The organism is Alphaproteobacteria bacterium (assembly GCA_015231795.1).
Classification (GTDB): Bacteria; Pseudomonadota; Alphaproteobacteria; order Rhodospirillales; family WMHbin7; genus WMHbin7.
The window spans coordinates 342,751-400,421 of record JADGAX010000001.1; the positions used below are offsets into that span (position 1 = coordinate 342,751).

The following is a 57,671-nucleotide window of genomic DNA, read 5'->3' on the forward strand; positions in this document are numbered from 1 at the left end:
TGAAGCCTTCGTGCGTCCGAAGGATCTGGAAGCCTAATTACCCGATCCGGATTCAAGTTCCTGGCAGGTAAGCGCAGCACTCACCACGATATCGCCGAATTCGCGCAGGAAGACCGACCCTTTGACCGTGCGTTGCACCAGCACGCTGCGCCGGTCTGTTTCGTCCAGCTTGCGCTTGACCAATCCCAGATCGCCCAAACGATCCAGGGCGCGGCTGACCGCAGGCTTCGAAATATTGAGAGATTGGGCAAGGCCGCGCACCGTATGCGGCGGCACGGTCAGATAGACGGTCAACAGCAGAGCCATCTGACGCGCCGATAAATCGGGCGCATCGCGTCGCACGCTCTCAACGATAGCCCCTCGCCAAAGATCGAGGGCTTGAACCGGTTTCAGCTGTATCCCCATGCCGCGACCGTAACGTTACGGTTTCGAATTGTCCAGATGGAATCTGGCGATTATTTTTTGTAGCGCTTTTTCAACATGGCGTAGGCGGCCCGCAAGGCCATGGCCTCGCCGCCAGAAGGGCGACCCGGCCTGTCGCTGGCGTTCCACGCGAACAAATCCAGATGCGCCCAGGAAACGTCCTTGGCGACAAAACGTTGCAAGAAAAGGGCCGCCGTGATGGCTCCGGCAAAGGGCGAATCGGGCGCGCTGTTCACATCGGCGGATTTGCTTTTCAGCATGTCGTCATAGGCCGCCCACAAGGGCAAGCGCCACATCGGATCATGTTCGGCTTGGCCTGTCTGAAACAGCGCTTCCGCCAACCTGTCGTCGTTCGAGAACAAGGCAGGCAGATCAGGTCCCAGGGCCGAGCGCGCCGCCCCGGTCAGGGTCGCGAAATCAAGCAACAGATCGGGCTTGCCCTTGGCCGCTTCGAACAAGGCGTCGGCCAGGATCAAGCGCCCCTCGGCATCGGTATTGCCCACTTCGACCGTTAGTCCCTTTCTTGTCTTCAGCACGTCCATCGGACGCATGGCGGCGGGACCCGGCATATTCTCGACCGCCGGTATCAGCAAACGAAGACGCACCGGCAGTTTGGCCGACATCACCAGATGCGCCAAAGCCAACGCATGCGCCGCCCCGCCCATGTCCTTCTTCATCAGCTTCATGGCCGAAGACGGTTTAAGATCAAGCCCGCCGGAATCGAAACACACGCCCTTGCCGACAAGTGCTACCAGGGGGTGGCTGGGCTTGCCCCAGGCAAGATCGATCAGGCATGGCGGGCGGGCGCTGCCCTTGCCAACCGCGTGAATGGCGGGATAGCCCTTGCTTAATAGCGCCGCCCCCGAGATGACGCGGCAAACGGCGCCGTGCCTGCGGGCCAGCTTGCGGGCCTCGCCCGCCAATTCGGCGGGTCCCAGATGCGAAGCGGGACGGTTGACCAAATCGCGCACCAGAAAGATCGCCTCGGCCTGCGCCGTCACCTCGGCCTTGTCGGCCGCCTGCGGCCAGACCAGACGCGCCAACGGCCTTGCCGTCGGCTTGCTTTTGAAACTGTCGAAACCGTAATTTCCCAGCGCCCAACCCAGCGCCGCCCGGCAGGCCTCGCTAGCCTTCAAGCGCCCATCGATCCGGTAAACGCCGGGGGGCAACAGCTTGGGCAAAGCCGCCCATTCCCATGGCGAGTCAAGGTCGGCCAGACCCGCCAGAACATGCGAAATACCGCCCTTGGGCGACGGCAAGGCCAGAACGGTTCCCGGCTTGGCGCAAAAATCATGCGCGGACGCCCAATTTCGCGTCGGGGCCGGTTGGCGCTTCAGCCAGACCTGCAAACTGTCCTCGCCAAAGGCCAGAATGGGGATGGCGGCGGCGGTTTTCGAGACCAAACCGAAAGTTAACGTCATGATTTCAAACCTTGAGAGTCGCTTTTCCTTCTCCCATCATGTAGGGAATAAGGCGAAATGCAAGGAGCGAAGCATGAGCACCTATACGCTGGTCATCGGAAACTACAACACTTCGTCCTGGTCGCTGCGCCCCTGGCTTGGCATGAAGGTGGCCGCCATTCCCTTCCATGCCGAAACAGTCAATCTGCGCGCCCCCGACGCCAAGGCACAAATCCTTAAACATTCACCCTCGGGCAAGGTGCCGGTGCTGTTGCATCATGGGCTGGCGATCTGGGAATCGCTGGCCATCTTGGAATACATCGCCGAACGCCATCCCGAAGACCAGCTTTGGCCGCATGACGAAAAAACCCGCGCCATCGCGCGCAGCGTCTGTTGCGAAATGCATTCGGGATTCGCAACGCTGCGCAAGAATTGCCCGATGGACATCATGGGACGCCCCGCCAACCATGAAGGGGTCGAGATCGCCAAGGACGACATCGCGCGCATTCAAGCCCTGTGGGAAGAGTGCCGCAGCCGATTTGGCAAGGACGGCCCCTTCCTGTTCGGAAAGTTCTCGATCGCCGACGCCATGTACGCCCCCGTCGTGACCCGCTTCACCACTTACGGCGTCAAGACCAGCCCCGCTGTGCAAGCCTATATGGAGGCCGTCTGGTCCCTGCCCGCCATGCAGGAATGGCAAGACGGCGCAAGGGCGGAAGTTCTGCTCGCCAGCGCGTGATGGCGCCTGTTCAGAGTGTCTTGGCTAAACGGAACCCCATCTCTCTGCCCCGGAAGTCATTGTCAAACGCGTAACGGAAGGCGGAGCGGAGGTCCGACGGATAGGAATCGAAAGAGCCGCCACGGAGACCGCGAGCGCAATAACGCGATTCCGACGCGGCGCGGCCATCAGACGGTACGCCAGCATAATTCTCGGCCATGCAATCTTGCACCCATTCCCACACATTTCCCTGCATGTCATGCAGGCCAAAGGCGTTGGCGCGATAACTGCCCACCGGCGCTGTCCGCAAACCGTAACCATCTTGGCAGTTCGAAGTCACCCAGTCTGAATCTCCCGCTTTCGCCTTATCTTCCGATTTCAACGACAAGTCCGGCCCGTTGGCGTAGGCGCAACCTTCCTGGTCGTCCCCCCACGAGAACTTCGTGCTTGTCCCCGCTCGCGCCGCATATTCCCACTCAGCCTCTGTCAAAAGACGGTACGAACCTGCGCCTTGCAGCTTCGCATTCAAGCGGCGGATGAATTCTTGCGCATCGTCCCAGCTCACTTGATCAACCGGATTGCGCGGGTCTGGAAATTTGCTTGGATTGCTCCCCATGATCGATTGCCACTGCGCTTGCGTCACTTCGAATTTTCCGACCGCAAACAAGTAACCGATCTTCACGCGATGTTTGGGCGATTCTCCAGATACCCATCCACCATTCCCAACTTCTGGGCTTTCCGCCCATTTCTGTTCCGCGGCATCGGACCCCATCTCGAAGCTCCCCGCCGGGATCACCACCATTTCCGGACAGTCCGCGCAGTCTTTGAATGAAAAACCGGGAAGAAGTCCTGCGCTCGAACTCTGTGAAGCTGGCGGCGGGGCTGCGCCATTTTCGGCATCGGCATGAGCGGCTCCGATGCAAAAAACCAATCCCAGCCACAGACCCAGAAAACGCGCGCAATTCATGGCTATCGCCCCCTTCTATATCCTCCCTCCGCTCTATCACGAAGCGGACAGTGTCAACAAGGACGGAAAGCGCAACGCATGGTTCTGTCGGAATGTCTCTAACGCATGACGGACAGCAATTCGGGATAGACCTTGCCCAGGTTGGCGACCTTCGGCAGATCGTGCATGGCGACATAGGCGCTTTCGGGATGCTGGCGCACGTAATTCTGGTGATAGGGTTCCGCCGGATAGAATTTCCGCAAAGGCTCAACCGTGGTGGCGATGGGCCGCTTGAATATCTTGGTCTGGTCCAATTGCGAAATATAGGCCTTGGCGATCCTGTCTTGTTCGTCGTCGGACGGGAAAATCGCCGAACGGTATTGCGTGCCGGTATCTGGCCCCTGGCGGTTCAGTTCGGTCGGATTGTGGGCGACCGAGAAGAAGACCTTCAGCAACTTTCCCAAGGTGATCTGGCTGGGGTCGTAGATCACCAGCACCGACTCGGCATGTCCGGTGCCGCCACCGGACACCAATTCGTATCTGGCCGTTGCCTGCGCGCCGCCCGCATAGCCTGAAATGGCCTGCGTTACGCCCTTCACATGTTGGAAGACGGCCTGAACGCCCCAGAAGCAACCGCCCGCCAGCACGATCGATTTCGGTTCTGCCTTGTCCTGCGCCTGCAAGGGCGCATCCAATTCGGGATCGGGCAGCGAGGCCGCTTGCGCCTCGCCCAGGCCGCAGACCAAAGCCGCCGCCGGCAATAAGCCAAATATCGATTTCATCGCCGATTCTCCCTTTTTTGGCCAAATGAACAGAGGCCGTTCTGGTCATATGGGAGGCTGATCCGCCCAGCCAAGTGGCTCTGCGCAACTTTCTTGCTCGTGCCGCTTGCAGGCGGGGCAAGGCGGGTTCTATGATGTTGGCCGATCCTGCCGTCTTTCGATGACAGAATCCCCAGACTGAGGAGGTCGATATGACAGCGCAAGCCTTGCTTGCGGTGGCTGTCTTTCCGTTTCTGGCGGTGCTGGCCATGCTGGCCCATCGCCAGAAGGCGGCGCCTTCGCTTATCCATGCGGGATGTCTGGGCGTCTCGCTTGTCTTGGGCGCCATCGGCATCCTAAGCGTGATGAAGGGCGGCTTGGATGTCGCCGTTTTGCCGGTCGGCCTGCCCTGGCTGAAAGCTCATTTCCGCATCGACGCCTTTTCGGGCTTCTTCCTGGTCATCGTCAATCTGGGCGCCGTGATGGCATCGCTGTTCGGCGTCAGCTATGTCCGCCACCTGACCCATCCGGCCCGCGTGGCGGTGGCTTATCCCATGTTCCTGGCGGGCATGAATTTGGCGCTTTTGTCGGACGACGCCTTCTCCTTCCTGGTTTCCTGGGAATTCATGTCGGCTTCTTCCTGGCTGTTGGTGCTGGCCGACCACGAGGACGAGGAAAACCGCAAGGCGGCCTTCACCTACCTGATGATGGCCTTGTTCGGCACCTTCTGCCTGTTGGGCGCCTTCGGCATCCTGGCGCAGGCCGGCGGCGGCTATGATTTCGACGCCCTGCGCCAAGCCAAGCTAACTGGCTGGCAATCATCGCTGGTCGTTCTGTTGGGTTTGCTGGGGGCTGGATCGAAGGCGGGGCTGGTTCCGTTGCATGCCTGGCTGCCCCTGGCTCATCCGGCGGCTCCCAGCCATGTTTCGGCCCTGATGAGCGGCGTCATGACCAAGGTGGCTTTGTATATCCTGGCCAGAATTCTGTTCGATTTCGGCCCCACGCCCGCTTGGTGGTGGGGGGCCGTCATCATGGCCGCCGGAGGCGTCACGGCGGTGGTGGGTATTCTATACGCCCTGATCCAGACCGATCTTAAGCGCCTGCTGGCCTATTCCACCGTCGAGAATATCGGCGTCGCCCTGATCGGACTGGGCGTCGCCCTGGCCTTCAAGGGATCGGGCTTGCTGCCCTATGCCGCCCTGGCCCTGGCGGCCAGCCTTTACCACATGCTGAACCATTCGGTGATGAAAGGCCTGCTGTTCCTGGGCGCCGGGGCGGTCCTGCACGCCACCCACGAGCGGAACATCGAAAAGCTGGGCGGGCTGATCCATCGCATGCCGATCACGGCGGCCGCTTTCCTGATGGGGGCGGCGGCGATCTCGGCCCTGCCGCCGCTGAACGGTTTCGTCTCTGAATGGCTGATCCTGCAAACCCTGTTCCTGGGTCCGAAAGTGCCCAACTGGGCGATGAAGTTCGGCTCGCCCGTAGTGGCGGCCATGCTGGCCCTTTCAGCCGCCCTGGCCGCCGCCGCCTTCGTGCGCGCCTTCGGCATGGTCTTTTTGGGCCGGGCGCGCAGCCAAGCCGCCGAGACCGCTTCGGAGCCGCCCATGGGCATGTGGGCCGCCCTGATCGTGCTGGCCTGCCTGTGCGCGCTTCTGGGCATCGTTCCCGTCTCGGCCACCACGATGTTGTCGCATATCGCGCAAAGCCTGATGGGTATCGAGTTGTCCGACACCATCATCGAGGGCTGGCCCTGGCTGGCCCCGATCAACGTCACGCGCGGCTCCTATTCGGGCACGGTCCTGGTGGCGTCGGTCCTGTTCCTGATCATGGTGACAGCCGTCGTCATCAAGGGATTCGGCACGCGCAACATCCGCCGTTCTCCGGCCTGGGACTGCGGACACAAGGAATCGAACGCCGCCTTTCAATATACGGCTTCCAGCTTCGCCCAGCCGCTGCGCCGCGTCTATGGCAGCACCGCCTTCAGGGCCAAGGAGGAAGTGGACATGCCCTCGCCCGCCGAAATCAGGCCCGCTAGGCTTGACGTGCGCATCAAGGACCTGATCTGGGACGGGCTGTACCAGCCGCTGGCCGATGGCGTGACCAATCTGTCCACCCGCCTGAACCGGCTGCAAACCATGACCGTGCGCCGTCACCTTCTGATGATGTTCCTGACTTTGCTGATCATGCTGCTGGTGGCGGCCCTGCGCCGGGTGATGCCATGACGCTGACCAGCATCATCTGGCAAATTCTGCAAACCGTGATTTGTCTGGCCGCGGCCCCTTTGGTGACCGGCTTCGTCCGTTTCGTCAAGGCAAGGCTGAACGGTCGCCAAGGCCCCTCGCCGCTGCAACCTTACCGCGATCTGGCCCGCCTGTTGCGCAAGGAACTGGTGCTGGCCGAGAATGCCAGCTGGCTGTTTCGCATCGCCCCCTATCTGATCTTCGGCTTCACCTGGATGGCGGCCTCGCTGGTCCCCAGCTTCACGACCAATCTGGTCCTGATCCCCACCGCCGACATGATCACGCTGGTCGCCATGCTGGGCGCGGCGCGTTTCATGATCGCGTTGGCGGGGCTGGATGTGGGCACCAGTTTCGGCGGCCTTGGCGCGTCGCGCGAAATGATGATCGCCTCGCTGGCGGAACCGGCCATGCTGATGACGGTGTTCACGCTGGCCTTGCTGACCGGCACCACTTCGCCCGCGCGCATCGTCGATTTCGTGCTGGCGGGCGGCGTCGGCCTTCAAGTGTCTATGGGGTTGGCCTTGGTAGCGATGATCCTGGTGGCGATCGCCGAAAATGGGCGCATCCCCATCGACAATCCGGCCACCCATCTGGAGCTGACCATGGTGCATGAAGCCATGGTGCTGGAATATACCGGACGCCATCTGGCGCTGATCGAAGCGGCCGCCATGGTCCGCCTGATGCTCTACATCTCGCTGATTTCCTGCATCTTCATGCCTTGGGGAATCAGCCAGTCGGGCAAGGGGCTGGAAGGTTTGGTCATCGGCCTGTTCGCCTATGGCTTCAAGGTGATGGCGCTGGCCGCTCTGCTGGGCCTGTTCGAAACCGTGATCGCCAAGATGCGCGTCTTTCGCTATGCCGATTTCCTGGGCGGCGCGCTCTTGCTGTCGCTGCTGGCGACTTTGGTTCTTTACGTATCGGAGGCCGTGTGATGGATCGCGCCATGCAATATGACACCGCCCATCTGATCGGCGCCATGGTGCTGCTGTTCGGCTTCCAACTGCTTTATCAGCGGCGCATCAAATCGGTACTCACCACCTTCGCCTTCCAAGCGGGTGCGCTGTCAATCGCTGCGGCGTGGCAGGCCTATATCCAAAATTCGCCGCACCTGTACGTCACCGCCGCCATCGCGCTTATTTTCAAGGCCTTCTTCGTTCCCTTCGCGCTCAACTGGCTGATCAAGCGTCTGGGCATCCACCGTTCGGTGGAAACGGCGCTGGGGGTCGGCCCCACCATGATCATCGGCGTGGTGCTGGTGGCTTTGTCGATCATGCTGGTGCTGCCGGTGACGCAAGGCGCCACGGCGCTGACGCGGGAAAATCTGGCCATGGCGATGTCGGTCGTGCTGCTGGGCCTGTTGATGATGATCACCCGCCACAACGCCGTGACCCAGGTGGTGGGATTCATGGCGCTGGAAAATGGCTTGATCCTGGCCGCCGTGGGCGTCAAGGGCATGCCGCTGGTGGTGGAGATGTCGGTCGCCTTCTCGGTGCTGGTGGCGATGATCCTGTTCGGCATCTTCTTCTTTCGCATCCGCGAGCGCTTCGACAGCCTGGACCTGCATTATCTGGAAACCGTGCGGGGAGACCGTCTTTGAACGTGCACTACCTCGTCCTTGGCATTCCCCTGATCGCTTCGGGCCTGCTGGCGCTGATCTCCAGCCTGCGCGTCTCGACCTGGGTGAATGTGCTGGCCAGTTTCTCTTGCTTCGCCACCTCGGTCGCTTTGCTGTTTCATCGCCCGGCAACCACGCCCTGGCTGTTCATCGACGACTTCAACGTCTCGCTGGTCGTGCTGACCGCCTTCGTCGGCTTCACCACCAGCGTCTTTTCGGCGGGATACATTTCGCGCGAACGCAAGGAAGGGCATCTGAACCGGCGCAACCTGCGCTTCTACCACGCCATGTATCAGGCCTTCCTGTTCACCATGCTGCTGGCCTTGATGGCCAACAATCTGGGGCTGATGTGGGTGTCGGTGGAAGGGGCCACGCTGACCACCGTGCTGATGGTCAGCCTGTACCGCACCCGGGAAGCCATCGAAGCGGCCTGGAAATATTTCATCTTGTGCAGCGTCGGCATAGCACTCGCCCTGTTCGGCACCATCTTGGTCTATCTGGCCGCCCAGCCGGTGATGGGACCGGGCGAGGAAGCCATGGCCTGGACCTTCGTCATCCAGGCCAGCGCCAAATTCGAACCGTCGCTCTTAAGCCTAGCCTTCGTGTTCCTGCTGGTGGGATACGGCACCAAAGTGGGATTGGCGCCCTTGCATGCATGGCTGCCCGACGCCCATGCCGAAGGCCCCACCCCCATCTCGGCGGTGTTGTCGGGCCTGCTGCTGAACGTGGCCCTGTACGCGCTGCTGCGCTTCAAGATGATCTTGTCGGCCAATGGCAGCGCTCTGGCCCCCGGCCCCCTGATGGTGGCGATGGGCCTGTCTTCGCTGCTGCTGGCCGCCTTCATGCTGTACAAGCGAGACGACATCAAGCGCCTGTTCGCCTTCAGCTCGATCGAGCATATGGGTATCATCACCTTCGCCTTCGGCATGGGCGGCGCGTTGTCGAATTTCGCGGGCCTTCTGCACATGACCATGCACAGCCTGACCAAGTCGGCCATCTTCTTCGCGGTCGGCATCATCACCCAAATCGCCGGCACCAAGAACATCGTGGGCATCCGCGGCCTGGCCTCCAGCCATCCGGTGTTGGGTTGGAGTTTTCTGATTGCCGTGCTGGCCATTGCTGGATTGCCGCCGATGGGCGTCTTCATGAGCGAATTTTTGGTCGTCAGTTCCACCTTCGCCCGCCAGCCCCTGCTGGCCTTGCCGATCATGGCGGGCCTGCTGATCGCCTTCGGCGCCTTGATCTGGAAGACGCAAAATCTGGTCTTCTCGAAACCAAGCATCGACGCCGCGCAAAAATACGCTCCCTGGGCGCTGGCCCCCTTGTTCGCCCATCTGGCGCTGGTCATTCTAGCGGGCGTCTGGCTGCCTGACCCGCTGGTCGAATGGTTCCGCTCCGTCGCCAAGATGCTGGGATAGGAGGGCAACATGTCGGAAACCAACTACCTCCTGCGCCTTTTGAAGGACTTTCCGCTGGCCCAGGATCACAATCCCTGGGCCAGACGGGTGATCGATTTCGAGGCATGGCAGAACATCATTGAGCTGCTGGCGGTCAGCGATTGGGATTTTCTGGGCCTGTGGGCCGAACGCCAGCCGATGGACGGCGATAAATTCCAGGTGCATATGAGCCTGCGCGACGCCGAGAACAGCACCATCGTCGTGGCGACGCTGCCGCTGGACGGTCTTAGCTATCCGGCCATTTCCGGAGCGCGCCCCGGTGCGGCCCGCCTGGAAAGATCGATCGCCGATCTGTACGGGCTGGTCGCCCTGGGGGCGGAAGACATGCGCCCCTGGCTCGATCACGGACGCTGGCCGGTCAACCACCCCTTGGCCGAAGCGGAACCGCGCGACATCATTCCCTATGGCTACGATTTCCTGACGGCCGAAAGCGATCAGGCGCTGCACCAGATTCCGGTGGGGCCTGTGCATGCGGGCATTATCGAACCTGGCCATTTCCGTTTTCACGCCAATGGCGAAGCCGTGGTGCGCCTGGAGGAACGGCTGGGCTATGTGCATAAAGGCATTGAACGTCTGATGGAAGGGCGCACGCCCTTTGAAGCGGCAAAGCTGGCCGGGCGCGTTTCAGGCGATTCGACGGTGGCGCACGCCATCGCCTTTGCCAGGGCCTGCGAGGCGGCAGCGGGAATCGAAGCCCCCCCTCGCGCCGTCTGGCTGCGCGCCGTGATGGCTGAAATCGAGCGGGTCGCCAACCATCTGGGCGATTTCGGCGCCGTCTGCAACGACGCCGCCTATGCCATCATGCTCTCGCACGCCATGACCTTGAAAGAGAAAATCCTGCGCGCCGCAGATGCGGCTTTCGGGCATCGCTTGATGATGGATTGCGTCATCCCCGGCGGCGTAGCGCGCGACCTGAGCAAGGAAGGGCTTGCCCATCTCAAGGCTATGTTGCGCGAAGTGCGCAAGGGGTTCGAGCGTCTGGCCCAACTTTACGACGACACGCCATCGCTGCTGGACCGCACGGTGGGCACCGGCATCACCATGGCCTCGCTGGTGCATCGCTTCGGCGCGGGCGGCGTGATCGCCAGGGCCGCCGGGCGCGCCATCGACGCCAGAAAGTCGCCCGGCTACGCCCCTTACGGCGAATTGGATTTCGACGTGCCCATCGAGATCGACGGCGACGTGCATTGCCGCTTGATGATCCGCGAGGCGGAAATCCGCGAAAGCCTGGCCCTGATCGAACGTTTTGCTGACGGTCTGCCCTCGGGTCAGTTGATCCGCGCCTTGCCTATCCGCGCCGGTGAAGGCATGGCGCTAGTGGAAGGATTCAGGGGCGAGATCATGACCTGGGTGCGCCTTGACGATCAGGGGCTGGTGGCGCGCTGCTTTCCTCGCGATCCGTCCTGGTTCCAGTGGCCGTTGCTGGAAGCCTGCATCGAGGGCAACATCGTGGCCGACTTCCCGCTGTGCAACAAATCGTTCAACTGTTCCTATTCCGGGGCCGACCTATGACCCCGCTGTTGAAATTGCTGATCCGCGCCTTGATCAAGGGACCCGTTACCGAAGCGGCGCCCGAGAAGCAAGACGTCAAGGCGCTGGCGGACAAGATCGACGGCAAGACGATGGCGAAGCTGGGCCGCAGCTTGGTGGTGCGCGCCGTGGACGCCGGTTCATGCAACGGCTGCGAACTTGAAATCCATGCCCTGTGCAATCCGCTCTACGATGTCGAACGTTTCGGTATCCATTTCGCGGCCTCGCCCAGGCATGCCGACCTTCTGCTGGTGACGGGCCCCGTCGCCCGCAACATGGCCGAGGCCCTGCGCAGAACCTATGACGCCACCCCCGCCCCAAAATTCGTGGTGGCGATGGGCGATTGCGCCATCGATGGCGGCTGCTTCAAGGGAAGCTACGCCACGCTGGACGGCGTGGACAAGGTGGCGCCGGTCGACATGCGCGTTCCCGGCTGCCCGCCAAAGCCGAACGACCTTTTGAAGGCCCTGCTGGCGCTGATGGAAAAGACAAGCAACACTGCATGAACTACCGACACAACTTCCACGCCGGAAATTTCGCGGATGTGCTGAAGCACGCCGTCTTGGCATTGGTCATCCAAGCGCTTTGCAAAAAAGAAGCGCCGCTGGCTTTGATCGACACCCATGCCGGCATCGGTCGCTACGATCTGTGGACCGCAGCCCCCAACAAGACCGACGAATACAAGGAAGGCATCGGTCGCATCTGGGATCTGGCGCATTACCCCGCCGAATTGGCCGCCTATCTGCCCACCGTCAGAACGATGAATGGCCAGCATCTGCGTCACTATCCCGGATCGCCCTATCTGATGCGCCAATTGATGCGCCCGCAAGATCGGCTGGTGCTGGCCGAATTGCATCCCGACGACGCCCAGACCTTGAAGGCGCAATTTCATGCCGACCGGCAGGTCGCTGTTCATCACATGGATGGTTGGTTGGCCTTGAAGGCATTTTTGCCGCCCAAGGAAAAGCGGGGCCTTGTCCTGATCGATCCCGCTTTCGAGGAAAGGGGGGAATACGAGCGGCTTGGACATGCGCTGATCAGCGCGCACAAACGCTGGCCACAAGGCGTGTTGATGGCTTGGCACCCCATCAAGGGCCAGGATGAGCAACAAGCCCTGGATGATATTTTGCGCAAGGCTGACGTTCCCGGCATTCTGGCGGCGCGCCACCTTGTCAGAGCGCCAAGCGATCCCAAGCTATTCAATGGCTCGGGACTTATCCTCATCAACCCGCCCTATAAACTGGATGAACAGCTCAGTCGCCTACTTCCCTGGCTTGCCGAGAAGCTGGCCCAGGGCGAAGGGGCGGCGGCTTGGCTCGACTGGCTGGCGAAAGACGTGTAAGAGATCCAAATGAAAAAGATATGGACGATCCTGGTCGGGATTCTATCGGTTACCGGCGTCATGGCGATCCTGTTGGCCGTGGCCCTGGGATTCGCACTGGCCCATTTGGCCGACATGAAGCCCCCCGCCTTGCCCGAACGAATCGTTCTGGACATCGATTTGAACCAGGGCGTTATCGACCAAGCGCCTACGCAAACGCCCTTTCACGCCTTCGCCAAATCGCATGGGGCCTTGCTTTTGCAAGACATCGTCGAGGCCCTGGATGGCGCCAAGAGCGACCCGCGCGTCAAAGCGGTGAATTTGCGCCTGGGCATGTCCGAGATGGGGCTTGGCCAAGCCCAGGAAATTCGCGACGCCCTGATGCGGTTTAAATCATCGGGAAAATACATTCAGTCTTTCGCGGAAAGTTTTGGCGAATTCGGCGGCGGAACGATTGACGCCTATATCGCTTCAAGCGCCGACGCCATCTGGATGCAGCCTTCCGGCGACATGGGCATGACTGGCTTTTCCGCCCAAGTGCCTTTCATCAAGGGAAGCCTGGACCTGTTGGGCATCAAGCCCGAATTCCAGCGCCGCCACGAATATAAAAGCGCCGTCGAGACTTTTACCGAAAAATCCATGACGGCGGAATCGCGCGCCTCGATCACATCGCTGCTCGATTCCTTCATGCAGCAAGTAACAACCGGCTTGGCCGAGGGGCGTAAACTGACGCCCGAAACCGTCAAGCGGCTGATCGACCAAGCCCCGCTTGGCGGCCAGGAGGCCTTGGAAGCCAAGCTGATCGACCATCTGGGCTACGAAGACGAAGCCGACGCCGCGATGGACGCCAAATTCCCCGACGCGTCATTCGTGGATGTCGCCGATTATCTGAATGCCGCCGATCGCCTGTACGACAAGGGCAAGCACAAGATCGCCGTCATCCACGCACTTGGTCCCGTGGTCTCGGGTTCGGGCGGTGGCCAGCCTTTCGATGGCAGCCAAATGACGGTGGCGGGAGAAATGCAAGAGGCGATTGCCGACGCGCTGGACGATGAGGACGTTGCCGCCATCATCCTGCGCATCGACAGCCCCGGCGGATCGTATCTGGCGTCGGATACGATCTGGCGGGCCGTGGCGATGGCAAGGCAAGAAGGCAAGCCGGTGATCGCCTCCATCGGCGGCATGGCGGCGTCGGGCGGCTACTTCATCGCCATGGGGGCTGATCGCATCGTGGCGGCGCCGGGCGCTATAACCGGTTCAATCGGCGTTTTCGCTGGCAAGATGGTGATGACCGATTTTCTGGCCAAGCTAGGACTGTCCTTCGACGAAGTCGATGTCGGAGCCAATGCCGGATTGCTGAGCATGAATCGTTCCTTCACCCCCGCCCAGCAAGCCAAGATGACGGCCATGCTGGACCGCATCTATGACGATTTCACGACCAAGGCGGGCCAGGGTCGAAAGATGGACCAGCAGGCCATGGACAAGGTGGCCAGGGGGCGCATCTTTACCGGGGAACAGGCGCTGAAGGCGGGTCTGATCGACGAATTGGGCGGCTTTCAAGAAGCGCTGAGCGCCGCCAAGCGCGCCGCCAAGCTGCCAGACGACGCCAAGGTGCAACTGGTCTATCTGCCCAAGCCCCTATCGCCCCTGGAAAAGCTGGCATCGCTGCTGGATAGCGGTGAACTGCCGCTGGGGCTTCAATCGCTGGCCCGTCTGGCAAACAGCCTGCAAACGATGAGCGCGAAACTGGGATTTGCGGACTCGGCGGGCGTCGCCAGCATGCCGCCGGTCAAAATCAGATATTGAGGGATTTCTCGAAGGGCTGGCGCGTTAACAGCGTCGTCGCCTGATCGGCGGGAACCGGCTTGCTGAACAGATAGCCTTGCAGAAGATCGGCCCCCTCGCGCGTCAAATAATCGAGCTGGGCCTCGGTTTCAACGCCCTCCGACACCACTTCCAGCTCCAAGCTGTGGCCCAGCGAAATGATGGCTCTGGCGATTTCGGCGTCGTTGGCGCTGTTGGTCAGTTCGCGCACGAAGGACTGATCGATCTTCAGACGATGCACGGGGAAACGGCGCAGATAATTCAGGCTGGAATAACCGGTGCCGAAATCGTCGATCGACATTTTCAGGCCGATCTCGTTCAAGCGTGCCAAGGTCAGGATCGCCGCCTCGGCATCGTGCATGACCATGCTTTCCGTCAGTTCCAATTCCAGCCATGCCGGATCAAGGCCGCTGTCGGCCAGGATGCGCTTGACCACCGCCACCACGTCTTGGCGGAAGAACTGCACGGCGGACATGTTGACCGCCATGGTGATCGGCCCCAACCCTTTGTCCATCCAGGCCCGAGCCTGACGGCAGGCCTGCACCAGCACCCATTCGCCCAAGGGAACGATCAACCCCGTATCCTCGGCCACCGGAATGAACTGCACGGGCGGGATCAGGCCGCGCTCGGGATGCATCCAGCGCACCAGGGCTTCAAAGCCGACGATGCGGCCTGTCTTGGCGTCCAACTGCGGCTGGTAGTGCAAGATGAATTCGTTCTGTTCGACGGCGCGGCGCAGGTCGCGCTCCAATCCCAGGCGCGAACGCGCTTCGTCGTTCATGTCTTGCGAGAAGAAGCGATAGCTTCCCGGATGCTCGCGGATGCAGCGGTACAGCGCCAAATCGGCATTGCGCACCAGATCGTCGGTGGAAGCGCCGTCATTGGGAAGGACGGCAATTCCCACATTGGCGCCCAGTCTGGCCTCATGGCCGTCGACGTCGAAAGGTTCGGACACGACCGCATTGATGCGCTGCGCCAGATGCGCCGCAATTTCCGAAGCCTTGGGATCGATCAAGATGATGCCGAACTCGTCGCCGCCGATGCGCGCCAAAGTATCCGCCGCCCTGGCCGTAATGCGCAGGCGCTCGACGACGCCGATCAAAAGCCGGTCGCCCGCGGCATGGCCCAACGTGTCGTTCACCCGGCTGAATTGATCGAGATCGACGAATAGCAACGCCAGTTCCAATCCGCCATCAAGCGCCCGGGCAACCGCGCTGTTCAATCTCTCAAGGAACAGATGACGGTTGGGCAGAGCCGTCAGCGTATCGTAATGCGACAGATAGCGGATGCGTTCCTCGGCCCGGCGCTTCTCGGTCAGATCTTCTTGCACCACCACGTAATGCGAGACGCGCCCCTGCGCGTCGAGCATGGGGGTTACGGTCTGCTCGACGGTGTAAAGGCTGCCATCCTTCCTGCGCTCGACCATTTCGCCATGCCAGGTCAGGCCGGATTCAAGAGCCTTTTTCAGGGAATCGAATTCGGTTCCCCCATGATCCTTGACTTCAAGCAGGTTAAGCCGCTTGCCCAACACCTCGTCCGCGGCATAGCCCGAAGAGCGGCAGAAAGCGGGATTGCCCCATTCGATTCCGCCTTTGGAATCAGCGATCACGATGGCCGAGGACGACGCCTCCATGGCTGCCGCCATCAGTTCCAGACGTTCCTGATCAAGTCCTGCCTGGACCATCAGCCCCAATCGACCGGCCAATCGATCCAACGTGGTCAGGAATTGCTGCGGAAAACGTTCCGTCTGGCTATAGGCGTGCAAAACGGCAACCACCTTGGAATGCGCCGACAGCGGAATCGCCGCCATGGCCTGATATCCCATCTTCCAAACGCCATCCAAGGACGCGCCGAAGGGATTGTCGTGAATGCAGGCTACTTGGATATTTCCGGACCTGACGGCCCGCACGGTCGGGCAGTCATTCTCGTTGTCGCCGTCGTAACGTATGCCTCTGGGCACTTGTTCCTCGGCATTGTCGCCCGCCTGGGCCTTTACGCTGATCGATCCATCGGATTCGCAAAAGCCGATCCACACCAAGGGCAACCAGAAAATGCCGGAAATCCCCTCGGAAAGACGCAGCATCAGATCGCGAAGGCTTTCGCCTTCGGCAAAAGCCCCGGTCAGCGCCCCCATCATGTCTTCGATTCGCACGGAAATCTTGGTGTCGCTGGTGTCGCGCAGCTTCACGACCCGAAACGCCGTGCCGCCGGAAGGGATTTCCGCCGTCACCAGTTCCAATGGAACGTGGCTGCCATCTTGGCGAATGCCCAGACACTCGAATCCCTTGGCTCCCGAGTCGAATCCATTGCGGCCTCTCAAAACCTGGCTTTGCGACATGGCGTCGCCACCCGGCACCAGTTGATCGAAGGAAGCTCCCAGCACAGATTCGGCATCCTGGCTGAACATGGACAGAGCGGCCGGATTCGCCGACTGCACGGTTCCTTGCGAATCGAGCATCACGATGCCGTCCGACATGCTGTTCAGAACGGCCTTCAATTGCCGCTCGCTCATTTGAAAGCGCCGCTCGCTTTCACTGGCGGCAATGCGGGCGCTTTGCGCCATTTCGCCCTGGCGTCGCTGGGCGATCAGCAGCAGGCCCACGGCAATCGACAAAGCCAGCAACTCGGCGAAGATGAAGCCGAAGGGGGCAAGGTCTTCGATGGGGCGCAGCCAGGGGTAGTTCAGCTTGTGGATGCCCCAAAGGAAAATGAGTAGACCAACAAACTGGCCGCCCCAGATTTTGTCCTGCCTGGATACAATAACAAACGACCAGCCCATGTAGAAATGAACCAGGGCGGCAATCAGGTAGAAAGGAAACATCGACACCAGGAAGCTGGCGCCGACAACCGCCGATCCGTAAAGCCAAAGCAGCTGCAAAGCCGCCAGCAGCAACAGGGCCGGTCTTTCAACCCGCCGCCCCAAAAAGACCCAGGTGCCCAGCAAAAACAACAACATAACAGCGATATGCAGCGTTTCCGCCAGCAGCGACGTCCAGAATGGCCCCAAGACGGACGACAGAAAAAAAGACAGCATGCGCAAGACATTGACGCCGATGGCGGCCGCCCAGATTTTCAGGCCCGGCTGCGCATCCTTTTGGGAACTCAGGAAAACCATCGCCGCGAGCAAGACAAGCGATCCCATGGCCGACCCCATGATCGCCCCGGGAAGCATGAACTTCAGGGTCTCGCCCACCATCATATCCTTGTCTTCAATACTTGAAGGCGCATAATAACGAGGCGCTCCGCCAACCATTTTCCACGAGTCTCATGGCACGGTTACTGCCTTGAAGGCAACACGTCCAATGGTCTGCAGCCCAGATTTTGGGGTGTTTTTAAATTAAAAAAGTTTGTGATTTTCTTGGCGAAATCTGAAAATTTGGTTAATTTACTACTTGCTCAATCCGATCGCATAAGGTATTTGACGTTACGTTTTCCATGGGAGATACTCCCCTTCATCTTGTGGGTGATTGTGAGACCGGGGACTAAATGAAGATAAAGAGAGTTCTTCTGGCAAGTGTGGCGCTAGCCGCTCTTTGCCTAGCAGGAACGGCAGGAACGCAAGCTGCGGTTCTGGAAGCGGAACTGCGCGATCTGGTGGACAATCACCCCCAGCTTCAGGCGGCGCGCAAAACGGCCGCTTCAGCCAAGGAAGGCGTTCGCGGCGCTTTCTCCGGCTACTATCCCAAGGTTTCGATCACTGGCGATGTCGGCCCCGAATTCGTCGACAGCCCCAGTCGCCGCAAGGACAACAAGGAAGACTATTACATTGGCCGCGACACGGCTGGCATTACGGTGACGCAGAAGCTGTTCGACGGTTTCGCCACCCAGTCGTCAATTGAATCGGCTCGTCTGACCAGCAGCGCCGCCAACGTCAATATCGAGCAGGTGCGCCAGACCGTCATGTTGGAAGGCGCATCGGCATACCTGAACGTGCTGCGCCAGAACAGCCTGATCGAATTGGCCAAGAACAACGAAGCGAACATCCAACAGCAATTGACCCTGGAAGACGAGCGCGTTCAACGCGGCTCGGGCATTGCCGTCGACGTGTTGCAGGCCAAATCGCGTTTGCAATTGGCCAAGGAACGCCGCGTCACTTTCGAAGGCGCCCTGATCGACGCCCAATCGCGTTACACCCAAGTGTTCAACCGCGCCCCCGAAGTCGGCGCGATGAACGACCCCAGGCCCGTGACCGACCTGCTGCCAAAGACGTTGGACGAAGCCGTCGATATCGCGCTTAAGGAAAATCCCTCGATCGCCACCAGCGACACGCAGGTTCAGTCGGCGCGCGAAAAGCGCCGCGCCGCCAGGGCTGGCTATTACCCCACGCTTTCCTTGGAAGGCAAGGCCAACTACGAAGACAACAAAAACACGGTTCAGGGCATCCGTCGCGATTGGACGTTGCTGTTGAAGGCCAACTGGGACCTGTTCTCGGGCTTTTCGACCCAGGCCGCCGTTGCGCAGGCCGCCTTCGACTACGCCGGTTCAAAGGACAATCTGGACTATGCCAAGCGCAAGGTGGTCGAGCAGACCAAGATCGCCTGGCAAGCCCTGCTGACGGCGCGCGAGCGCGTTCAACTGCTGGAAAACGCCGTCAACATCGCTTCCGAAGTCTGGGAAGGCCGCAAGAAGATGCGCGAAGCCGGCAAGGAAACCACCATCAACGTGCTGGATGCCGAGAACGAAATCTACAACGCCCGCATCAACTACGTGAACGCCTCGTATGACGCGCGCACCGCCATCTATCAGCTATTGACGGCCATGGGCCGCCTTGATCTCGACGCCGTCGATCAGGTCGCCGTGAAGTAGCTTGGCAACGGCCAACGACGAAATGGACAAAGGCCGGGGAAAATCCCGGCCTTTTTGTTGTTGAAATCCATTCCCCTATTTCGACTTCGCCACATACACGCCGTCCCAATCGGCGCCCGGCGAATGGTCGCGGTAATCGGCGATGCGCTCATCGTACAGATCGTACAGATGATCGAGATGCAGCCAAGCTCCCAATTCGCGGCACTTGGCCAGCAAAGACAGCGCCTCGTCCCACTTCTGGGCGCGATAGGCCGCCAGCATCGCCTTGTGCTCCGTCTCCAAGGCCAGAAAGCGCGGATCGTTGCGCATGTCGGGCCTGCCCAGCAGCGTGAAGATGCGCACGGCCTCGGTCTTGCCCTTGACCTTGATAAGGTCGAGCTCAAGCGCCGCGTAATTCGGCGCTTCCTTATATGTGTTCTCGCCGATCACGCAGGTAACGCCGTAGGTTTTTGACTGCCCCTCCAAGCGCGACGCCAGATTCACATTGTCGCCAAGCACCGAATAGTCGAACCGCTGATCCGATCCCATATTGCCGACGCAAACCGGACCTGAATTCAGGCCGATGCCGATATTGATGGGGATGTGCTTGCGATTCTCGACCTTCGATTCGGCTTCCAATTCGTCGTTCAAGACAACCAGCCGCTCTTTCATGACCAGCGCCGATTCGCAGGCGTTGCCGGCATGTTGAGGATCGTCTTCCGGAGCGTTCCAGAAGGCCATGATGCAATCGCCCATATATTTGTCGATCGTGCCTTGGCGCGCCAGGATCACGTCGGTCATCGGCGTCAGGAACCGGTTGATCAGGCGGGTGAGGCCCTGGGCGTCGAACTGTTCGGAAATGGTTGTAAACCCGCGCACGTCGCAGAACAGCAGCGTCATGTCTTTGATTTCGCCGCCCAGCGTCAGCTTGCCCGGATCGGAAGCCAGCCTTTCTACCTGAGCGGGTGACAGGTAGCGCGAAAAGGCTTCGCGCACTTGGCGTCGCTTTTTCTCTTCGCTGGCGAAGTTGGCATAGGTCAGTTCGATATAGATGATCAGCAAGATCAGGATGGGAATCGCCGGGTCGTAAAGAATGTTGTTGGTCGAAAACTGATACCAGGAGAAACCGGCCAGGATTCCCGCCGTCACAAGAAAAAAGGCCATGGTCCAACGAGCGCCGATGATGGGCAGAAACAAGATCAACAGCAGACCTGCCCCCAGCGTGAACAACGCCTCTTGCCCCGAAGCGTCGCCCGGACGGGTCAGGAATTGCGAAAACAGGATGTTCTCGATGATGTTGGCGTGAACCTCGACGCCGGGCAGGCGCAAATCGACCGGCGTGGTCTTGATGTCGAGCAATCCCACCGCCGACGTGCCGATCAGCACCATCTTGCCTGCCAGACGTGTTGGATCGAGCGTACCGTCCAGCACCTGCTTGGCGGGAACGTATTTCTCCTTGTCGTATTTCGAGAAGTTCACCCAGATGCGGCCATTATGGTCGGTGGGAATGGCCACGCCCTGCTTTTGCAAAACGATGTCCTGAACGCCGGTGCGGTCGGCTTTTAATCTGAGAAGAAGCGAGGTTTCCCCGGTGGCGACGCGCAGCATTTCGATGGCCAGCGCCGGGACCAATTCGCCATCGATGTTCTCGACAGCGGGAACGCGCCTTGTGATGCCGTCAAGCTCGGAAAGCACGTTGAACACGCCGCGCCCGGCGGCCGCCTGATCGAACATCAGAAGGTTGCGCACCATGCCGGGATAGGTTTGCAAGTAAGGCCTGGGATCACCCCTCAGTTCGCCAACGCTGGTCGGCTGTCGCTCGCCCTTTTCGCTGAAATCATGGCCGTCGGTGGCGGATTGGCCCAGCACCACGCGCCCGGTGCGCCGGATGGCGTCGGCCATCACTTCGTCATTGCTTTTCATCGCCATCAAGCGGGATTTCATCGTGGGATCGAGGCCGGAAACGCTTTCCACGAATTTTTGCGGCGACATGCGATCCGGTTCGGCAAAGACAATATCGAACCCCACCACCACGCCGCCATACTCGACGATCCGCTCGACCAAGCGGGCGACAGTGGTGCGGGCCCATGGCCACTGGCCGATGGAGGCAAGACTTTCGTCGTCAAGATCGACGATGGCGACGACGCGTTGTTCGGGAATCGGGCGAGGTTTCTGCGTCTGGTAGAAATCGAAGGTCTTCAGACGGATCAATTCCATGAAGTCGGGATTCACGACCATGAGGGAGATCATGGCGATCAGCAGTGCGACCGCAACCGGTCTGCCGCTCCCCGCCAGGGCCTTGAAACCCCACTTGCGCGGCTTTTTTGGAGCTGTTTTAAGCTGTTCGTTGTCGGCCATGCGCCAGTCCTCCCGTTAATGGCCTATAAATTACCCTCAGTCGACGTCTGGAACAAGCCGCCATGGAATGCTATGGTCTTGTCGGTTCTACATGTTCAGCAAGGCCATGCAGCAAGCAGCCTCCAATTCCCAGATTGATCCCGACAACGACCAGGGCATCAATGCCCTGCGCCACCAATGGGTGGCCGATGTCGTGCGTCCGCTAAAGCCGGTCTTCATGGAGGTGATCGCCGTCTCGCTGTTTGTCAACATCCTGGCCCTTTGCGCTCCTATCTTCACGCTTCAAGTTTACGACCGCGTCGTGTCCTCGGGCGGCCTGACCACGCTGCAAGGGTTGGTCATCGGCATGGTCCTGGTGGCGATTTTCGATTTCTTCTTGCGTCAGGTTCGCGCCCGCATCTTGCAAACCGTAGCGCTTCGTGTCGATGTGCAGGTCGGCAAGAAGCTGTTCGAGAAATTGATGGCCCTGCCCCTGCGCACATTGGAAACCAAGCCCGCCGCTTTCTGGCAGTTGTTGTTCCGCGACGTCGAAGTGGTCCGCAACACCTTGTCCGGCGCATCGGCCGTGCTGGTGGCCGATCTGCCCTTCGCCGTCATGTTCTTCGCCCTGATCTTCGTGTTGGCGACCCCGCTGGGCATCACGCTGATGGTCATCATGCCCCTATTCCTGGCCTTGGCCTGGTTCTCGGCCCGCGCCCAGCAAAAGGCGGCCAAGCGCGAGAAGCGCACCCTGACCAGCCGCGATACGCTGCTCGCCGAACTGGTTTCGGGACGCACCACCATCAAGGCGCTGGCGTTGGACGACCGCATGCGCCCGCTGTGGGAAGAGCGTTCCGCCAATTCCATCGAGGAAGCCATCCTGCGCGGCTCGAAGAACGACACGCATGTCAATCTGTCGGCGTCGCTCACCATGATGACCAACGTCATCCTGACCACCGTCGGCGCCCTGTTCATCGTGGCGCATGAAATGACCATGGGCGCCTTGATCGCCTCAAACATGCTGATGGGCCGCCTTCTTGGCCCCCTGAACCAGTTGGTGGGAAGCTGGAAGGTCTATCTGAGCTTCCGCCAATCGGTCGAGCGTTTGGGCGACATTTTCGCCGCCCAGGAAGAACTTCAGGAGAGCCGCATCGGGCTGGGCCGTCCCAAGGGCGAGTTGGCAGCCGAGAATGTGGTTTTCCGGTACAAGGAAGACGCCGCCCCAACGCTAGATTCCGTCAACATGAAGGTGGCGCCGGGCGGCATCACCGCCATCGTCGGTCCCAACGGCTCGGGCAAAACCACCTTGCTGAAGGTTTTGATGGGGCTTTACCCCTGCGAAAGCGGGCGCGTTCTGTTGGATCAGGCCGACATCGCCCAATTCACAAGGCGCGAACTGGCCGAATGGATGGGCTATGTGCCGCAGGAATGCGTGCTGTTTTCAGGCAGCATTCGCGACAACATCGCACAAGGCATGGCCGATGCGGGCGACGAGCATATCTTGAAGGCGTCGCGCATGGCAGGCGTGCATCCCTTCATCATCGACCTGCCCGACGGCTACGGAACGCCGGTGGGCGAAGGCGGCAGCGTTCTTTCAGGCGGCCAACGGCAAAGGCTGGTTCTGGCCCGCGCCCTGGTGGGCGATCCCCCCGTCCTGATGCTGGACGAACCGTCCAGCAATCTGGACCGCAAGGCGGAAGAGGATCTGGCCCGCACGCTGCTTGAATTGGCCAAGGAACATACGATCGTCATGGTCACCCATTCGCCGGTTCTGCTGTCGGTTTCCAACCGCGTGGTGGCGCTGGACAAGGGGCGCATTCTGGCCGCGGGTCCCTCGCAAGACATCCTGCCCCGCTTGTTCGCAAGACCGGCAGCACCCACTGCCGCAGCCCCGCCCCCGACATCGCCCCCCGCGCCGATGGCAAACGTTCCCCCAGCCAATCCGGGAGCCGCGCCATGATCATCAAGCGGCTTGACGCCCTGGTCGCCAGCCATCCCCTGCCCACTTGGCGTCCGATCGCCTGGACCATCATGGGATTGTTGGGGGCCTTCATCATCTGGGCCATCTTCGCCCGCCTCGACGAGGTGGCGATCGCCCAGGGCGAAGTGGTGCCCCACGGCAAGGTCAAGCTGATCCAGCATCTGGAAGGCGGCGTCTTGCGTGACATGTCGGTTCAGGAAGGCCAGATCGTCCACGAGGGGGCGCCGCTGTTCACGGTCGATCTGCCCGCCAGCGCCATCAATAAGGAAGAGCTTCAGGTGCGCCTTGACGGTGCCGTCTTGCAGCGCGCCCGCCTGGAAGCCGAGGCCAACGGCGCGGAACTGGTTTTTCCCCAAGAAGAATCCGACCGTCAACCAATCTTGCGCCAAGCTGAGTTGAACACCTACGAGTCGCGTTTCCGCGAGCATCAAAGCACGATGGCCAAGATCGTCGAGCAGGTCAAACAGCGCGAGCTGGACGTCCAGGAAATGGAATCGCGCCGCCGTTCCTCGCAAGCCAATTTGCGCATCGCCGAGGAAAAACTCGCCATGTCGCGCAACCTGCTGAAAGACGGGCTGACGCCGCGCATGGAACATCTTCAGGTGCAGCGCGACGTGGAAACCCTGCAAGGCGATATCGCCCAGCTTGAATCGGCGGTGCCCAGGGCCAAGGCGGCCCTTTCCGAAACGCTCAACCGCCAGAACGAGGAAGAGCAAAAATACCGCCGCGAAGCCCGCGAACAGTTGTCGCAGGCAGAGTTGACCATTGCGCGCACACGCGAACTTTTAAGCCAGGCTTCGGATCAGGCCTTGCGCAGCCAGGTCAACAGCCCCATCGACGGCATCGTCAAGAATCTGCGCTACAACACCATCGGCGGCGTCATCAAGCCGGGCGACACCGTAATGGAACTGGTGCCCTTGAAGGACAGGCTGGTCATCGAGGCCAAGCTGAATCCCATCGACCGTGGCTATGTCGAGGCCGGGCAGGAAACGCTGGTCAAGATCAGCACCTACGATTTCGCCCGCTATGGCGGCTTGTATGGCAAGGTCTCGTTGGTCGCCGCCGACTCGACCATCGACCAGACCACCGGCGAAGCCTTCTTTCGCGTGGTTGCCGAAACCGACAAATCCTATCTGGGCGACTCGGAAGGCATTCTGCCCATCACGCCCGGCATGCAGGCCACGGTGGAAATCCATACTGGCACCAAGACAGTGATGGAATATCTGCTAAAACCGGTCATCAAGCTCAAACACGAGGCTTTCAGGGAACGTTGACCAGCCCCTGAATTGGGAATTAGTGAATTCTTAGCCAAATTAATCGATATTGCGTCAATATATGGCTTCGACCACAATAGAAGCCATCTCTGACGTCAGACGGAGCAGCCTGCCCGACCATGTCGCTACCAACAATCTTTGGCCTGATTTTCAGCCTTGCCCTGTTCGTCTGGTCGATCATCATATCGACCGACAACTACAAGGCCTTTCTCGATCTGGCGAGCTTCATCATGGTTGTCGGCGGCACCTTTGCCGCCACTTTCATTTCTTATGAAGCGCGATATGTCTTTCAGGCCCTAAGCGTTCTGCGCACGGTGATCATTGCCGCCAAAATCGGCCGCATGGCGCTGACCGGCGAAGTGGGCCGCGTCATCCGTTGGGGCTATATGGTGCAGAAAAGCGGCCTGCCCGCCTTGGAAGCCGACGCCGGAAAGCTGCGCAGCCAGGACAAGTTCCTGTCCTTCGGCGTTGATCTGGTGGTCAGCGGCTATACCGGCCAGGAAGTGCGCGACACGCTGGCCAACACCATCGAATCGACCTTTCAGCGCGCCACCATCCCGGTCGCCATCTTGAAAAACATGGGCGCCAACGCGCCCGCCTTCGGCATGATCGGCACCCTGGTCGGCCTCGTCATCATGCTCGACAAAATGGCGACCGATCCGTCGGGGCTGGGGTCGGGCCTTGCCGTGGCCTTGATCACCACCCTTTACGGCGTTCTGTTCGCCCGCATCATCTTGCTGCCCGCCGCCAGCAAGATACAGCAGCGCGAGGAAATCGTGCGCTTCAGGAACTATCTGGTCGCCGAGGGATTGGCCCTGTTGGCCGAGCGCAAAAGCCCACGCTACATCCAGGACCGCATGAACAGCTTCCTTGATCCCAGCATCCATTTCAGCATCGACAAACACATGAAGAAATAGGAACGGGACCGTCAAAGCCATGGGCGACAAATTCGCTGCGCCGACCAAAGAAGGAGAAGAGTGCGAGGACTGGCTGACAACCTATGCCGACGCCATTACCCTTTTGATGGCTTTCTTCGTAATGATGTTTTCGATCTCGAAGGTCGATCCGGTCAAGCTGGAACAGTTGCAGCAGTCGCTGGCCAAGGACATCGCAAAAAAAGACGTGCTGCAGCCGATCCAACTTTTGAAGGACGATTTGAAAGACACGGCCCAGTCGCTGGGGGTCGAGGAATCGATGGGCGTCATGACCGACGACCGAGGCATCGTTCTTGAATTCGCGGCTCAGGCCTTTTATCTGGCTGGCACGGCCGACATCAAACCGGAAGCCGAAGTGGTGCTAAAGCGCGTGGCGGCCCTTCTCAATGCCGAACGCTATCAGGCCTTCCAGGTCGAGGTCGAGGGCCATACCGACGACGTGCCCATCGCGACGCCCCAATTCCCCTCGAACTGGGAATTGTCGGCCATGCGAGCCACCACGGTGACGCGCTATTTCATCAGCGGCGGCGTTGTCCCTGCCAGATTGCGCGCCACCGGCTTCGCCGATGTGGCGCCCAAAGTGCCCAACCGCGACATGAACGGCAACCCATTGCCCGCCAATCAGGCTATCAACCGGCGCGTGACCGTCCACATCATGCCGCGCCAGAACGAAACTTCGGCCCTGCCGAAATAACGGTCTTATTCAAGCCAGCGTCAGTTCCATATTGTCGCGCGCCACCAGCGTGCCGTCCCACACCTGACGGGCCGTGTCTTCCAGCGATTCCATGAATTGGTCGTCATGGTCAGGATCATGGTGGAAAATGGCCAGACGCTTCACATTCGCGGAACGGCATAGCCTGATGCCTTCCTGCCATGTCGAATGGCCCCAACCGACCTTGGGCGGGAATTCGTCGTCGGTATAGGTGCTGTCATAGATGACCAGATCAGCCCCCTCGATCAATTTCAGGATGTTCTGGTCGGGCTTTCCCGGCACATGTTCGGTATCGGTGATCACGCAAACCGACTTGCCCTTATGCTCGATCCGGTAGCCGGTGGCGCCGTTGGGATGGTTCAACTCGGCCGTCTTGATGACGACGTCCGGATAAGGCGAGAACGTACTGCCCGCCCTGAAATCCTCGTACGAGATTTCCGCCTTCAACGCGGCCAGGGGAACCGGGAACATGGGATTGGCCATCTGGCTGGCCAGAACCTGCTGAATGCTGCGGATGCCGCCGGTATCATTGTTGCCGTTCAAATGGCCCGCCATGATGTGCAACTTGAAGGCGGGCTGGAAATTGGGGGCGAAGAAGGGGAAGCCGTTGATGTGATCCCAATGGGTATGGGTCAACAGCAACACGGTCGAATCGACCTTGCGGCGCAAGAAATCGTGGCCAAGGTTGCGAATGCCGGTCCCCGCGTCGATCACGATGACGTGACCGGACAACACGAATTCGATGCAGCTCGTATTTCCGCCATAGACGACGTGGTTCGGCGACGGACAGGCTATGCTGCCGCGAACCCCCCAGAACTTGATCTTGTACCCCATGCAGCCATTCACTCCTGGCGGTCGCTTCCCCGATCTGCCGCCATTTTTCGAATAATTTCCATCAACGAAACCGTGGGGATGATAACAGAACTTATCAAGGGATGCGCCCGGTTTTTGCTGATTCCCGGCAAGGAATAACTTGAACCGGACTGCCTAGCTGAAGTGCCAGAATTTCAGAGGCATCGCCTTGATTTACAGCAATTTCCACCAATCCGCATGAATTTGCGTACCAAAAAGCCTCGCCGGGTTCTGCCTCGAAGAAGGTTCTGCGGCTTTTAAGCAAACGCCCGCCCGCCTGGATGCAGGCCCCCGCAGGCACCTGAGAGGCACGCAATCCGGTCATGACATTGCCGAAACGGTCGAGATAGATGGCGGCCGCCCAATCGTCGGGCCATTCGAGGCGGCGCACCTCTTCCGGGGCCAAGGGCAGCATATCGGGGCGGTCTCCCCTGGAAAGTCTGGCCGCCACCGGGGCGAAAAGGTCGCGCCCGTGGAAACTGGCCGACAATTTGGCTGGGCACCAAGCGATTTCATGAGCCTGGAAGTGGCGGCTGCGGCGCATGATCAGTTCAAACAACCCATTGTCCGGCCCCACGAACCAGCGCCCATCCGCCTCCACGGCCATTGCGCGCCGCTGACTGCCGACTCCGGGATCGACGACCGCCAGGACCACCGCCCCTTGCGCCATTTCATCGACCAAACTGGCCAGCAAATAGGCAGCCGCCTTCGAATCGAAGACAGGGGCGTCATGCATCAAATCGATGGCAGGCATGTTGGGTTCGATAGTGGCCAAGACGGCCTTCATCTGACCGACATAGGGCCCCTGCACGCCAAAGTCTGTAAACAAAAGGATCATGTCCTTGAAGATAGCGCCAAAATTGCGTTTCGTCATGCATGGAAACATAGGTCGTTTTATTTATCGCACACATAATTCAATGATATTATGTCATGACAAACCGTCAGCATTGTGACGAATGTCAATGTTTTTCACGATGAAAGCGACTGGTTTCAAATTAATTCGATTAAATACACTTGACGCAGATAAGTAGCCAACCCTATTGTTTATCAAACAAGCAATCAAAAGTATTGCTCTACTGAGGGATCAAAAAATGCTCACTAAATCGCTGTCCATGTCACCAGTCCGTCCGCCCGTCAGGCTGGTTGCCGATAACCCCGATCTTCCCGCCCGCAAGCGCCTTCCCCGCCAGGAACGCGAGAAGCTGATCGTCGACGAAGCCATCCGCTTCTTTGCCGAAGTCGGCTTCGAGGGGCAGACTCGGGCGCTGGCCGAAAGGCTGGGGGTTACACAGCCCCTGCTCTACCGCTATTTTCCCGACAAAAGCAGCCTGATCGACCGCGTCTACCAGGAAGTGTATCTGAACCGCTGGAACCTGGCCTGGGACTCGCTGATCACCGACCGGTCGCGCCCGTTGAAGGATCGGCTGAAGATCTTTTATCGCCAATTCTACGAGAATTATTACACGTATGAAGGCGTTCGCATTTTTCTGTTCGCTGGTCTCAAGGGGCTGGATTTGAACACAAAAGGCATCCAGGAGTTGATGCACCGCGCCGTGCTGCCGATCTGCGGCGAAATCCGCCATCAGGCAGGCCTGCCCAGCCCGACCGAAACCCCGTTGATGCCCGCGGAAATCGAAACCTACTGGTCGATGCATTCGCATTTCTTCTATCGCTCGGTTCGCCAGCATGTTTACGGCCTGCCCATCACCGACGATCTGGATAAGACGATCGATTTACATGTCGGCGAATATGCCGAGCGGGCGCCGGAACTGTTTCGCAAACTGCACGGCAAAAGCTAAGACCAAATTAGAGTCATTGAGTCCAACAGGCATGGGCGTCCATAATGGGCGCCCATGTCGTTTCAGCCCCTCCCCCTTGGCCTTGCGGCGCGCGTCTTTCTCCCCTTCGCCGGGGGATATTTCCTGTCGTACCTGTACAGATCGGTCAATGCCGTCATCGCCCCCGATCTGGTCTCGGAAATTGGGCTGTCCCCCGCCGATTTGGGCCTGTTGACCAGCGCCTATTTTCTGACCTTCGGCATGGCGCAATTGCCGCTGGGCATCTTGCTCGACCGCTTCGGCCCCAGACGGGTCGAAGCCGCCCTTCTTCTGATCGCAACCCTGGGAGCCGCCGTCTTCGCCTTGGCTTCGGCCAAGGAAATGCTGATCTTCGGACGCGGCCTGATCGGCTTGGGCGTCGCCGCCTGCCTGATGGCCTCGATGAAGGGCTTTACGCAATGGTTCGCCGCCGAACGCCTGCCGCTGGTCAACGGCCTGTTACTGGGTTGCGGCGGTTTGGGGGCGCTGGCCGCCACCGCCCCCGTCGAATTCGCCTTGCAGCATACGGGCTGGCGCAATCTGTTCTTGCTGCTGGCGGGGGCCACGCTGCTGTCTTCCGCCGTCATCTTCTTCGTCATGCCCGACCGCAAAGCGGAACGCGGCGCGGGCCAGAATGAAAGCGTCAGCCAGCAGATCGGAGCGCTGAAAATCATTTTCAAAAGCCCTGTCTTTTGGGGCATCGCCCCCGGCTCGGCGCTGATCCAAGCCAGTTTCATGGGCATTCAGGGTCTGTGGGCGGGGCCTTGGCTGCGCGATGTGGCCGGTCTTTCGCGCCCGGAAGTGGCGGGCCACCTGTTCGCCATGGCCGGCGCCGTCGCCTTGGGCTTCGTTTCGATGGGGCTGCTCGCCGACTGGCTGCGCCGCCACAAGATCAGCCCTCTCGCGATTTCCCTGGCGGGAATGATCCTGTTCCTACTCGTTCAACTGGCCCTTGTCTTGGAAGCGACGTCGCTGGCCTTGCCGCTTTGCCTGCTGTTCGGCTTCCTGGGCACGTCGGGGGCCTTGAACTATGCCAGCCTCAATCAGCTTTTCCCGCCCAACATGGCTGGGCGCGTGGCGACCAGCTTCAATCTGCTGGTCTTCGCCGCGACCTTTGCCTGCCAGTGGGGCATGGGCGCCGTGATCGGCCTGTGGCCCGCCGAGAACGGCCATTACGACAGCCAGGCCTACGCCGCTTCGTTTGGCCTGATGCTGGGTTTGCAGGTGATCGGCGTCGGCTGGATCGTCTATTCACGCAGAAGGCATAGGCTATGAAACATCGGCTGATCGTCACGCGCCGCCTGCCGGAAACGGTCGAGGAACGCATCAAACGCGAATTCGACGCATGGATTCCCGAGCAAGACAAACCGATGAGCGGCAAGGAGTTGCTGGAACTGGCCGCAGGCGCCAACGCCCTTCTGGTGACTCCCACCGAACGCATCGACGCCGACTTGATCGCCCTCCTCCCCGCATCGGTCAGGATCGTCGCCACATTCTCGGTCGGCTACGATCATATCGACCTTCCGGCTGCCAAGAAGCGCGGCATCGCGGTTACCCATACGCCGGGCGTTCTGACCAACGCCACGGCAGAAATCGCCCTGTTGCTTATCCTGGGCGCGGCCAGGCGCGCCCACGAGGGCGAAATGATCATGCGCGACGCCAGTTGGACCGGCTGGACGCCCACCCAACTGCTGGGCTGCGAGTTGGCTGGCAAGCGCCTGGGCATTCTGGGCATGGGACGCATCGGCCAAGCCGTGGCCGACAGGGCGCGCGCCTTCGGCATGTCCATTTTCTATTCCAACCGCCGCCGCCTGCCTCCCGACCAGGAAAAGGGCGCTACCTTTTGCCCCGATCCCGAAGCGATGCTGGCGCGAATCGACATCCTGTCCCTGAACGCGCCATCAACCCCCGAGACCTGGCATTTTCTGGACGAACGGCGCATTTCGTTGATGAAACCAGGGGCCATCGTGGTCAATACCGGGCGCGGCCCCCTGATCGACGACGACGCTCTGATTGGCGCCCTGAAATCCGGCCACATCGCCGCAGCCGGATTGGATGTCTATGAAAACGAACCCAAGGCGCATCCCGGCTACCGGGAACTGCCAAACACGTTCCTACTGCCGCATCTGGGCAGCGCCACCACCGAAACCCGCAATGCCATGGGCATGATGGCGCTGGACAACATCCAAGCCGTTCTTCAGGGGTTGGCTCCACCCAACGGTCTGTAACAAAACATTTTTCTTCCACTTTTTTGTTCAAGGCGGAGCCGAGCGGTTCCGCCTTATTGCGTTTCGCAATGCGACACCCATTCCGATGATGTTGTATTTTGCAACATTCCTGTTGACGGGTAGGTCGCACAGGAATATCACGGATATCTAAATTATCGGTCTCGCTTCGCCCCTGGCCATTGGCAATCAATATGGGCCGCAGGGAGACAAATTGGGCAACATCCTTAGAAAAAAAGGAAATCCAAGTTGCATCCGCATCCTCTGCTGCGCATCCTTTCCCTGGCCGCCTTCACCTTGATCTTGTTGAACGCCGACCTCGCCCTGGCCGCCGACCTGCCAACCGGCGCCGAGGAAGGCTTGCCCTGGTGGGGCTGGGCCGCTTTGCTATTCGTCGTCACCTTCTTCCTGGGAATCGTGGCCGTTCTGGGCGGCGTGGGCGGCGGCGTGCTGTTTGTGCCGATCGTTGGCGGATTCTTCCCCTTCCATCTCGATTTTGTGCGAGGCGCCGGTCTGCTGGTGGCGCTGGCGGGCGCCCTGGCGGCAGGCCCCGGCCTGTTGAGCAGCGGCATGGCCAGCCTGCGTCTGGCCGCTCCCTTGGCCTTGCTGGCCTCGGCATCCGCCATCGCCGGGGCCATGATCGGCTTGGCCTTGCCCACCAATGTCGTGCAACTGGCGCTGGGCACCACCATTTTGGGCATCGTCGTTCTGATGTTCCTGGCCAAGAAGTCGGAGTTCCCCGAAGTCGCCAAGGCCGACAGCCTGTCGGCGGCCCTGAAAATGAACGGCGTTTTTACCGACGCCTATTCCGGCAAAAGCGTCGACTGGCGAGTGCATCGCACGCCGCAGGGTTTGGCCATGTTCGTCGTGATCGGCCTGATGGCGGGCATGTTCGGGCTTGGCGCCGGATGGGCCAATGTGCCGGTGCTCAATCTGCTGATGGGGGCGCCGCTGAAGGTTTCTGTGGCGACCAGCAAATTCATGTTGTCGATCGTCGATACCGCCGCCGCCTGGGTCTATCTGAACCAGGGCGCGGTTCTGGCCATCATCGCCGTTCCCTCGATCATCGGCATCATGCTGGGGTCGCTGGTCGGCGTGCGTCTGCTTAAGCGCACCAACGCCTCGGTGGTGCGCAAGGTGGTGATCGGCATGCTGTTGCTGGCCGGGGGACGCGCCCTCTTGAAGGGCCTGGGAATCTAAAGGAGTAAGACCAATGGACATGACCTTGCCGTCCGTCGCATCCGCCAAAACGACCGAAACGGTCTCGCAGCCCCAAACTTTGGCCGTTTCGCAAGAGCAGCTTATCTACGCCAACCTGCTCGATATCGGCATGAAGGCGGGCATGGCGCTCCTGATCGTCTCGTTCGGACTGTATGTTTCGGGAATCTTGTCGCCGCTGGTTCCCTTGAACGAACTGCCGAACTACTGGTCCATGCCGGTCAATCAGTATTTGACCGCCACGGGCGTCGGCACCGGCTGGAGCTGGGTCAAGCTGATCAGCCATGGCGACTTCCTGAACTTCATCGGCATCGCCTTTCTGTCCGCGGTGACCATCGCATGCTATTTTCGCATCATTCCGATTCCTTTTCGCAATGGGGAACGCGTTTTCACCGCCATTTTGGTGATTGAAACGCTTGTCCTTATCCTGGGGGCCTCGGGCATCCTGGTCATCGGCCACTGACGGAGATTACCGCATGTCCTCGCTCGATCCCCTGGCCCGCATGGATAGAATCCTGGTCTCCAGCGACGGCTCCGAATTCAGCGAAGGCGCTGTCCGGCTTGCCATCGCGGTCGGCGTCAAGTCGGGCGCCAAACTTTTCGCCATGACCATGGTGAAAACCAATCCCGAATATGAAACCATTGCGCCGCAACTGGTGGCCCAAAAGGCGGCGGAGTCCCGCGCGCATCTGGAATCCGTCGTGGCCAGGGCCAAAGAGGCAGGCATCGCCTGCGAACCCATCCTTTGCCATGGCGACGAACCCTCGCGCGAGACCATCGATGCGGCGCGCAAGGTCAATGCCGATCTGATCGTGATGGGACGGCGCGGAAGGCGCGGCTTGGCGCGGCTGATGGTTGGCGACGCCACCGTCAAGGTGATCGGCAAGGGACCCTGCAGCGTTCTGGTGGTCCCCCAGGCTTCCCAGATGTGGACCAGCCGCATCTTGCTGGCCACCGACGGATCGCGCTTCAGCGACGCGGCGGCCGTAACGGCCAGCATGGTCGCCAAATGCTGCCATACGGCGGTCAGCGTGGTGACGGCCCTGGTTCCCAGCCACAATGAGAAGCGCCAGCAGGAAGGCCGCGATTCGGTGGCCAAAATCGTTGCTTACTTGCGTGATCAGGGAATCGAGGCGGAGGGCGAGGCTTTGCCCGGCGAACCCGATCAAGTGATCGTGGAAGCCGCGCAACGCAAGGCCGCCGGCTTGATCATCACCGGCACGCACGGGCGTACCGGCTTCGACAAGGTTCTGGTGGGCAGCGTTTCCGAACGCGTCATCGGCAAGACCGCCTGTCCGGTTCTGGTGGTCAAGGCCTGAGAACAGACCTGCCGTCTTGCCCGCCTGCGGCCAGCATGCCACCATGCCGGGCATGAATTCGCTTCGCAGAAAAATCATCTTCGGCTATCTGGCCGTCGGCCTGTTCGTGTTCGCACTGTCGCTGGCGGCCATCTACGAACTGTGGCGGCTTGAACGCGATCTGGCGACCGAGGAATCCTTGTATTCGCTGGTCGATGCCGTGATGGAGGCTAGGCGCTTCGAGAAGAATTACATTCTTTACCAGGGGGCGAGCGATCTGGAGCAAAACGCCTTCTATGTCCGCCAGGCATCCCGCCTGCTAGACAGCCATGCCGAAATTCTGAGCGTCATCGATGCGCCGGAAATCGGCCCCCGCCTTGCAGCCTTGCTTGAAGGCTACAGTCAAGCGCTGGATGTTTTCGTCAAGAAGCCTACCGACGCCAACGAAGCTATGCTGCGTACTTTTGGCAAGGAAATGACCGAGGCGGCTCATCAGTTGGCGGCTTGGCGCAGAAGCGATCTGCACCGCGCCATGACGCTGCACCGCTACATCCTGATCGGCGTGGTGGCCGGTGGCCTGGCCCTGATCTTGATATCGGGCACGCTGGTTTCGCTAAGGGTTACGCGCCCGCTTCGCCAAATGCAAAGGCGCATGGAGGAAATCGCAGCGGGCGAACGCATGACGCAGATCGACCTTCCTTCGAATGATGCGGAAATCCGTTCGCTGACGGATGCGTTCAACCGGGTGCTGGGCGAGTTGGAGTTGCGCAGCCAGCAAATGCTGGTTTCGCAGAAGCTGGCCTCGCTGGGCGTCATGCTTTCAGGCGTCGCCCACGAACTGAACAACCCGCTGTCCAACATCTCGACCTCGTGCCAGATTCTTCTTGAGGAAGGAAAGGACGCCGATCCGGAATTCCTGCGCTGGCATCTGGCGCAGATGGACGAGCAGACGGAACGGGCCAAGCGCATCGTGGCCTCGCTGCTCGATTTCAGCCGCCATCAGCGCTTCATGAAGGAACATGTGGGTCTGAAGCCGCTGGCCCAAGAAACGCTGTCCTTCGTGCGCGGCCAGATGCCAAGCGGCGCCGCCATCGACATGGACATTCCCGACGATCTGACCCTGCCCGCCGACCGGCAGCGGCTGCAACAAGTGCTGATCAATCTGCTGAAAAACGCCGCCGAGGCCTGCGGCGCCGAAGGCCGGGTTCGACTTCGCGCCTGGACGCAAGACAAGATCGCGATGATCGAGGTGGCCGACAACGGCAGCGGCATCCCCGCCGCCGACCTCCCGCATATCTTCGATCCTTTCTTCACCACGAAGGAGGTCGGTCGGGGGTCCGGCCTGGGTCTGTTCATCGTTCACGACATCGTGAAAAAGCATGGCGGCGCGATATCGGTGACCTCGCCCCCCGAGGGCGGCACAGAGTTCTTGATCCGACTTCCGCTTGATGACAACACTATCGGCCAGACCTGAAGGAGGCATAATGGCGGATCAGGGCCGGTTGCTGATCGTGGACGACGAGAAGGTGGCGCTCAAGAACCTCGAGCATGTGCTGAGGAAGGAGGGCTATGACGTCGTTTGCGCGCAGACCGGCCAGGCTGCCATCACGCGCATCGGCAAGGAAAGTTTCGACGTCGTCCTGACCGATCTGCGCATGGAGCGCATCGACGGCATGCAGGTCTTGAAATCCTGCCGCGAACTTTCGCCCTCGACCGAGGTCGTCATGATCACCGGCTTCGCCACCGTCGACAGCGCCGTCGAGGCCATGCGCCAGGGCGCCTTCAGCTATGTCGCCAAGCCTTACCGGCTAGACGAGGTGCGCCGCGTGGTGGCCGAGGCCCTGGACCGCGTGAAGCGCCGACAGTCCCTGGCAGCCATGAGCGAGAGCAAAACCGGCGACGAAGCCTTTCTGACCCGCACCCCCGCCCTTCAGCGCGTGCTGACCACCGCCAGACAGGTGGCGGCTCTCGATTGCCCGGTCCTGATCCTGGGCGAACAGGGAACCGGGCGGCGCGCTTTGGCCAGAACCCTGCATCAGTTGGGCGCCCAGGCGGATGCGCCCTTTCAAATCCTGCGATGCAGCGCCCATGACAACGTGGCCCTGGAAGCCATGCTGTTCGGCAGCCAGGCCCCTCAGAGCGGCACCTTGCTGCTGGAGGAAGTGGAAATGCTGCCAGCCGCTCTTCAGGCAAGACTGGCCATGGCGCTCGACCAGCCCGGCGGCGACGAGGCGCACGCCTTGAAGCCGCGCCTGCTGGTCAGCAGTTCGGCCGATCTGGACGGGGCGGTCAAGGACGGCGTCTTTCGCCAAGACCTGCATCTGATGCTGCGGGTGGTCACCCTGACCTTGCCCCCCTTGTCTCAACGCACCGGCGATATTCCCCTGCTGGCCCTGCATCTTCTGGGCAAAGCGTGCGCGGAAAACGGCAAGACCTTGCTTCGCATCTCGGACGACGCGCTCGATCTGCTGGCCGCCTACGATTATCCAGGCAATGTGCGTGAACTGGATACGGTGATCAGGGGCGCCGTGGCGGTTTGCGACGGCGCCACCATCGAACCGCGCCATCTGCCGCCCAGCGTGCGCCACGCCAATCGCGAAGCCAGAAGCAACCGGCTGCAAACGCTGGAGGAGCGCGAGCGCGAATACATCATGTGGGTGCTGGAAGAAGTGGGCGGCAACCAGACCTTGGCCGCCAAGGTGCTGGGCATCGACCGCGCCTCGCTCTGGCGCAAGCTGAAGCGCTATGAAAACGAAAAGGGAAAGGAAGAGGGTTAGGTTTTCTCGGCCCTAGCGCACGATCATTTAACTCCGAGTCACTCCGTGACGCGGAGTTAAACGTGAATCGTTCGCTAAAACAAATAGGTAGAGCAGATTCACGTCTTCAATCAAAGCCGTTTAACGGCTTCTATTGAAGACGATCTGCTCTAGCCTTCATCACCGCCGCGACATGCGGAGCCGACAGCAAAACCAGAAGACCGGCCAGAACCAATATCTGACAATTGGACACCGTCCCGGCCAGGATCAGCGGAATCTGCTCGTTCAAGCTGGGATGCATTTTGACGAAATCGTCGCCGATCAGGGCAAGGCCCTCGCCCACCAGGCTGTCGGCTCCCGCCAGCGGCAAAAGCACGGCCAGCCAGCGATCACCCTTGGCACCGCCGAAGGCCGTCAGGCCCGACAAGGCGTTGCGGCATTCGGCCCCGGCCAGCTTGGCCATGGCCGCCAGCCCCAAAACCGCCGCCGCCAGGATGGCGATTTGCGCAACAGGAATGTCGCGATAACGTCCGTCATGGGCCAACGCCACCGCCATGACCACGGCATAGACGGCGAAAACCGCCATCAGACGGCGCAGCCATAAGGGCGGCGCTTCCAGCCTTTCCGCGGTCCAGGCGGCGGCTTGGCGCACGCTGCCCAGACAAAGCACGATCAGCGCCGCCCCCACGATCAGAGGAGAGGCCGTCGTCCATAGGGTGAAGGCCGCCCCCCAGGAGACCGAGGCGTAACGAACGAACAACGCCGCCAGCAATTGGGCGAAAACGATGGTTCCCAAAGCCAGGACAAGACGGCCCTCCAGCAGATCGCGCCGGAAAGGCGCCAGCAGCAGCAAGGCCAGCAGGATCGACCAGCCAGCCTTCCATTTCCAGGCGGGATCCTCCGAAACCCCTCCCACCAGCGGGAATTTCTGCGCGCGATCGGCATCGATCAGCCCCCATTTGGCGCCCACCGTGCCTTCGAGATTGTATTTCCAATTCTGATCGTAGGCCTCGACCAGATTGTAATCGAAACCGTTCTTGATGGATGTCTCGACCAGCGAACGCAGATGCTTGGCGGCGTTCACATTGCCGGGCGCCGCAGGCCCCCTCTGGCGGCCCTGGGTCGGCCATCCCGCCTCGCCGATCAAGATCGGCTTGCCGGGAAAAGCCTGGCTCATGATCTGGTGGATTTTCTCGAAATGCGGACCCACGCCATCGACGCTCACGGGTTCGTCTTCCCAGTAAGGCAGGATATGGATGGTGATGAAATCGACTTCCTGGGCCACTTCGGGATGTTTCAGCCAAAAGGCCCAGACATCGGCATAGGAGACCGGCTGCTTCACATTGGCCTTCACCCTGCGGATGTAGGAAATCAGCTTGTCGGGCGTCAGATCGCGCCGCAGAAGCACTTCGTTGCCCACGATGACGCGCTCGACGGTATCGGGATAATCATGCGCCAACTGAATTAGCGAGTCGATTTCGGCGTCGTTGGTCTTGCGCCCTTTCTCGGTCGTGTCGCTGGTGATCCAAGCACTTTGAATGACCTTGATGCCGTATTTGGCCGCCAGCGGCGGCACCGCCTCCATGCCCTCGCGGCTGGTATAGGTGCGCACGGAACGCGTCAATCCCTTCAGGCGCGCCATGTCTTCTTCAATCTGTTCGCGCGTCGGATAGACCTGGGTCAGCGGGCTTTGTCCGTCGCGGAACGGCGCAAACGACATGCTGGCGATCTGGCCCGCGACATCCGGCCCTGTCTCTCGCTCGCGATTGGGCCATCCCCAGCCCAGCACCGCCAGTTCGGCGGCCACGATGAATCCGATCAGCAGCAAGAAAGTGCGTTTCATAGCGTCCTAGCGTCCTTCGCCGTGAATGGAGAGATAGCGCCGATCCCTGACCAGGGCCAGCGGCACGCCGAAGCGCTGAATCTTGGCGATGGTCCGCCCCTCGGATTTCTTGTGGCAGTCCTCAACGGTGTACGTGATCATGAAATCGGCCTCCTCCAGCCTCTTCGTATAGACCAGTTGTGGCGAAAAGTAATAATAAGCGGAAAGAGCATGGCCGCATACCGCGACTTTCCATATCTTATTTTCGCCGCCCAGTTCGGCCTGCTCATTATCGACGTAATCAGCCAGCGCCAGCGTCGCCTCGCGCAGCGAATTGCTCCAATAATCCATTTCCCACTTGCCTTCGGCCCCGGCCACCCCGCCCACCAATTGGTTGTAGAAGATGTATTGATGCGGATGCAGCATGGCCATTTGCCATGCCAGGACGACCATCAGCCCCATCAAGATGACCGTGAAGCCCCGCCCAAACCAATGATGAAAGCGCCACAGCGATTCCCACACCCTGTCCAAGGCAAAGGCCGCCAGCACCACCAGCGGAGGAACGACGAACAGGAAATGCCGCAGCCCGTTATAGGCGGTGGGGCGCATGAGAACGAACATGAACAGGGGAAACAGAGCGGTCAGGGCGGTCAGAAATAAATTCATGCTGCCTTGTGGGAAGGGCACCCCATGGCGCCGATCCTTCAGCCAGAACAAAAACATAACGGCGCCAACGGCCAATCCCGCCAGGACGATCTCGGGCAAGGTGGCGACCAGATAACCGGGAATGTAGGAGGCCGGCAGATGATCGGCCGTATAGACCTGCCCGCCCATATTGGTCTTGATGCCAATTCCCAGCGTGGAAAAGCCCAACAGGGCGCGCAGTGGGTTCAGGAAGTCCTGATAGGACCAGGGCCAAAGGACGGCCATCACGGCATAGGCCAGCGCCAAGGGCATCAGGATCGAGCGCAGCATGACCAGGGATTCGCGCCACAGAAGACTTAGGCTTTTCAAGCGGATGTAAAGGCCAAGCAGACGCAGCCCTAGGCCCAACCCCAGATAGAACAGCATGAGCAATGCGCCCGCCCGAATGCCCATGGCAACGCCCAGCGCGATGCCAAAACCGATGCGCGCCGAACGAGAGGGCATGGGCAATTCTTGGACAAGTCGGCAAAGATAATAAAGCGCCCACAGCATCGCCGAGGCGAAGGGCGCATCCTTGGGATTGTTGAACATATGACCCCAGAAAGGCGGGGTCAGGGCCAGCAGGACCAGAGCCAGGACTCCGGCCCGCTCACCGCCCAACAGACGCCCCAGCCGCCAGACTCCGGCCAAACCCACGACGCCCAGCACGCCGCCCAGCAGGTGGCGCGTTTCGAAAACGCCCAGCGGCGAAACTTCGTTGGCGATGGCGGCCAACAGATCGAAGAAGCCGCCATAATGAAACAGGTCCAGATATTCCAGCGCCGAGCGATCTTGAAAGAACGAGGTGTAATAGGCCAGAATCATCCGCCCATATTCGTTCTGCACCGCCTCGTCATGGGTAATGCCGTAATCGCCGAACAACAGCCCAACCAGAATAAGCGCCGCCACCAACAGGGCGATGCCCAGGTCATCATAAACATCGCCGCTCCAATGGAGCGGCGAGCCTGACCGGGCCGTGGGAAGATCGCTTTTCAAACTCATGGATCGGAAGACTATCAGGGCTTTCCCTGGCTTGCTATAACTGGATCATGCCAGATACGCGCCATGAAAATGCCGGTCAGACCGCCCTTTTCCACCTGGGATGGGAGCGTTTCCACCATGATTCCTTGAAACTTTCCAAACGGTTGAAAGATATGGGGCGCGATTGGGCCGGTTTGGTGGCGATCACCAGGGGCGGCTTGGTCCCCGCCATGATCGTTGCCCGCGAACTGGGCCTGCGCAAGATCGAAACCCTGTCCATCGCCAGTTACGACGGCCAGCGTCAGGGTGAAGCCCATGTGCTAAAGAAAGCCAAGGCGGCGATGGCGGATGGCGGACAAGGCTGGCTGGTCATCGACGATCTGACCGACAGCGGCGTGACGGCTAGGCTGGCTCGCAAGCTCTTGCCGCATGCCTTTATCGCCGCCGTCTACGCCAAACCCAAGGGCGCGCCCTCTCTCGACCTGTTCGCCGAAGACATCGAACAGTCGGTCTGGGTGGTTTTTCCTTGGGATGACGATCAATAATCGCACAAACCAAGGCAAAGCGTTGATCCAGGTCAACCAGAATCGCCGGTTGCAATATGACGATTGACAGCGCGTCCGGCGCGTCACAAATTCCGCCTCATGACGGGGACCAAGCAACGTTTTTCACACAGAGCAGGAACGACGCGCCGACGCGCCGTGGCTTGGCTCGGCTTGGTCATTTTCTCGTTCAACGTCTTGTCCAGCGCCCTGCTGCCAATGCCTGCCATGGCAAATGCGTTGAATGACGGACGCGGCGCCTATGTCGTCTGCACAGCGGCTGGCATGATCGAATTCGATCGGAGCGGCGTCCCCATCGACAAGGGCCACGACAGCGATCAAATTTGCGTCTTCTGTCTGCCTCTGTGTCATGGCGGCGTCAATGTTCCGCCGACTTTCGTTCTGGCCGAAGCCCATTTGCTGGCTTCAGGCGCCATCCTTCCTGCTAGCGACATTCGTGAAGCCGCCTCCCCACGACTTACCGGCTCATCGGCCCCCCGCGCCCCTCCTCAAGCCTGATTCCTGGAATATGAACGGCCTTGCGTCGCTCCAGTAAATGGAGTTGCGGGGCGACAGGATGATTCTTCAGGCGCGTTTTTCGCCTGAAGCGGTACTTGAGGGGATCAAGATGAAAAAGACAATGCGCATCGCCGCCTTGCTGGCGCCAGCATTGGGCTGTGGCGCTCAGGCTTATGGTCAGGAAGTTCTCGATGATGTTTGGGTTACGGCAACCCGCTCGGGCACCTCGCTCGACCGCACCGGCAGTTCGATCACCGTCATCGACAGCCAGAAAATCGAGGCCAAGCAGACGAGCAAAGTAGAGGAACTGTTGAAAGCCACCCCTGGCGTCAGCGTTGTGCGCTTCGGCGGCGCCGGTGGATCGTCGCAAATCAATCTGCGCGGCACTAATTCGAACCATACCACGGTACTGATCGACGGCCAGCGCGCCAACTTCCAGGACCCATCCTCCTACACCTTCGATTTCGACTGGATGCAAACGGACAATATCGAGCGTATCGAGATTCTGCGCGGCCCCTCGGCCGGGCAATGGGGCGCCGACACCATCGGCGGCGTGGTCAACATCGTCACCAAGAAGGGCAAGGGACCTGCAAAGGTGACGCTGACCGGAGAATATGGCAGCTTCGACACCGACCGCGAAAGCCTGGGCGTAACCGGCGGCGGCGAACGCTATGATTACAATCTCAACGTCTCACGCTTCTCTACGGGCGGCTGGTCAATCGCCTCCAGCGACCGAAATTTCGGCACGGAAAGGGACAGCACACAAAACGCCACCTACCAAGCCAAGATCGGCATTTCGCCCACCGACAACAGCGAAATCGAAGCTAGGTATGCCCATACCGATTTCGAAACCGACCTTGACGGAACCCGCACCGGCGGCGGCACGCAAGACACCAACCGCGGCAAGTACAAGCATGTCGATTCCGGACATGTAAAGGGGACGCTGGGCCTGTTCGACGGCTTTTGGACCCAAACGGCGACCGCGTCGATGATGAACAACGACCAGTGGAACACCGGGGGCACAACCACGCGATGCACGACCGGCCAGCCTGCGCCGCTTTGCACAGGCTACGACTCGTCATCGACCAGCTTTTCCTGGCAAAACGATCTGAAGTTCAACCAGAACAACACGACGACAATCGGCGTCGAGACGCTGCGCGAAACCTATATGCAAAAATATTATCAGCAAGGTGGCCGCATCGCCGCCGATACCGAAGTGTGGACCAACGCAGGATACATTCAACACCAGACCAGACTGTTTGACGTGCTTGACCTGACCGGTGGATATCGAGGTGCCGACCACCAGACCGCCGGTTGGCACCCCACTTATTTCGGCAACGCCGCCTATCATCTGCCGACGAATACGACGCTGAAAGGATCTTACGGCACCACCTTCAAGGCGCCGTCGCATTATCAGATATATTATCCATCCGGCACCAAGAATCTGGAACTGCTGCCTGAGGAAGGCCGCGGCTGGGACGTTGGCTTCGAGCAGAAATTTCTGACCGGCAAGCTGAAGACCGGCGCCACCTATTTTCAAAACAACATCCGAAACCTGATCGAGTATGTCAGTTCCGCCACGCAGTACCAGAACGTCAGCGAGGCCACCACCTACGGCGTCGAGACCTTCTTGAACTATCAGGTTTTCGACGAGTCCGGCAGTTCGCTGTCTGTGGCGCCGAATTACACTTACACCCGCGCTTACAGCCGCGCGGAAAGAGAGGAATTGACCCGCAGGCCACGCCACGCCATCGGCAGCAACGTCAACTACCGATTTTTTGAAAAGCGGGCGCAGGTGAACATGTCGGCGACTTACCAGACGGATTTTCACGAATCGCGCTCGTCCACCACAACCAGATATCCGGTCAAGAATGGCGAGTACTTCAAGATCGATCTGGCAAGCAGTTATGACGTCACCGACAATTTCCAGCTTTTCGGTCGCGTCGACAATCTAACAGACAGCTATATCGAATCCGCCTATGGCTATGCCGAAAGCGGCGGCATCGGCGTTTTCGCAGGCGTGAAAGTAACCTTCGAGCCAGGCAAGTTCTTGACCGGCGAAGGGAAATGAGGACGGCTCCGGCCCTGGCGCAGGATCGTTTATCTCCGAGTCACCCCGGTGACCCGGAGATAAACGTGAATCGTTCGCCAAGACAAATTGCTAGAGCAGATTCACGCCTTCAATCGATGCCGACAAACGGCTTCGATTTTAGGCGACCTGCTCTAGTCACGCCAAAGGATGTCCGCTTTGGCGCGATCTCGCTGGCCCTGCATCTGGCGGGCGGCATGGCACTGCTTTGGAGTGGCGGCATGCCGCTTCCAAGCAGGCCATCCCTGCCCGGCCCATCCTTCCAACTGGTGGCCGCACCGCCGCCCGTCGCGGCGCCGCCCTTGCCACAAGTCGTTCCGCAAACGACGCCCGTATCGAAGGCCAAGGCCAAGCCCGCAAAGCCGGTTCTGGCGCAAACGCCTACCGCAAAACCCGTCGCGGCCCCTGTCGCCCAGGAACCGGCCATCGACAGCGCTGCGCAGGCAGCACCCGCCGTCGCCAGCCCTGCCGCGAATTCCGGCCCGGTTGTCGATGACTTCCAGCGCGTTTCCTATCTCGACCGGTCCCTACCTCTTTATCCGATATCGGCCCGCAAGCGCGGCATCGAAGGACGCGTTCTTTTGCATGTGGACATCGACCCCATGGGCCTTCCGGCACTCATAAAAATTGCCAAAAGCAGCGGCTCGGAAGCCCTGGACAAAGCGGCAATGGAAGCCGTACGGCAATGGAAATTCAAGCCGGCGCGCCGGGGACATCATGCGGTCGCCGCCAGCGTCACCATCCCCATTCACTTCAAGCTCGACGGCACCGTCGTCGCCGACGCCCAATAGGAGGTTGCCATGCGTTCTGCAGTCTTATTCATCCACCGCTGGGTTGGCATCACTGTTCTGTTCTTCCTGGCCATCGCCGCCATCACCGGCGCCATCATCGCCTTCAACAAGGAACTCGACCGCGCCATCAATCCGGAATGGAATTACGTGACCCCCACCGGCGCGCGTTTGTCTCTGAACGATCTTGTCGCCAAGATGCACGAGCGCTTCCCCGAAGCCCGCGTCACCTATGTACGCATCGACGAGCCAGAAGACCGCTCGTTTCGCTTTCTGGTCAGCCGCAAGCCCGGCGACGGCGAAGGAACCAAGCTCATCAACCAACAGGTCTTCGTCAATCCGTATGATGGCAAAATTTTGGGGACGCGCCGCAGCGGCACCTTCTCGGTTGACCGGCCCAACCTGATCCCCTTCCTTTCCAAGCTTCATTACACGCTGTTCCTGGGCGATTTCGGCAAATGGCTGATGGGATTTGTGGCTCTGGCCTGGCTGATCGACCATTTTGGGGCCGCCTATCTGTCCTTCCCGAACCTGAAGAACTGGAAGAAGTCGTTTCTGCTGCGCTGGCGCTCTGGGGGCTACAAGCTCAATTTCGATCTGCACCGGGCGGGCGGGCTGTGGTTCTTCCCCATCTTGTTCGTGCTGGCCCTGACCAGCGTCGAGCTCAATCTGAAAGCGCCTTTCGTTTGGGTGGTGTCGCAATTCTCCTCGCTGACCTCGAAGAACTGCGTCTGCCATGTTGATCCCAACGCCAACTGGGCGGCCAACACCAGTTCTTGGGACGGCGCCGTCGATCTGGCCCGCAACCTGATGCCGAACCTCTCGCCCAGCAGCGTCATGTTCTATCCCGACGAGGGCAAGTTCCGCATTTCGATGCGTGGCCCCGACGACATCTCGGACGCCGGCATGACCTATGTCTATATCAACGCCGTCACCGGCAAGCAGTTGATGGTTTTTGACCGCAGCGACGAGACTGGCGGCGACACGTTCATGGCCTGGATGTATCCGCTGCACAATGGCCGCGCCTTCGGCTTGGCGGGCCAGATCGTCATCAGCCTGACCGGAATTCTGCTGACGGTGATCTGCGTCACCGGCCTAGTCATCTATTTCAAGAAGCTGGGGGCCAGGAAGGCCGGTCGGCAGTTGAGGTTGAAGCAGCAGACAACCGCCGCCGCCCCAGCCCTTGAAAACGAGGCCGCCCAGTGAGCGAACAAATCGGACTTCTCACTTTTCTTGAACGCAGCGATGCCATAGCCCAAAGCGTGGCCTTGCTGCTGCTGCTGCTGTCGCTGGCCAGTTGGTGGGTGATCGCGGCCAGGATGCTGGCGCAACTGCGCCTCAACCGCTGCCTGGGGCGTATATTCACCAGCTTCTGGGCGGCATCGTCCCTGGATCAGGCGTTGGCCCAGATGCGAGACCAGGACAGCACAGGCCTGTTCTTCGGATTGGCCGAAACCGCGGCCAATGCCGCCGACATGCAGGCCAGACATCAGGAACAAGGCATTGGATCGGGCGTTTCCAACAGCGAATTGCTGACCCGTGCCATGCGCAATTACATCGTCCATGCCCAGGCCAAGATCGAAAGCGGGCTTACCTTCCTGGCCTCGGTCGGCTCGACGGCGCCCTTCATCGGTCTGTTCGGAACGGTGTGGGGCATCTACCACGCCCTGGTCGGGCTGGCAGGAGCCACCCATGTGGTGCTGGACAAGGTGGCGGGGCCGGTCGGCGAGGCTTTGATCATGACGGCGGCGGGCCTGTTCGTAGCCATTCCCGCCGTGCTGGCCTACAACGCGCTCAACCGCGCCAACCGGCTGATTCTGGCCCAATTGGACGGTTTCGCGCACGATCTGCACGCCTATCTGATGACCGGGGCGCGCATCAACACCTTGCCTAAGCGGAGCTGACGATGTCCTTCGGCGGTTTCAACGACAACAACAGCCAGCCCATGGCCGACATCAACACGACGCCGCTGGTCGACGTCATGTTGGTGTTGCTGGTGATTTTCATCATCACCGCCCCTTTGTTCAACGAGGCGGTACCCATCGACCTGCCCCAGACCAGCGCCAGCCGGATCGAGGAAAAGCCGACCGTGCTGCGCGTCTCCCTGGACAAGGAAGGACTGTTGTCAGTGGACAACGTCCCTATCGCCATTGAGGCGTTCGAAGCCCGCTGCCGCGAAATTTTGGCCAGCAACCCCAAGGCAGAAATGCATCTTCGGGCCGAACGGACAACGCTGTACGAACAGGTGGCCAAAATCATGGCCCTGGCCCAGAAGGCTGGGGTCGAAAAAATCGCCTTCGTCACCAATCCGGGATAGGTCTGGCCTATCCCTGACCCGGCGCCGGATAGGACAGGTAGATCATGCGTTTGATCTCGCGCCGCCCACGGGTGACATTGTCCAGGATGAAGCCCGAAGCCAGCGACAGAAAGGCCAGGATCATGATGCTGGCCGACAGGATGGCGGTGGGAAAACGCGGCACCAATCCGGTTTCCAGATAGGTCAGGATGACCGGCAGGGCCAGCAGCAAAGCCAGCACGGCCATCAAGGCCGACAGGCCGCCAAAGAAGAACAGCGGGCGCTCTTCCTTGGTCAGGCGGATGATCATCTTCAAGATACGCCAGCCATCGCGATAGGTGCTGAGTTTGCTGACCGATCCGGGCGGACGGGCGAAATAAGGCGTTTGCACCTCGGCCACCGGCATATTGAGACTGAGGGCATGCACAGCCAGTTCGGTTTCGGTTTCAAATCCGTGCGACAGCGCCGGGAAGGATTTTGCAAATCGGCGCGAAAAAACGCGATAGCCCGACAGCATGTCCTTGAAACGGTCGCCGAACAGCCAAGCCACCGTGCCGGTGATCAGATGGTTGCCGAATTGGTGCCCCGAGCGGAAGGCGCCCGCCTCTTCGGTATGCAGGCGCGTGCCCACGACCATATCAAGGTTTTCGTCCACCAGTTTTTGGATCATGGCAGGCGCGCTGGGCGCGTGATAAGTGGCGTCGCCATCGGCCATGACATAGATGTCGGCTTCGATGTCGGCGAACATGCGCCGCACCACATGGCCCTTGCCCTGCAAATTCTCGCTTTTCACGACAGCGCCCGCCGCCTTGGCGAATTCGATCGTGCGGTCCTTCGAATTGTTGTCATAGACGTAAACGATGGCGCCCGGCAGGGCCTTATGAAAATCCTCCACCGTTTTCGTGATGGCGGCTTCCTCGTTGTAGCAGGGAATCAGTACGGCGACGCGCATGAAAGCCTTCCATAAATCGTGTGGTTGCAATAAATACACCGTTAGTAGGCATGCCGCAACGCATCATGCGCTTGCCATCCAACATCTAATCAATTCATCAACAATATGTCTTTTTTAAGTTCGGCCAATCGCGGCTTTCCAGACGGCGGCCATACCGCTAGCATCCAGCCAACCGAATTCTGGAAAGACGCCGCTAAATGAACCAAATCGAGTCCCTGCCCTTTCACGTCCTCATCATCGACGACCAGAAGTCGATGCGCAGCATCATTCGTCAGCTTTTGAACCAGGGGCGCATCAATCTGGTCAGCGAGGCGGAAAACGGCCAGCAGGCGCTCGATATGCTGATCGGCAAAAAAGTGGGGATTCCCGACGTCATTTTGTGCGATCTGTACATGGACAAGATGGACGGCATGCAGTTCGTCAATCACGTCCGGCGCGACCGCGACAGCGACTACCACCAGATTCCCGTGCTTCTTCTGACCGGGGAAAAGGACCCGTTCGTCCTTGACGTCGCCAAACAGGCGGGGGCTACAAAGGTTCTAAGCAAGCCGATCTCGTCGGAACGACTGATCAAGGAAATCACCACCGCCATCGGTTATGCGGGCTGAGGCTAACGCTTGACCGCCACCTGATCGAGGGCCACGAAGCCCCGGCCCGATCCTTGAACGCCGCCTGATCCACAACCGCCGCCCGAGAACACCTTGAATAGCTTGGCCTGCCTGGGATCGATGCCCGTGAAGACCTCGTAGGCCTCGGCCAGCAGGCGGCGCGCCAGGGGGCGGTTCATCTTTTCGCCCGCCAGTTCCGCCTTGGTCATCCGGATATTGAACTCCTTCAAGACATGCAGGCGGGCCACATTCAGGCGAGCCGGTTCGAAGGGAACGTCAAGTTCCTTGAAGAAATCCTCGGCGCTGGAAAGCCCCTTCAGATCAAGCGTGACATCACACATTTCGCGCACTCCTACGCAGTGAATCGGTTGACGGCGGCAAGATCGGCAAACTGGCTGGAAACGACGGGAATAGCGCTGGTATCCAACAAGAAACGCTCCAGATCACCCCTGGCTGGCGCATGTTTGGTCATGACGGCATGCCTGCGCACGCGCGACAGAATGGCCCTGGCCTGCGCCTCGCCCAGCGCCACGCCCAGTTCGGCATAGGCTTCGCGCACGGAAGCTAGGCCAGAATGTTTGCCCAGCACGAAACGATGTTCGCGCCCCACCAGATGCGGATCGATGCCCTGGTAAGTGGCGCGATTCTTCAACAGCCCTTGAACATGGATGCCCGCCTCGTGGGTGAAGACGGCCGAGCCGACGATGCTTTTGCTGGGCGGCACCGGGCGGCCGGAAGCCTCGGCCACCAATTGCGACACTTCCGGCAATTGATGCGTATCCACCTGACAATCGATTCCGTAAAGATGCGACAACGCCATCACCACTTCTTCCAGCGGCGCATTGCCAGCCCGCTCGCCCAGCCCGTTGACCGTCGTGCTGACATGCGTGGCCCCGCCTTTCACGGCGGCCAGCGAATTGGCGTTGGCCAGTCCCAGATCGTCATGGGCGTGAATTTCCAACTCGAACGCCTCGCCCACGGCGGACCTTAGGGCGGCAAAGGCGTCTCTGGTGGCGAAAGGATCGAGAATGCCCAGCGTGTCGGCATAGCGAAAGCGCCTAGCACCCGCGTCGCGGGCGGCACAGGCGACCTCGGCCACGAAGGCGGGATCGGCCCTTGAAGCATCCTCGCCGCCGATGCTGACCTGCAAGCCGCGCGCGACGGCGCTGGCAATCAGACGAGTCATTTCCGCCAGCAACTGGGCGCGGCTTAGGTTCATCTTGGCTTTCAACTGGATGTCGGACACCGGCAAGGTCAGATGAACCGACGAAAGCCCCACCGCTTCGGCGGCCAGGATGTCTTCTTGCCTCAAACGGCACCAGCCGATCAGACGGGCCTTCAGGCCCGCGCCGACGATGGCCCGAATGCCCCGGCATTCTTCCTCGCCCATGGCGGGAATGCCGACTTCCAATTCCTGCACCCCGGCCTTGTCCAGCGCCCTGGCGATGGCCAGCTTCTCGGCAACGGTAAAGGCCACGCCGGCAGTCTGTTCGCCGTCGCGCAGGGTGGTGTCGTTAATGGCAATGCGCACTCCTGACATCGCCGCCTCCCGTCAACCACAACTGAAAGACTGGCCGCAACCGCACTTGCCCTTGGCGTTGGGGTTTTCGAACACGAAACCGGCGCCCGCCAAATCCTCGACGAAATCGACATTCACGCCATCCAGCATCGGCTGGCTGGTGGGATCGACGAAAACCCTGACATCGCCGAAACGGTAAATGCGATCGCCCGCCTGCGGCTGGTCGTCGATGCCCATGCTGTAGCGAAAACCCGAACAGCCGCCCGAAGCGACCATAATGCGCAGGCCGCCACTGGCCTCGCCCGCGCCGTCCAGCAGATGCTTGATCGCGCCAATGGCGCTATCGGTCAGAACCATCATAGGCAACCTCCTGTGGGTTACGTTCCTACCTTTCTCCTTTCAAGCCGCATGCCAACACCAACCATATGATTTACAACGATTTAGCTGGGTGACGTCTTGAATGGAACCCGACAGGACGTCGGGTTTCGGACAGGATCGACGTTTTTCACCCTGCGTTCAGCTTGGCCATGGATATAATCGGGCCATGCAACCTTTGGCCTTGTTTCTATCCCTGTTGATTGCCGCCGCCCCCGGCGCCCTGGCTGATTCCATCAGCCAGGACGAGGCGCGCGAAGCCGTGAAAAAGGGAGACATCCGCCCGCTTTCCGACGCCATCGCTAAAGCCGAATCGGCTTATCAGGGACATTTGCTGGACGCCGAGTTGGAGCGCGAAGACGGTAAATACGTTTATGAAATCAAGATGATGACCAAGGAAGGCTGGCGCAGGAAACTCTATCTTGATGCGCAAACGCTAGAGATTATGAAGGAAAAGGCCAAGCCGCCCCACGACAAGAAGGGCAAATAGTCATGCGCCTTTTGGTGATCGAAGACGACAAACGTCTGGCCGAACAGCTTAAGAACGCCCTGACCGAGGCGGGTTACGCGGTGGACCAAGCCTTCGATGGCGAGGAAGGCCATTTCCTGGGCGATACCGAACCTTACGACGCCATCGTGCTTGATCTTGGCTTGCCAAAAATGGACGGGGTTTCCGTCCTTAAGCAATGGCGCAAGGACGGCCGGACCATTCCCGTCCTGATCCTGACCGCCCGCGACGCCTGGAGCGAGAAGGTGGCCGGTTTCGATGCCGGGGCCGACGATTATCTGGCCAAACCCTTCCATATGCAGGAGTTGCTGGCCAGATTGCGGGCCTTGATCCGCCGCTCGGCGGGCCAGGCTTCACCGCTTTTGGAATGCGGGCCGCTGGCTTTCGACACCAGCAGCGGTACCTGCACGCTAGGCGGTCGCGACATTCCCCTGACCGCCCATGAATCGCGTATCATCGGCTATCTGTTGCATCACAGGGGCAAGATCGTGTCGCGCACCGAACTGACCGAACATGTCTACGCCCAGGATTTCGACAGGGATTCCAATACGATAGAGGTGTTCATCGGCCGCTTGCGCAAGAAGTTGGGCGAAGGGCTGATCCGCACCCACCGAGGCCAAGGCTATCGTCTGGCGGAGCCGGATGAACCTGCCTAACCCGCCCACCGCCTCGATCCGCAAACGCCTTGTCCTGTTGTCGGGTCTGTGGCTGGCCGCCGCCTTGCTGGCGACCGGCCTTTTGCTGGTGCATCTGTTCAAAATCCACGCCGAGGAAGCCTTTGACGCCGAACTGTCCGGGCAGATCGAGGAACTGGCGGCGCTGGCCGACCTGAACATCGAAGGCCAAGCCGCTATCGACCGTCCCCCCGCCGATCCGCGCTATGGGCGGGCCTATTCGGGCTGGTACTGGCTTTTGCTGCAAGACGGCAAGGAAGCCGCCCGTTCCCGTTCGCTGTGGGATGGTGAATTGGTCTTGCCCGCCCCGCTGCCCGCCGAAGCCTTCAATCTGACCGGCCCCAGGGGCGAGGATCTACGCGCCCTGACAAGGTCCATTCGCCTGACGGAGACGTCGCCGCCCCTGGTCTTTCTGGCGGCAGGCCCCCAGCAACGCATCCATGCCGCCAGTTGGGATTTCGCGGGTCACATCGCCCTGACCTTCTTTCTGCTGGGTGGCGGCTTGATCGCCGCCATCCTGATTCAGGTGACATGGGGCTTAAAGCCCCTGCAACGGCTGCGTCAGTCCCTGGCCGAAATCCGGGTCGGCAAAAGACAGCATCTCGATGGAAGTTTTCCATATGAAATCAGCCCGCTAACTGACGGCATCAACGAATTACTCGACCATAATGCAAAAACCGTCGAGCGGGCGCGCACCCATGCGGGCAATCTGGCTCATGCTTTGAAGACCCCTCTGGCGGCCCTGATGAACGAAGCCCACGCGATGCCCGGCCCCGAGGGGGAGAGATTGCAAATCTTGGCCAGCGAAATGAACGCCAGCATCACCCACCATTTGAAGCGCGCCCGCATCGCGGCGGCCAAGGGTGTGCTGGGCAGCCGCACGGAACTGGCGGAAACGGCGTCGCGGCTGGTTCAGACCATCGGCAAACTGAAGGCCGGACGAAGCCTGAAGGCGACATTGGAAGGCGAGCGCGGCTTGTGGTTCCAGGGCGAGCGCCAGGACCTGGAAGAAATGCTAGGGGTGTTGATCGAAAACGCCTTCATCTGGGCGTCAACGCGGGTCAGGGTAACTTTGGGTCAGGCGGCGGAACAGATCAGCGTGACGATCGAGGATGACGGCCCCGGCATCCCCCAGGAACGCCAAGCCGAGATGCTTGAGCGCGGCAAGCGGCTGGACGAAAGCGTGCCCGGCAGCGGATTGGGCCTGTCCATCGCCCTGGATCTGGCCGAAGCCTATGGCGGCAAGCTGGAACTGGGCGTTTCGGAGCTGGGCGGACTTGCCGTGCGCCTGGAGCTTCCCAAAGCCCAATCTTGATCCCCTGTTGCCGTCTCCCATCTCTACTCCTATGCTGCGCCCCCGCATTTTGGAGTAGCCTTGCATGACCGCGCCTCGCCACGACTGGACAACCAACGAAATCGAAACGCTGCTGGCGCTGCCTTTGCTCGAATTGGTGTCGAAGGCCCACGAGATCGCCAAGGCCAATACCGACAACCAGGGCGTTCAACTGGCGGCTCTGATGAACATCAAGACCGGGGGCTGCGCCGAGGATTGCTCCTATTGCAGCCAGTCGGCCCATCACGAGGCCCTGGATATCACCCGCACGCCCTTAAGCCGTTTGGACGAGGTGGTGATGGCCGCCAAAGAGGCCAAAAAGCAAGGAACCGTCCGCTTTTGCATGGGCGTCGCCGGGCGAGAAGTGACCGATGGCCCTGAATTTGAAGCTGTTCTCGAAATGGTGCGCGCCGTTCGCGCCCAGGACATGGAACCTTGCCTGACCATGGGCATGCTGAAACCGCGCCACGCCAAAGCGCTGAAGGCGGCGGGGCTGCAATCCTACAACCACAATATCGACACCAGCCCCGAATATTACGGCCAGATCATCACCACCCGCACCCTGGAAGACCGGCTGGAAACCCTGGCCATCGTGCGCGAACAGGGCATCGATCTGTGCACCGGGGTCATCATCGGCTTGGGCGAAAGCCTTGCCGACCGCGCTTCGGCGCTGCGCGTGCTGGCCAACATGAACCCGCACCCCGAAAGCGTGCCCATCAACGCCCTGGTCGCCATCGAAGGCACGCCGCTCGAAGAGCGCGAAGACGTCCCGCCGCTCGACTTCGTGCGCATGATCGCCACGGCAAGGATCGTCATGCCCCGCTCGCGCATCCGGCTTGCCGCCGGGCGCAGGCGCCTAAGCCCGGAGGCCCAGGCGCTTTGCTTCCTGGCCGGGGCCAACTCGATCTTCTACGGTGAGCGTCTTTTGACCACGGACAATGCCGACCCTGACCAGGACCGCGCTTTCCTTAGGGAATTAGGGGTGCAGGTTCCAGCCTGAGGGGGTTGCGGCTATCCTGCCCGCCCATTATGATGCCGGACTTTTTCAAAGGGTTGACCGATGCTTGAAGCACTGCACAACGCCTCCAAGACCTGGGTGGTCAAAATCCTCCTGGCCTTGCTGATCGTCAGTTTCGCCGCCTGGGGCGTTGGCGACGTCTTCAAGCGAGTCACGTCCGACAACACGGCCGCCGACGTGGGCGACCGCGTCATCACCATTCAGGAACTGGCCAAGAGTTTCGACCGCGAGGTCAAGCGCCTGCGCCCGTTGTTCGGAAACAAGCTCACCAACGAGCAGGCCCGCCAGATGGGTCTGCTGGACCGTTCGCTGGAGCAATTGGTGGCTCGCAACCTGATCGAGCTTGAAGCCAAGCGTCTTGGTCTTTCGGTGGGCGACGGCGAATTGCAGCAGATGATCAGAAGCATTCCCGCCTTCCAAGGCGAGAACGGCGGCTTCGACAAAAACCTGTATCTGAGCACGCTTGGCGACAACAACATGTCCGAGCAGGACTTTCTGAAGCTGCTGCGCGGCGATGTCGTGCGCGGCCAACTGTTAAGCGCCATCAGCGGCGCCGTGCCGGTTCCCAACGTGCTGGTCAACGAGGTCTTCGCCCACCGCCATGAAAGACGCGTGGCCGACATGCTGGTTGCCGAGGCGGCGTCCATGACCGCCCCCGCCTTGCCCGCGGACAGCGTTCTGGCCGAGTTTCACAAGGCCAACGCCGCCCAGTTCACGCAGCCGGAAACAAGGCAAATCCAGGTTCTGCACGTCACCTTGGACAATCTGGCGCAAGAGGCCAAGCCTTCCGACGCCGATGTCGAGGAAGCCTACCGGGTGCGCGTTGCGGAATTCGCCGAACCGGAAAAGCGCGTCGTTCTTCAGATGCTGTTCGACAATGCCGACAAGGCCAAGGCCGCCAGCGCCCGCCTGGACAAGGGCGAGTCTTTCGTCAAGGTCGCCAAGGAAGAAGCGGGCATGGACGAGCCTTCGACCCTTCTGGGCCGCATCGATCGGCGCGATCTGCCAGCCGAACTGTCCTCGCCCGTCTTCTCACTGCCCAAGGATGGCGTGACGGCGCCGATCAAATCGCCCATGGGTTGGCATCTTCTGAAAGTGACGGGCATCAATCCGTCGACGTCGAAGCCCCTCCAGGACGTCAAGGAACAGATCGCCGCCGAACTGGCCCAGGAAAATGCGGGCAAGGCGCTCAGCACCCTTTCGGCGCAAATCGTCGATGAAGTGGCGGGCGGCTCGCACATCGAAGAGGCCGCCAAGAAGTTCAACATCAAGCTGACCTCCTTCGGTCCCCTGGACGCCAAGGGCCGGGACATGACTGGCGCTCCAGTCAAAAAACTGCCAGCTCCCAACAAACTTCTGGAATTGGCCTTTTCCACGCCGGAAGGGTCCGACAGTCCGGTCATCGAATTGGATGACGGCATTCTGGGCGTCAAAGTCGACAAAGTGACCCCCGCCGCCTTGAAGCCGTTCGCCGAGGTGCAGGGACAAGTCAAGGCCCTGTGGCAGGAGAGCGAGCGGCGCAAGATAGCCGTCGAGCGCGCCCAGAAGGCCCTGGAACGTTTGAAGGCGGGCGCCGCATTGGGAAGCGTGGCGCAGGAACTGGGTTTGAAGATCAAATCCACGCCGCCCTTCACGCGCGATTCCCAGCCCAATGAACACGGCCTGCCCCCCAAGCTGGTGGCCGACATGTTCAAGGCCAAGCCGGGCGACGCCGCGATGTCGATCACCCAGGAAGGCGCCATGGTGGCGCGCCTGGGCAAGGTCGTGGCAGCCGACATCAAGAACAACGCCGATCTGCGCACCGAAATCGCCCAGGGGCTTGAGCAAGGACTGTCCGCCGACCTGATCGATCAGTACACCAGCGCCCTGGCGGCGCGCTATGGGGTGAAGAAGCACGAAAAGACAATCAACAGCTATTTCGACAGACCATGAAGTCCCTTCCCGCATTCGACGCCTTCGCCCGCAACTATCGTGACGGCAAGCCCCAGGTCGTCTGGACGCGTCTGATCGCCGATCTGGAAACGCCGGTTTCCGCCTATCTGAAACTGGCCGAGGGCCGCCCCAACAGCTTCTTGCTTGAATCCGTCGAAGGCGGCGCCGTGCGCGGACGCTATTCGCTGATCGGCTTGAAGCCGGATCTAATCTGGCGCTGTCGGGGCAATCAGGCGGAAGTCAACCGCGACGCCCTGAAAAGCGCCGAGGGATTCTTGCAAGACGATCGGGGCGCCATCGACAGCCTGCGCGCCCTGGTGGCCGAAAGCGCCATCGACCTGCCGCCCGAACTGCCCCCCATGTCGGCAGGACTGGTTGGCTATATGGGCTACGATACCGTGCGCCTGATGGAACGCCTGCCCGACGCCAATCCCGATCCCTTGGGCGTGCCCGACGGATTGTTTGTGCGCCCCACCATCATCGCCATCTTCGACAATGTCGACGCGATGGTGACCGTGGTGACGCCCGTGCGCCCCAGGCACGGCGTTTCCGCCGAAGCCGCCTATGACCTGGCCGCCGAACGTCTGGCCGACACGGTGGCCGATTTCTCGCGCCAATTGCCCTATCGGCGCGAAGTGGCGGACGAAACCGCAAAACTGCCGGACCCCCAGGCCAACACGACCAGCGAGGAATTCCACGCCATGGTCGCCAAGGCCAAGGACTACATTCTGGCGGGCGACATTTTTCAGGTGGTGCTGGGGCTGCGCCTGTCTGTCCCCTTCAAGCTGCCCCCCTTCTCGCTTTACCGGGCGCTAAGGCGCACCAACCCCTCGCCCTTCCTGTTCTTCCTGGATTTCGGCGGCTTTTCCATCGTGGGGTCCAGCCCCGAGATTCTGGTCAGGCTGCGCGACGGCGTGGTGACCATCCGCCCCCTGGCGGGCACGCGCAAGCGCGGCGCAACCCCCGAGGAAGACAAGGCCCTGGCCGCCGACCTATTGTCCGACCCCAAGGAACTGGCCGAGCATCTGATGCTGCTGGACCTGGGCCGCAACGATGTGGGCCGGGTGGCCAAGATCGGTTCGGTGCGCGTGACCGATCAGATGTCGGTCGAATATTATTCCCAGGTCATGCATATCGTGTCGAACGTGGTGGGGCGCATCGACCCCAAACACGACGCGATGGACGCCTTGATGGCCGGTTTTCCGGCGGGCACCGTTTCGGGCGCCCCCAAGGTGCGGGCCATGGAGATCATCGACGAGTTGGAGCCGGTGCGCCGCAGCTTCTATGCCGGATGCATCGGCTATCTGGCCGCCAACGGCGCCATGGACACCTGCATTGCGCTGCGCACCTCGCTGATCAAGGACGGCACGATGTATGTTCAGGCCGGGGCGGGCATCGTTTATGACAGCGTGGCCGAATCCGAGTATCAGGAATGCATGAACAAGGCCCGGGCCTTGATCCGCGCCGCCGAGGAAGCCGTGCGCTACTCGCCTGCAAATTAGTCTTTTTGCTCATGTTTCTTTACACTCCCTTCAGAAAATCGGCTTAAGATTTATTCTAGGAAAAGAGCCTCTAGGGGGAAGACCCGGCCGTGGCAAACCAGAACGACGAAGATCATGGCTTAAGAGCCCCCAGCTTTCCGCTTCACGACCGGCGTCGGCGCCGTCCCGAGGAATTGCTTCCGCCCAAGGGGCAACTTGCCGGATGGATCGAGTTTTTCCCAAAATTCCTGCGCCTGGCGGGTCCCTATTGCCGCAGCGAAGAGGCGTTTCAGGTCTGGTGGCGCACGGCGGTGCTGGTCGTTCTGACCGTCGCCTCGGTCAGCTTGGCGGTGGCCCTCAACAAATGGAACGAGGCCCTGTTCAACGCGCTGGAATTGCGCGAGATGCATCGCTTCTTCTTCCTGATCGGCATCCTGGGGCTGATCATCGTTTTAAACGTCAGCGTCGGCACCCTGCATCTCAGGTTCAAGCGCCGCCTGCAAATCGGCTGGCGCAATTGGCTGACCAAGCGTTTGATGAATGAATGGATGAGCCATGGGCGGCATTATCTGGTGACCCATATGCCGGGCGACCACAACAATCCCGATGGCCGCATCGCCGAAGACATCCGCATCACCACCGAAACCGCCATCGATTTGGCGGGATCGCTGCTCTACTGCATTTTGCTGCTGATCAGTTTCGCCAGCATCCTGTGGACATTGTCCGGCCCGCCCGAAGTTCAGTACGGCAGTTTCTCCTTTTATCTGCCCGGCCATCTGGTCTGGATCGCCATCCTGTACGCCATGGTCGGCACCGGCATTGCCATGGTGCTGGGCTATCCCCTGGTCAGGGCGGCCAATCAGCGCCAGACCGCCGAGGCCGACTTTCGCTATAGTCTGGTTCATGCTCGCGAAAACTCGCTGCCCATCGCGCTGTTGCGCGGCGAACGGCACGAGCGGGGCATCTTCTCGTGGCTGTTCAAACTGGTCACCGTGGCCTGGGACAAGCAGACTCAGGCGCTCACCTATCTGTTCATGTTCTCGACCGCCTGGTCGATCCTGGCCGCCATTTTCCCGATCATGGTGGCCGCCCCTCGCTATATCGCCCACGTCATCACCCTGG

General features: G+C 60.4%; 53 protein-coding genes (2 of these 53 only partly in view). 38 read left to right on the top strand and 15 right to left on the bottom strand.

Annotated features, from left to right (window positions below):
* On the top strand, positions 1 to 37 hold the end of the coding sequence (locus HQL44_01595; protein ID MBF0267261.1) for a histidine phosphatase family protein. 518 nt of this gene lie to the left of the window's left edge; only the last 37 of its 555 coding nucleotides appear in the window; the start codon falls outside the window, past its left edge; it ends in the stop codon at positions 35 to 37.
* On the opposite strand, the gene HQL44_01600 is transcribed toward HQL44_01595, so the two are convergent.
* Both HQL44_01600 and HQL44_01605 read right to left on the bottom strand, forming a co-directional pair.
* Positions 34 to 405 carry a MarR family transcriptional regulator gene (locus HQL44_01600; GenBank protein ID MBF0267262.1) on the bottom strand — a complete coding sequence of 124 codons (372 nt, stop codon included), beginning with the start codon at positions 403 to 405 and terminating at the stop codon, positions 34 to 36. The genes HQL44_01595 and HQL44_01600 overlap by 4 nt on opposite strands.
* Before the next feature lie 50 nt (positions 406 to 455).
* Positions 456 to 1,844 carry a leucyl aminopeptidase family protein gene (locus HQL44_01605; protein MBF0267263.1) on the bottom strand — a complete coding sequence of 463 codons (1,389 nt, stop codon included), beginning with the start codon at positions 1,842 to 1,844 and terminating at the stop codon, positions 456 to 458.
* Positions 1,845 to 1,917: 73 nt separating this feature from the next.
* Here HQL44_01605 and HQL44_01610 point away from each other — a divergent pair, with 73 nt between their 5' ends.
* On the top strand, positions 1,918 to 2,562 hold the full coding sequence (locus HQL44_01610; GenBank protein MBF0267264.1) for a glutathione S-transferase family protein: 645 nt from the start codon (positions 1,918 to 1,920) through the stop codon (positions 2,560 to 2,562).
* 10 nt (positions 2,563 to 2,572) lie between these two features.
* On the opposite strand, the gene HQL44_01615 is transcribed toward HQL44_01610, so the two are convergent.
* Positions 2,573 to 3,508 (bottom strand): formylglycine-generating enzyme family protein, encoded by a 936-nt coding sequence (locus HQL44_01615; protein ID MBF0267265.1) that lies wholly within the window; start codon positions 3,506 to 3,508, stop codon positions 2,573 to 2,575.
* 98 nt (positions 3,509 to 3,606) lie between these two features.
* Positions 3,607 to 4,269 (bottom strand): peptide-methionine (S)-S-oxide reductase MsrA, encoded by a 663-nt coding sequence (gene msrA, locus HQL44_01620; protein MBF0267266.1) that lies wholly within the window; start codon positions 4,267 to 4,269, stop codon positions 3,607 to 3,609.
* 191 nt (positions 4,270 to 4,460) lie between these two features.
* On the opposite strand from msrA, the gene hyfB reads away from it, so the two are divergent.
* From hyfB to sppA, 8 genes are read left to right on the top strand one after another with little or no spacing between them, the layout of a single operon-like run.
* Positions 4,461 to 6,473, top strand: a complete 2,013-nt coding sequence (gene hyfB / locus HQL44_01625; protein ID MBF0267267.1) for a hydrogenase 4 subunit B — start codon at positions 4,461 to 4,463, stop codon at positions 6,471 to 6,473.
* Entirely contained in the window at positions 6,470 to 7,423 is a 954-nt protein-coding gene (locus tag HQL44_01630) for an NADH-quinone oxidoreductase subunit H (protein MBF0267268.1), read from the top strand. The genes hyfB and HQL44_01630 overlap by 4 nt, the downstream gene beginning before the upstream one ends.
* A complete protein-coding gene (locus HQL44_01635) occupies positions 7,423 to 8,088 on the top strand; it encodes a hydrogenase-4 component E (protein ID MBF0267269.1) in 666 nt (221 codons plus the stop codon). The genes HQL44_01630 and HQL44_01635 overlap by 1 nt, the downstream gene beginning before the upstream one ends.
* A complete protein-coding gene (locus tag HQL44_01640; protein ID MBF0267270.1) occupies positions 8,085 to 9,524 on the top strand; it encodes a hydrogenase 4 subunit F in 1,440 nt (479 codons plus the stop codon). Before HQL44_01635 ends, HQL44_01640 begins: the two co-directional genes overlap by 4 nt.
* 9 nt (positions 9,525 to 9,533) lie before the next feature.
* Complete coding sequence (locus HQL44_01645) at positions 9,534 to 11,075, top strand: NADH-quinone oxidoreductase subunit C (GenBank protein MBF0267271.1); 1,542 nt, start codon at positions 9,534 to 9,536, stop codon at positions 11,073 to 11,075.
* Between the two features lie 5 nt (positions 11,076 to 11,080).
* Positions 11,081 to 11,599, top strand: a complete 519-nt coding sequence (locus HQL44_01650; protein ID MBF0267272.1) for an NADH-quinone oxidoreductase subunit B family protein — start codon at positions 11,081 to 11,083, stop codon at positions 11,597 to 11,599.
* Entirely contained in the window at positions 11,596 to 12,435 is an 840-nt protein-coding gene (locus tag HQL44_01655) for a 23S rRNA (adenine(2030)-N(6))-methyltransferase RlmJ (protein ID MBF0267273.1), read from the top strand. The genes HQL44_01650 and HQL44_01655 overlap by 4 nt, the downstream gene beginning before the upstream one ends.
* A 9-nt stretch (positions 12,436 to 12,444) precedes the next feature.
* On the top strand, positions 12,445 to 14,220 hold the full coding sequence (gene sppA, locus HQL44_01660; protein ID MBF0267274.1) for a signal peptide peptidase SppA: 1,776 nt from the start codon (positions 12,445 to 12,447) through the stop codon (positions 14,218 to 14,220).
* On the opposite strand, the gene HQL44_01665 is transcribed toward sppA, so the two are convergent.
* Positions 14,210 to 17,431, bottom strand: a complete 3,222-nt coding sequence (locus HQL44_01665; protein MBF0267275.1) for an EAL domain-containing protein — start codon at positions 17,429 to 17,431, stop codon at positions 14,210 to 14,212. The genes sppA and HQL44_01665 overlap by 11 nt on opposite strands.
* 16 nt (positions 17,432 to 17,447) lie before the next feature.
* Positions 17,448 to 17,558, bottom strand: a complete 111-nt coding sequence (locus HQL44_01670; GenBank protein ID MBF0267276.1) for a hypothetical protein — start codon at positions 17,556 to 17,558, stop codon at positions 17,448 to 17,450.
* A 166-nt stretch (positions 17,559 to 17,724) separates the two neighbouring features.
* Here HQL44_01670 and HQL44_01675 point away from each other — a divergent pair, with 166 nt between their 5' ends.
* On the top strand, positions 17,725 to 19,044 hold the full coding sequence (locus tag HQL44_01675; protein MBF0267277.1) for a TolC family outer membrane protein: 1,320 nt from the start codon (positions 17,725 to 17,727) through the stop codon (positions 19,042 to 19,044).
* 75 nt (positions 19,045 to 19,119) lie between these two features.
* Here HQL44_01675 and HQL44_01680 read toward each other — a convergent pair whose 3' ends face one another.
* Complete coding sequence (locus HQL44_01680; GenBank protein MBF0267278.1) at positions 19,120 to 21,381, bottom strand: adenylate/guanylate cyclase domain-containing protein; 2,262 nt, start codon at positions 21,379 to 21,381, stop codon at positions 19,120 to 19,122.
* Between the two features lie 106 nt (positions 21,382 to 21,487).
* Here HQL44_01680 and HQL44_01685 point away from each other — a divergent pair, with 106 nt between their 5' ends.
* The 4 genes from HQL44_01685 to HQL44_01700 all read left to right on the top strand — a co-directional run bounded on the left by HQL44_01685 (position 21,488) and on the right by HQL44_01700 (position 26,244).
* Positions 21,488 to 23,320: an ATP-binding cassette domain-containing protein gene (locus HQL44_01685; GenBank protein ID MBF0267279.1), complete on the top strand. Its 1,833-nt coding sequence runs from the start codon at positions 21,488 to 21,490 to the stop codon at positions 23,318 to 23,320.
* The gene (locus HQL44_01690) at positions 23,317 to 24,615 is read left to right on the top strand and encodes an HlyD family type I secretion periplasmic adaptor subunit (GenBank protein ID MBF0267280.1); all 1,299 of its coding nucleotides are present in this window, start codon (positions 23,317 to 23,319) and stop codon (positions 24,613 to 24,615) included. Before HQL44_01685 ends, HQL44_01690 begins: the two co-directional genes overlap by 4 nt.
* A gap of 119 nt (positions 24,616 to 24,734) precedes the next feature.
* Complete coding sequence (locus HQL44_01695) at positions 24,735 to 25,532, top strand: MotA/TolQ/ExbB proton channel family protein (protein MBF0267281.1); 798 nt, start codon at positions 24,735 to 24,737, stop codon at positions 25,530 to 25,532.
* Between the two features lie 19 nt (positions 25,533 to 25,551).
* Entirely contained in the window at positions 25,552 to 26,244 is a 693-nt protein-coding gene (locus HQL44_01700) for a flagellar motor protein MotB (GenBank protein ID MBF0267282.1), read from the top strand.
* 9 nt (positions 26,245 to 26,253) lie between these two features.
* On the opposite strand, the gene HQL44_01705 is transcribed toward HQL44_01700, so the two are convergent.
* Together HQL44_01705 and HQL44_01710 are read right to left on the bottom strand one after the other, a co-directional pair.
* Positions 26,254 to 27,096 (bottom strand): MBL fold metallo-hydrolase, encoded by an 843-nt coding sequence (locus HQL44_01705; GenBank protein MBF0267283.1) that lies wholly within the window; start codon positions 27,094 to 27,096, stop codon positions 26,254 to 26,256.
* 94 nt (positions 27,097 to 27,190) lie between these two features.
* A complete protein-coding gene (locus HQL44_01710) occupies positions 27,191 to 27,952 on the bottom strand; it encodes an SAM-dependent chlorinase/fluorinase (protein ID MBF0267284.1) in 762 nt (253 codons plus the stop codon).
* Between the two features lie 253 nt (positions 27,953 to 28,205).
* On the opposite strand from HQL44_01710, the gene HQL44_01715 reads away from it, so the two are divergent.
* From HQL44_01715 to HQL44_01750, 8 genes are all read left to right on the top strand, one after another.
* Positions 28,206 to 28,913 carry a TetR/AcrR family transcriptional regulator gene (locus HQL44_01715; protein ID MBF0267285.1) on the top strand — a complete coding sequence of 236 codons (708 nt, stop codon included), beginning with the start codon at positions 28,206 to 28,208 and terminating at the stop codon, positions 28,911 to 28,913.
* A gap of 54 nt (positions 28,914 to 28,967) precedes the next feature.
* Positions 28,968 to 30,206 (top strand): MFS transporter, encoded by a 1,239-nt coding sequence (locus HQL44_01720; GenBank protein MBF0267286.1) that lies wholly within the window; start codon positions 28,968 to 28,970, stop codon positions 30,204 to 30,206.
* Positions 30,203 to 31,159, top strand: a complete 957-nt coding sequence (locus HQL44_01725) for a D-glycerate dehydrogenase (protein MBF0267287.1) — start codon at positions 30,203 to 30,205, stop codon at positions 31,157 to 31,159. The genes HQL44_01720 and HQL44_01725 overlap by 4 nt, the downstream gene beginning before the upstream one ends.
* Positions 31,160 to 31,420: 261 nt before the next feature.
* Positions 31,421 to 32,356, top strand: coding sequence for a sulfite exporter TauE/SafE family protein (locus HQL44_01730; protein MBF0267288.1), 936 nt, complete (start codon positions 31,421 to 31,423; stop codon positions 32,354 to 32,356).
* A 79-nt stretch (positions 32,357 to 32,435) separates the two neighbouring features.
* Positions 32,436 to 32,837, top strand: a complete 402-nt coding sequence (locus tag HQL44_01735; GenBank protein ID MBF0267289.1) for a hypothetical protein — start codon at positions 32,436 to 32,438, stop codon at positions 32,835 to 32,837.
* A gap of 13 nt (positions 32,838 to 32,850) precedes the next feature.
* Positions 32,851 to 33,693: a universal stress protein gene (locus HQL44_01740; GenBank protein ID MBF0267290.1), complete on the top strand. Its 843-nt coding sequence runs from the start codon at positions 32,851 to 32,853 to the stop codon at positions 33,691 to 33,693.
* 43 nt (positions 33,694 to 33,736) lie between these two features.
* Entirely contained in the window at positions 33,737 to 35,146 is a 1,410-nt protein-coding gene (locus HQL44_01745) for a HAMP domain-containing protein (GenBank protein ID MBF0267291.1), read from the top strand.
* Positions 35,147 to 35,156: 10 nt separating this feature from the next.
* The gene (locus HQL44_01750; protein MBF0267292.1) at positions 35,157 to 36,449 is read left to right on the top strand and encodes a sigma-54-dependent Fis family transcriptional regulator; all 1,293 of its coding nucleotides are present in this window, start codon (positions 35,157 to 35,159) and stop codon (positions 36,447 to 36,449) included.
* 130 nt (positions 36,450 to 36,579) lie between these two features.
* Here the strand turns inward: HQL44_01750 and HQL44_01755 are convergent, their stop codons facing one another.
* Together HQL44_01755 and HQL44_01760 are read right to left on the bottom strand one after the other, a co-directional pair.
* Positions 36,580 to 38,271: an exo-beta-1,3-glucanase gene (locus HQL44_01755; protein ID MBF0267293.1), complete on the bottom strand. Its 1,692-nt coding sequence runs from the start codon at positions 38,269 to 38,271 to the stop codon at positions 36,580 to 36,582.
* A gap of 6 nt (positions 38,272 to 38,277) precedes the next feature.
* Complete coding sequence (locus HQL44_01760) at positions 38,278 to 39,936, bottom strand: glycosyltransferase family 39 protein (protein ID MBF0267294.1); 1,659 nt, start codon at positions 39,934 to 39,936, stop codon at positions 38,278 to 38,280.
* Positions 39,937 to 39,983: 47 nt separating this feature from the next.
* On the opposite strand from HQL44_01760, the gene gpt reads away from it, so the two are divergent.
* The 7 genes from gpt (at position 39,984) to HQL44_01795 (ending at position 46,170) form a co-directional block, all read left to right on the top strand.
* The gene (gene gpt / locus HQL44_01765) at positions 39,984 to 40,460 is read left to right on the top strand and encodes a xanthine phosphoribosyltransferase (protein MBF0267295.1); all 477 of its coding nucleotides are present in this window, start codon (positions 39,984 to 39,986) and stop codon (positions 40,458 to 40,460) included.
* Positions 40,461 to 40,559: 99 nt separating this feature from the next.
* A complete protein-coding gene (locus HQL44_01770; protein ID MBF0267296.1) occupies positions 40,560 to 40,976 on the top strand; it encodes a hypothetical protein in 417 nt (138 codons plus the stop codon).
* 109 nt (positions 40,977 to 41,085) lie between these two features.
* The gene (locus HQL44_01775) at positions 41,086 to 43,047 is read left to right on the top strand and encodes a TonB-dependent receptor (GenBank protein MBF0267297.1); all 1,962 of its coding nucleotides are present in this window, start codon (positions 41,086 to 41,088) and stop codon (positions 43,045 to 43,047) included.
* A 116-nt stretch (positions 43,048 to 43,163) separates the two neighbouring features.
* Positions 43,164 to 43,856: an energy transducer TonB gene (locus HQL44_01780; protein MBF0267298.1), complete on the top strand. Its 693-nt coding sequence runs from the start codon at positions 43,164 to 43,166 to the stop codon at positions 43,854 to 43,856.
* Positions 43,857 to 43,865: 9 nt separating this feature from the next.
* Positions 43,866 to 45,059, top strand: coding sequence for a PepSY domain-containing protein (locus tag HQL44_01785; GenBank protein MBF0267299.1), 1,194 nt, complete (start codon positions 43,866 to 43,868; stop codon positions 45,057 to 45,059).
* Positions 45,060 to 45,172: 113 nt separating this feature from the next.
* Positions 45,173 to 45,757 carry a MotA/TolQ/ExbB proton channel family protein gene (locus HQL44_01790; protein MBF0267300.1) on the top strand — a complete coding sequence of 195 codons (585 nt, stop codon included), beginning with the start codon at positions 45,173 to 45,175 and terminating at the stop codon, positions 45,755 to 45,757.
* 2 nt (positions 45,758 to 45,759) lie between these two features.
* Positions 45,760 to 46,170: a biopolymer transporter ExbD gene (locus HQL44_01795; GenBank protein MBF0267301.1), complete on the top strand. Its 411-nt coding sequence runs from the start codon at positions 45,760 to 45,762 to the stop codon at positions 46,168 to 46,170.
* Between the two features lie 7 nt (positions 46,171 to 46,177).
* Here HQL44_01795 and HQL44_01800 read toward each other — a convergent pair whose 3' ends face one another.
* A complete protein-coding gene (locus HQL44_01800) occupies positions 46,178 to 47,101 on the bottom strand; it encodes a glycosyltransferase (protein MBF0267302.1) in 924 nt (307 codons plus the stop codon).
* Between the two features lie 197 nt (positions 47,102 to 47,298).
* On the opposite strand from HQL44_01800, the gene HQL44_01805 reads away from it, so the two are divergent.
* Entirely contained in the window at positions 47,299 to 47,709 is a 411-nt protein-coding gene (locus tag HQL44_01805) for a response regulator (protein ID MBF0267303.1), read from the top strand.
* A 2-nt stretch (positions 47,710 to 47,711) separates the two neighbouring features.
* Here the strand turns inward: HQL44_01805 and HQL44_01810 are convergent, their stop codons facing one another.
* Genes HQL44_01810 through HQL44_01820 form a run of 3 tightly spaced genes read right to left on the bottom strand, consistent with a single transcriptional unit; the run spans position 47,712 to position 49,588 of the window.
* Positions 47,712 to 48,050 (bottom strand): hypothetical protein, encoded by a 339-nt coding sequence (locus HQL44_01810; protein ID MBF0267304.1) that lies wholly within the window; start codon positions 48,048 to 48,050, stop codon positions 47,712 to 47,714.
* A gap of 11 nt (positions 48,051 to 48,061) precedes the next feature.
* The gene (gene nifV / locus HQL44_01815; protein ID MBF0267305.1) at positions 48,062 to 49,249 is read right to left on the bottom strand and encodes a homocitrate synthase; all 1,188 of its coding nucleotides are present in this window, start codon (positions 49,247 to 49,249) and stop codon (positions 48,062 to 48,064) included.
* 12 nt (positions 49,250 to 49,261) lie between these two features.
* Positions 49,262 to 49,588, bottom strand: coding sequence for an iron-sulfur cluster assembly accessory protein (locus HQL44_01820; protein ID MBF0267306.1), 327 nt, complete (start codon positions 49,586 to 49,588; stop codon positions 49,262 to 49,264).
* Positions 49,589 to 49,772: 184 nt separating this feature from the next.
* Here HQL44_01820 and HQL44_01825 point away from each other — a divergent pair, with 184 nt between their 5' ends.
* The 7 genes from HQL44_01825 to HQL44_01855 form a co-directional block, all read left to right on the top strand.
* Positions 49,773 to 50,093 carry a PepSY domain-containing protein gene (locus HQL44_01825; GenBank protein ID MBF0267307.1) on the top strand — a complete coding sequence of 107 codons (321 nt, stop codon included), beginning with the start codon at positions 49,773 to 49,775 and terminating at the stop codon, positions 50,091 to 50,093.
* 2 nt (positions 50,094 to 50,095) lie between these two features.
* On the top strand, positions 50,096 to 50,767 hold the full coding sequence (locus HQL44_01830) for a response regulator transcription factor (GenBank protein ID MBF0267308.1): 672 nt from the start codon (positions 50,096 to 50,098) through the stop codon (positions 50,765 to 50,767).
* A complete protein-coding gene (locus HQL44_01835; GenBank protein ID MBF0267309.1) occupies positions 50,754 to 52,100 on the top strand; it encodes a sensor histidine kinase in 1,347 nt (448 codons plus the stop codon). The genes HQL44_01830 and HQL44_01835 overlap by 14 nt, the downstream gene beginning before the upstream one ends.
* Positions 52,101 to 52,164: 64 nt before the next feature.
* Positions 52,165 to 53,118 carry a biotin synthase BioB gene (gene bioB, locus HQL44_01840; protein ID MBF0267310.1) on the top strand — a complete coding sequence of 318 codons (954 nt, stop codon included), beginning with the start codon at positions 52,165 to 52,167 and terminating at the stop codon, positions 53,116 to 53,118.
* 60 nt (positions 53,119 to 53,178) lie between these two features.
* Entirely contained in the window at positions 53,179 to 55,068 is a 1,890-nt protein-coding gene (locus HQL44_01845; GenBank protein ID MBF0267311.1) for a SurA N-terminal domain-containing protein, read from the top strand.
* Positions 55,065 to 56,570, top strand: a complete 1,506-nt coding sequence (locus HQL44_01850; GenBank protein MBF0267312.1) for an anthranilate synthase component I — start codon at positions 55,065 to 55,067, stop codon at positions 56,568 to 56,570. The genes HQL44_01845 and HQL44_01850 overlap by 4 nt, the downstream gene beginning before the upstream one ends.
* Before the next feature lie 89 nt (positions 56,571 to 56,659).
* Positions 56,660 to 57,671 carry the 5' portion of an ABC transporter ATP-binding protein/permease gene (locus HQL44_01855; GenBank protein ID MBF0267313.1) on the top strand. The gene runs 857 nt beyond the window's last position, so 1,012 of the gene's 1,869 nt are visible here — the first part of the coding sequence; its start codon is at positions 56,660 to 56,662; its stop codon lies off the right edge, out of view.

Coding starts and splice junctions, on each gene's coding strand:
- HQL44_01600 (MBF0267262.1), bottom strand. CDS start 405: ATGGGGATACAGCTGAAACCGGTTCAAGCCCTCGATCTTTGGCGAGGG.
- HQL44_01605 (MBF0267263.1), bottom strand. CDS start 1,844: ATGACGTTAACTTTCGGTTTGGTCTCGAAAACCGCCGCCGCCATCCCC.
- HQL44_01610 (MBF0267264.1), top strand. CDS start 1,918: ATGAGCACCTATACGCTGGTCATCGGAAACTACAACACTTCGTCCTGG.
- HQL44_01615 (MBF0267265.1), bottom strand. CDS start 3,508: ATGAATTGCGCGCGTTTTCTGGGTCTGTGGCTGGGATTGGTTTTTTGC.
- msrA (MBF0267266.1), bottom strand. CDS start 4,269: ATGAAATCGATATTTGGCTTATTGCCGGCGGCGGCTTTGGTCTGCGGC.
- hyfB (MBF0267267.1), top strand. CDS start 4,461: ATGACAGCGCAAGCCTTGCTTGCGGTGGCTGTCTTTCCGTTTCTGGCG.
- HQL44_01630 (MBF0267268.1), top strand. CDS start 6,470: ATGACGCTGACCAGCATCATCTGGCAAATTCTGCAAACCGTGATTTGT.
- HQL44_01635 (MBF0267269.1), top strand. CDS start 7,423: ATGGATCGCGCCATGCAATATGACACCGCCCATCTGATCGGCGCCATG.
- HQL44_01645 (MBF0267271.1), top strand. CDS start 9,534: ATGTCGGAAACCAACTACCTCCTGCGCCTTTTGAAGGACTTTCCGCTG.
- HQL44_01655 (MBF0267273.1), top strand. CDS start 11,596: ATGAACTACCGACACAACTTCCACGCCGGAAATTTCGCGGATGTGCTG.
- sppA (MBF0267274.1), top strand. CDS start 12,445: ATGAAAAAGATATGGACGATCCTGGTCGGGATTCTATCGGTTACCGGC.
- HQL44_01675 (MBF0267277.1), top strand. CDS start 17,725: ATGAAGATAAAGAGAGTTCTTCTGGCAAGTGTGGCGCTAGCCGCTCTT.
- HQL44_01680 (MBF0267278.1), bottom strand. CDS start 21,381: ATGGCCGACAACGAACAGCTTAAAACAGCTCCAAAAAAGCCGCGCAAG.
- HQL44_01685 (MBF0267279.1), top strand. CDS start 21,488: ATGCAGCAAGCAGCCTCCAATTCCCAGATTGATCCCGACAACGACCAG.
- HQL44_01690 (MBF0267280.1), top strand. CDS start 23,317: ATGATCATCAAGCGGCTTGACGCCCTGGTCGCCAGCCATCCCCTGCCC.
- HQL44_01695 (MBF0267281.1), top strand. CDS start 24,735: ATGTCGCTACCAACAATCTTTGGCCTGATTTTCAGCCTTGCCCTGTTC.
- HQL44_01700 (MBF0267282.1), top strand. CDS start 25,552: ATGGGCGACAAATTCGCTGCGCCGACCAAAGAAGGAGAAGAGTGCGAG.
- HQL44_01705 (MBF0267283.1), bottom strand. CDS start 27,096: ATGGGGTACAAGATCAAGTTCTGGGGGGTTCGCGGCAGCATAGCCTGT.
- HQL44_01710 (MBF0267284.1), bottom strand. CDS start 27,952: ATGATCCTTTTGTTTACAGACTTTGGCGTGCAGGGGCCCTATGTCGGT.
- HQL44_01715 (MBF0267285.1), top strand. CDS start 28,206: ATGCTCACTAAATCGCTGTCCATGTCACCAGTCCGTCCGCCCGTCAGG.
- HQL44_01720 (MBF0267286.1), top strand. CDS start 28,968: ATGTCGTTTCAGCCCCTCCCCCTTGGCCTTGCGGCGCGCGTCTTTCTC.
- HQL44_01725 (MBF0267287.1), top strand. CDS start 30,203: ATGAAACATCGGCTGATCGTCACGCGCCGCCTGCCGGAAACGGTCGAG.
- HQL44_01740 (MBF0267290.1), top strand. CDS start 32,851: ATGTCCTCGCTCGATCCCCTGGCCCGCATGGATAGAATCCTGGTCTCC.
- HQL44_01745 (MBF0267291.1), top strand. CDS start 33,737: ATGCCGGGCATGAATTCGCTTCGCAGAAAAATCATCTTCGGCTATCTG.
- HQL44_01750 (MBF0267292.1), top strand. CDS start 35,157: ATGGCGGATCAGGGCCGGTTGCTGATCGTGGACGACGAGAAGGTGGCG.
- HQL44_01755 (MBF0267293.1), bottom strand. CDS start 38,271: ATGAAACGCACTTTCTTGCTGCTGATCGGATTCATCGTGGCCGCCGAA.
- HQL44_01760 (MBF0267294.1), bottom strand. CDS start 39,936: ATGAGTTTGAAAAGCGATCTTCCCACGGCCCGGTCAGGCTCGCCGCTC.
- gpt (MBF0267295.1), top strand. CDS start 39,984: ATGCCAGATACGCGCCATGAAAATGCCGGTCAGACCGCCCTTTTCCAC.
- HQL44_01770 (MBF0267296.1), top strand. CDS start 40,560: ATGACGGGGACCAAGCAACGTTTTTCACACAGAGCAGGAACGACGCGC.
- HQL44_01775 (MBF0267297.1), top strand. CDS start 41,086: ATGAAAAAGACAATGCGCATCGCCGCCTTGCTGGCGCCAGCATTGGGC.
- HQL44_01780 (MBF0267298.1), top strand. CDS start 43,164: ATGCCGACAAACGGCTTCGATTTTAGGCGACCTGCTCTAGTCACGCCA.
- HQL44_01785 (MBF0267299.1), top strand. CDS start 43,866: ATGCGTTCTGCAGTCTTATTCATCCACCGCTGGGTTGGCATCACTGTT.
- HQL44_01790 (MBF0267300.1), top strand. CDS start 45,173: ATGCTGGCGCAACTGCGCCTCAACCGCTGCCTGGGGCGTATATTCACC.
- HQL44_01795 (MBF0267301.1), top strand. CDS start 45,760: ATGTCCTTCGGCGGTTTCAACGACAACAACAGCCAGCCCATGGCCGAC.
- HQL44_01800 (MBF0267302.1), bottom strand. CDS start 47,101: ATGCGCGTCGCCGTACTGATTCCCTGCTACAACGAGGAAGCCGCCATC.
- HQL44_01805 (MBF0267303.1), top strand. CDS start 47,299: ATGAACCAAATCGAGTCCCTGCCCTTTCACGTCCTCATCATCGACGAC.
- HQL44_01810 (MBF0267304.1), bottom strand. CDS start 48,050: ATGTGTGATGTCACGCTTGATCTGAAGGGGCTTTCCAGCGCCGAGGAT.
- nifV (MBF0267305.1), bottom strand. CDS start 49,249: ATGTCAGGAGTGCGCATTGCCATTAACGACACCACCCTGCGCGACGGC.
- HQL44_01820 (MBF0267306.1), bottom strand. CDS start 49,588: ATGATGGTTCTGACCGATAGCGCCATTGGCGCGATCAAGCATCTGCTG.
- HQL44_01825 (MBF0267307.1), top strand. CDS start 49,773: ATGCAACCTTTGGCCTTGTTTCTATCCCTGTTGATTGCCGCCGCCCCC.
- HQL44_01830 (MBF0267308.1), top strand. CDS start 50,096: ATGCGCCTTTTGGTGATCGAAGACGACAAACGTCTGGCCGAACAGCTT.
- HQL44_01835 (MBF0267309.1), top strand. CDS start 50,754: ATGAACCTGCCTAACCCGCCCACCGCCTCGATCCGCAAACGCCTTGTC.
- bioB (MBF0267310.1), top strand. CDS start 52,165: ATGACCGCGCCTCGCCACGACTGGACAACCAACGAAATCGAAACGCTG.
- HQL44_01845 (MBF0267311.1), top strand. CDS start 53,179: ATGCTTGAAGCACTGCACAACGCCTCCAAGACCTGGGTGGTCAAAATC.
- HQL44_01850 (MBF0267312.1), top strand. CDS start 55,065: ATGAAGTCCCTTCCCGCATTCGACGCCTTCGCCCGCAACTATCGTGAC.